The sequence below is a fragment of the Vreelandella arcis genome (genome assembly GCF_900103865.1).
Taxonomy (GTDB): Bacteria; Pseudomonadota; Gammaproteobacteria; order Pseudomonadales; family Halomonadaceae; genus Vreelandella; species Vreelandella arcis.
This window is the reverse complement of record NZ_FNII01000004.1, coordinates 113426-170039: the sequence shown is the minus strand read 5'-3', so window position 1 is coordinate 170039 and position 56614 is coordinate 113426. Positions and strand designations below refer to the sequence as shown.

55 protein-coding genes (1 of these 55 only partly in view) are annotated in these 56614 nt (G+C 58.7%); 16 read left to right on the top strand and 39 right to left on the bottom strand.

What is annotated here, in order from left to right; genetic code table 11:
* Positions 1–255, bottom strand: partial view of a glycosyltransferase family protein gene (locus tag BLR97_RS06025; protein WP_089703515.1) — the 5' portion only. 321 nt of this gene lie to the left of the window's left edge; 255 of the gene's 576 nt are visible here — the first part of the coding sequence; it begins with the start codon at positions 253–255; its stop codon lies off the left edge, out of view.
* A gap of 542 nt (positions 256–797) precedes the next feature.
* Between BLR97_RS06025 and glnA the strand changes: the two genes are divergently transcribed.
* From glnA to ntrC, 4 genes are all read left to right on the top strand, one after another.
* Positions 798–2204, top strand: a complete 1407-nt coding sequence (gene glnA, locus BLR97_RS06020) for a glutamate--ammonia ligase (RefSeq protein ID WP_089703513.1) — start codon at positions 798–800, stop codon at positions 2202–2204.
* A 68-nt stretch (positions 2205–2272) separates the two neighbouring features.
* Positions 2273–2797, top strand: a complete 525-nt coding sequence (locus BLR97_RS06015; protein ID WP_089703511.1) for a DUF4124 domain-containing protein — start codon at positions 2273–2275, stop codon at positions 2795–2797.
* A 207-nt stretch (positions 2798–3004) separates the two neighbouring features.
* The gene (gene glnL, locus BLR97_RS06010; protein ID WP_089703909.1) at positions 3005–4051 is read left to right on the top strand and encodes a nitrogen regulation protein NR(II); all 1047 of its coding nucleotides are present in this window, start codon (positions 3005–3007) and stop codon (positions 4049–4051) included.
* Positions 4044–5471, top strand: coding sequence for a nitrogen regulation protein NR(I) (ntrC, locus tag BLR97_RS06005; RefSeq protein WP_089703509.1), 1428 nt, complete (start codon positions 4044–4046; stop codon positions 5469–5471). Before glnL ends, ntrC begins: the two co-directional genes overlap by 8 nt.
* A 24-nt stretch (positions 5472–5495) precedes the next feature.
* On the opposite strand, the gene BLR97_RS19550 is transcribed toward ntrC, so the two are convergent.
* The 5 genes from BLR97_RS19550 to BLR97_RS05985 form a co-directional block, all read right to left on the bottom strand.
* Positions 5496–5672 (bottom strand): DUF6435 family protein, encoded by a 177-nt coding sequence (locus BLR97_RS19550; protein ID WP_139172905.1) that lies wholly within the window; start codon positions 5670–5672, stop codon positions 5496–5498.
* 70 nt (positions 5673–5742) lie between these two features.
* Positions 5743–6291: a YqiA/YcfP family alpha/beta fold hydrolase gene (locus BLR97_RS06000; protein WP_089703507.1), complete on the bottom strand. Its 549-nt coding sequence runs from the start codon at positions 6289–6291 to the stop codon at positions 5743–5745.
* 7 nt (positions 6292–6298) lie between these two features.
* Complete coding sequence (locus tag BLR97_RS05995) at positions 6299–6430, bottom strand: entericidin A/B family lipoprotein (protein ID WP_089703505.1); 132 nt, start codon at positions 6428–6430, stop codon at positions 6299–6301.
* A gap of 612 nt (positions 6431–7042) precedes the next feature.
* Positions 7043–7582, bottom strand: a complete 540-nt coding sequence (locus BLR97_RS05990) for a phosphatase PAP2 family protein (protein ID WP_089703503.1) — start codon at positions 7580–7582, stop codon at positions 7043–7045.
* Positions 7545–8708, bottom strand: a complete 1164-nt coding sequence (locus BLR97_RS05985) for a glycosyltransferase family 4 protein (RefSeq protein WP_089703905.1) — start codon at positions 8706–8708, stop codon at positions 7545–7547. The genes BLR97_RS05990 and BLR97_RS05985 overlap by 38 nt, the downstream gene beginning before the upstream one ends.
* A 196-nt stretch (positions 8709–8904) precedes the next feature.
* On the opposite strand from BLR97_RS05985, the gene BLR97_RS05980 reads away from it, so the two are divergent.
* Both BLR97_RS05980 and BLR97_RS05975 read left to right on the top strand, forming a co-directional pair.
* Positions 8905–9570, top strand: a complete 666-nt coding sequence (locus tag BLR97_RS05980; protein WP_089703501.1) for an SDR family oxidoreductase — start codon at positions 8905–8907, stop codon at positions 9568–9570.
* 205 nt (positions 9571–9775) lie between these two features.
* On the top strand, positions 9776–11419 hold the full coding sequence (locus tag BLR97_RS05975; protein WP_089703499.1) for a bifunctional metallophosphatase/5'-nucleotidase: 1644 nt from the start codon (positions 9776–9778) through the stop codon (positions 11417–11419).
* A 10-nt stretch (positions 11420–11429) separates the two neighbouring features.
* Here BLR97_RS05975 and BLR97_RS05970 read toward each other — a convergent pair whose 3' ends face one another.
* The 4 genes from BLR97_RS05970 to ugpB all read right to left on the bottom strand — a co-directional run bounded on the left by BLR97_RS05970 (position 11430) and on the right by ugpB (position 15671).
* Complete coding sequence (locus tag BLR97_RS05970; protein ID WP_089703497.1) at positions 11430–12512, bottom strand: sn-glycerol-3-phosphate import ATP-binding protein UgpC; 1083 nt, start codon at positions 12510–12512, stop codon at positions 11430–11432.
* Between the two features lies 1 nt (position 12513).
* A complete protein-coding gene (gene ugpE, locus BLR97_RS05965; RefSeq protein WP_089703495.1) occupies positions 12514–13356 on the bottom strand; it encodes a sn-glycerol-3-phosphate ABC transporter permease UgpE in 843 nt (280 codons plus the stop codon).
* Between the two features lie 17 nt (positions 13357–13373).
* Positions 13374–14258: a sn-glycerol-3-phosphate ABC transporter permease UgpA gene (gene ugpA, locus BLR97_RS05960; RefSeq protein ID WP_089703493.1), complete on the bottom strand. Its 885-nt coding sequence runs from the start codon at positions 14256–14258 to the stop codon at positions 13374–13376.
* Between the two features lie 87 nt (positions 14259–14345).
* A complete protein-coding gene (gene ugpB, locus BLR97_RS05955) occupies positions 14346–15671 on the bottom strand; it encodes a sn-glycerol-3-phosphate ABC transporter substrate-binding protein UgpB (RefSeq protein WP_089703491.1) in 1326 nt (441 codons plus the stop codon).
* A 233-nt stretch (positions 15672–15904) separates the two neighbouring features.
* Between ugpB and argE the strand changes: the two genes are divergently transcribed.
* Positions 15905–17080 (top strand): acetylornithine deacetylase, encoded by a 1176-nt coding sequence (gene argE, locus BLR97_RS05950; protein ID WP_089703489.1) that lies wholly within the window; start codon positions 15905–15907, stop codon positions 17078–17080.
* A 52-nt stretch (positions 17081–17132) separates the two neighbouring features.
* Here argE and BLR97_RS05945 read toward each other — a convergent pair whose 3' ends face one another.
* Entirely contained in the window at positions 17133–17444 is a 312-nt protein-coding gene (locus BLR97_RS05945; protein WP_089703487.1) for a hypothetical protein, read from the bottom strand.
* A 316-nt stretch (positions 17445–17760) separates the two neighbouring features.
* Here BLR97_RS05945 and BLR97_RS05940 point away from each other — a divergent pair, with 316 nt between their 5' ends.
* From BLR97_RS05940 to BLR97_RS05920, 5 genes are all read left to right on the top strand, one after another.
* Positions 17761–18258 (top strand): nitrogen regulation protein NR(II), encoded by a 498-nt coding sequence (locus BLR97_RS05940; RefSeq protein ID WP_139172903.1) that lies wholly within the window; start codon positions 17761–17763, stop codon positions 18256–18258.
* 28 nt (positions 18259–18286) lie between these two features.
* Positions 18287–22309: an EAL domain-containing protein gene (locus BLR97_RS05935; RefSeq protein ID WP_244511247.1), complete on the top strand. Its 4023-nt coding sequence runs from the start codon at positions 18287–18289 to the stop codon at positions 22307–22309.
* A gap of 10 nt (positions 22310–22319) precedes the next feature.
* Positions 22320–22634 (top strand): GIY-YIG nuclease family protein, encoded by a 315-nt coding sequence (locus tag BLR97_RS05930; RefSeq protein WP_089703896.1) that lies wholly within the window; start codon positions 22320–22322, stop codon positions 22632–22634.
* Positions 22635–22661: 27 nt separating this feature from the next.
* Positions 22662–23699: a histone deacetylase family protein gene (locus BLR97_RS05925; protein WP_089703483.1), complete on the top strand. Its 1038-nt coding sequence runs from the start codon at positions 22662–22664 to the stop codon at positions 23697–23699.
* A gap of 72 nt (positions 23700–23771) precedes the next feature.
* Positions 23772–24104 (top strand): hypothetical protein, encoded by a 333-nt coding sequence (locus BLR97_RS05920; protein WP_089703480.1) that lies wholly within the window; start codon positions 23772–23774, stop codon positions 24102–24104.
* A 15-nt stretch (positions 24105–24119) separates the two neighbouring features.
* Here the strand turns inward: BLR97_RS05920 and BLR97_RS05915 are convergent, their stop codons facing one another.
* From BLR97_RS05915 to BLR97_RS05890, 6 genes are all read right to left on the bottom strand, one after another.
* Entirely contained in the window at positions 24120–25250 is a 1131-nt protein-coding gene (locus BLR97_RS05915; protein WP_089703478.1) for an ABC transporter ATP-binding protein, read from the bottom strand.
* A gap of 40 nt (positions 25251–25290) precedes the next feature.
* Positions 25291–26055, bottom strand: coding sequence for an SDR family oxidoreductase (locus BLR97_RS05910; protein WP_089703476.1), 765 nt, complete (start codon positions 26053–26055; stop codon positions 25291–25293).
* Positions 26056–26127: 72 nt separating this feature from the next.
* Complete coding sequence (locus BLR97_RS05905; RefSeq protein ID WP_089703474.1) at positions 26128–26958, bottom strand: carbohydrate ABC transporter permease; 831 nt, start codon at positions 26956–26958, stop codon at positions 26128–26130.
* Positions 26955–27851 (bottom strand): carbohydrate ABC transporter permease, encoded by an 897-nt coding sequence (locus BLR97_RS05900; protein WP_089703472.1) that lies wholly within the window; start codon positions 27849–27851, stop codon positions 26955–26957. Before BLR97_RS05900 ends, BLR97_RS05905 begins: the two co-directional genes overlap by 4 nt.
* Positions 27852–27854: 3 nt before the next feature.
* On the bottom strand, positions 27855–29357 hold the full coding sequence (locus BLR97_RS05895) for an ABC transporter substrate-binding protein (protein WP_244511246.1): 1503 nt from the start codon (positions 29355–29357) through the stop codon (positions 27855–27857).
* A complete protein-coding gene (locus BLR97_RS05890) occupies positions 29326–30372 on the bottom strand; it encodes an NAD(P)-dependent alcohol dehydrogenase (RefSeq protein WP_089703467.1) in 1047 nt (348 codons plus the stop codon). Before BLR97_RS05890 ends, BLR97_RS05895 begins: the two co-directional genes overlap by 32 nt.
* Positions 30373–30718: 346 nt before the next feature.
* Here BLR97_RS05890 and BLR97_RS05885 point away from each other — a divergent pair, with 346 nt between their 5' ends.
* From BLR97_RS05885 to BLR97_RS05875, 3 genes are all read left to right on the top strand, one after another.
* Positions 30719–31624 (top strand): helix-turn-helix domain-containing protein, encoded by a 906-nt coding sequence (locus BLR97_RS05885; protein WP_089703465.1) that lies wholly within the window; start codon positions 30719–30721, stop codon positions 31622–31624.
* A gap of 119 nt (positions 31625–31743) precedes the next feature.
* On the top strand, positions 31744–33435 hold the full coding sequence (locus BLR97_RS05880; protein WP_089703463.1) for a VRR-NUC domain-containing protein: 1692 nt from the start codon (positions 31744–31746) through the stop codon (positions 33433–33435).
* Positions 33432–35708, top strand: coding sequence for an ATP-dependent DNA helicase (locus BLR97_RS05875; protein WP_089703461.1), 2277 nt, complete (start codon positions 33432–33434; stop codon positions 35706–35708). Before BLR97_RS05880 ends, BLR97_RS05875 begins: the two co-directional genes overlap by 4 nt.
* On the opposite strand, the gene BLR97_RS05870 is transcribed toward BLR97_RS05875, so the two are convergent.
* From BLR97_RS05870 to BLR97_RS05775, 20 genes are all read right to left on the bottom strand, one after another.
* Positions 35679–36299, bottom strand: a complete 621-nt coding sequence (locus BLR97_RS05870; protein ID WP_170832987.1) for a 4'-phosphopantetheinyl transferase superfamily protein — start codon at positions 36297–36299, stop codon at positions 35679–35681. The two genes, BLR97_RS05875 and BLR97_RS05870, sit on opposite strands and share 30 nt — an antisense overlap.
* A gap of 5 nt (positions 36300–36304) precedes the next feature.
* Positions 36305–36748, bottom strand: a complete 444-nt coding sequence (locus tag BLR97_RS05865) for an excinuclease ATPase subunit (RefSeq protein WP_170832986.1) — start codon at positions 36746–36748, stop codon at positions 36305–36307.
* 72 nt (positions 36749–36820) lie between these two features.
* Positions 36821–38080: a beta-ketoacyl-ACP synthase gene (locus tag BLR97_RS05860; RefSeq protein ID WP_089703456.1), complete on the bottom strand. Its 1260-nt coding sequence runs from the start codon at positions 38078–38080 to the stop codon at positions 36821–36823.
* Positions 38080–38805: a 3-oxoacyl-ACP reductase FabG gene (gene fabG / locus BLR97_RS05855; RefSeq protein WP_089703454.1), complete on the bottom strand. Its 726-nt coding sequence runs from the start codon at positions 38803–38805 to the stop codon at positions 38080–38082. Before fabG ends, BLR97_RS05860 begins: the two co-directional genes overlap by 1 nt.
* Positions 38802–39296, bottom strand: coding sequence for a hotdog family protein (locus tag BLR97_RS05850; protein ID WP_089703451.1), 495 nt, complete (start codon positions 39294–39296; stop codon positions 38802–38804). Before BLR97_RS05850 ends, fabG begins: the two co-directional genes overlap by 4 nt.
* Positions 39289–40482: a beta-ketoacyl-[acyl-carrier-protein] synthase family protein gene (locus BLR97_RS05845; protein ID WP_089703449.1), complete on the bottom strand. Its 1194-nt coding sequence runs from the start codon at positions 40480–40482 to the stop codon at positions 39289–39291. The genes BLR97_RS05850 and BLR97_RS05845 overlap by 8 nt, the downstream gene beginning before the upstream one ends.
* Entirely contained in the window at positions 40467–41033 is a 567-nt protein-coding gene (locus tag BLR97_RS05840) for a DUF3261 domain-containing protein (protein WP_089703446.1), read from the bottom strand. The genes BLR97_RS05845 and BLR97_RS05840 overlap by 16 nt, the downstream gene beginning before the upstream one ends.
* Positions 41030–42298 (bottom strand): NAD(P)/FAD-dependent oxidoreductase, encoded by a 1269-nt coding sequence (locus tag BLR97_RS05835; protein WP_089703444.1) that lies wholly within the window; start codon positions 42296–42298, stop codon positions 41030–41032. The genes BLR97_RS05840 and BLR97_RS05835 overlap by 4 nt, the downstream gene beginning before the upstream one ends.
* 27 nt (positions 42299–42325) lie before the next feature.
* Positions 42326–44611, bottom strand: a complete 2286-nt coding sequence (locus BLR97_RS05830; protein WP_089703442.1) for an MMPL family transporter — start codon at positions 44609–44611, stop codon at positions 42326–42328.
* Positions 44608–45168, bottom strand: coding sequence for a LolA-related protein (locus BLR97_RS05825; protein ID WP_211605054.1), 561 nt, complete (start codon positions 45166–45168; stop codon positions 44608–44610). Before BLR97_RS05825 ends, BLR97_RS05830 begins: the two co-directional genes overlap by 4 nt.
* Positions 45168–45608, bottom strand: a complete 441-nt coding sequence (locus BLR97_RS05820; RefSeq protein WP_089703440.1) for an acyl-CoA thioesterase — start codon at positions 45606–45608, stop codon at positions 45168–45170. The genes BLR97_RS05825 and BLR97_RS05820 overlap by 1 nt, the downstream gene beginning before the upstream one ends.
* Entirely contained in the window at positions 45598–47169 is a 1572-nt protein-coding gene (locus tag BLR97_RS05815) for an HAL/PAL/TAL family ammonia-lyase (RefSeq protein WP_211605060.1), read from the bottom strand. Before BLR97_RS05815 ends, BLR97_RS05820 begins: the two co-directional genes overlap by 11 nt.
* Positions 47153–48094 carry an LpxL/LpxP family acyltransferase gene (locus BLR97_RS05810; RefSeq protein WP_089703438.1) on the bottom strand — a complete coding sequence of 314 codons (942 nt, stop codon included), beginning with the start codon at positions 48092–48094 and terminating at the stop codon, positions 47153–47155. The genes BLR97_RS05815 and BLR97_RS05810 overlap by 17 nt, the downstream gene beginning before the upstream one ends.
* Positions 48091–48846: a glycosyltransferase family 2 protein gene (locus tag BLR97_RS05805; protein ID WP_089703436.1), complete on the bottom strand. Its 756-nt coding sequence runs from the start codon at positions 48844–48846 to the stop codon at positions 48091–48093. Before BLR97_RS05805 ends, BLR97_RS05810 begins: the two co-directional genes overlap by 4 nt.
* The gene (locus BLR97_RS05800) at positions 48839–50539 is read right to left on the bottom strand and encodes an ApeI family dehydratase (RefSeq protein WP_089703434.1); all 1701 of its coding nucleotides are present in this window, start codon (positions 50537–50539) and stop codon (positions 48839–48841) included. Before BLR97_RS05800 ends, BLR97_RS05805 begins: the two co-directional genes overlap by 8 nt.
* Complete coding sequence (locus BLR97_RS05795) at positions 50536–51072, bottom strand: COG4648 family protein (protein WP_244511245.1); 537 nt, start codon at positions 51070–51072, stop codon at positions 50536–50538. Before BLR97_RS05795 ends, BLR97_RS05800 begins: the two co-directional genes overlap by 4 nt.
* Positions 51073–51075: 3 nt before the next feature.
* On the bottom strand, positions 51076–51342 hold the full coding sequence (locus tag BLR97_RS05790) for an acyl carrier protein (protein ID WP_422821911.1): 267 nt from the start codon (positions 51340–51342) through the stop codon (positions 51076–51078).
* Complete coding sequence (locus tag BLR97_RS05785; RefSeq protein WP_089703430.1) at positions 51332–51601, bottom strand: phosphopantetheine-binding protein; 270 nt, start codon at positions 51599–51601, stop codon at positions 51332–51334. Before BLR97_RS05785 ends, BLR97_RS05790 begins: the two co-directional genes overlap by 11 nt.
* Entirely contained in the window at positions 51573–52361 is a 789-nt protein-coding gene (locus BLR97_RS05780) for a lysophospholipid acyltransferase family protein (protein WP_089703428.1), read from the bottom strand. Before BLR97_RS05780 ends, BLR97_RS05785 begins: the two co-directional genes overlap by 29 nt.
* Positions 52358–53026 (bottom strand): beta-ketoacyl synthase chain length factor, encoded by a 669-nt coding sequence (locus BLR97_RS05775; protein WP_089703426.1) that lies wholly within the window; start codon positions 53024–53026, stop codon positions 52358–52360. The genes BLR97_RS05780 and BLR97_RS05775 overlap by 4 nt, the downstream gene beginning before the upstream one ends.
* A 353-nt stretch (positions 53027–53379) precedes the next feature.
* Between BLR97_RS05775 and BLR97_RS05770 the strand changes: the two genes are divergently transcribed.
* Positions 53380–54162 (top strand): sulfite exporter TauE/SafE family protein, encoded by a 783-nt coding sequence (locus BLR97_RS05770; protein ID WP_089703424.1) that lies wholly within the window; start codon positions 53380–53382, stop codon positions 54160–54162.
* Between the two features lie 25 nt (positions 54163–54187).
* On the opposite strand, the gene BLR97_RS05765 is transcribed toward BLR97_RS05770, so the two are convergent.
* The gene (locus tag BLR97_RS05765; protein ID WP_244511244.1) at positions 54188–55405 is read right to left on the bottom strand and encodes an MFS transporter; all 1218 of its coding nucleotides are present in this window, start codon (positions 55403–55405) and stop codon (positions 54188–54190) included.
* Positions 55406–55663: 258 nt separating this feature from the next.
* Complete coding sequence (locus BLR97_RS05755; RefSeq protein ID WP_089703420.1) at positions 55664–56512, bottom strand: sensor domain-containing diguanylate cyclase; 849 nt, start codon at positions 56510–56512, stop codon at positions 55664–55666.
* Between the last annotated feature and the right edge of the window lie 102 nt (positions 56513–56614).

Here is a 56614-nt window from a genome sequence, read left to right as displayed (position 1 = left end):
CGCAAAAATCAACCATTCGGCTTGGCTGGCAGCGGCGGCATGGTTTAGTCGCGCGCCTAATGCCAGGGCAGGTTGAGGAATGCAGAGTGCATCGAAACGCTGCACTATAAGCGCTAAGCGGTTGTCTTTCTCCAGGCTGGTGACCCGTAGCGTACAAGCGGGATGATCCGTCGAGGCGTGGTAAATGGCGTGGAGGTGGCGAGGCAGTTGGGCACCCGTTACGTAGGCATCAACAATAAAACAGACCGACTTCATGGGTGACCCTCCGGCCAAATGTGTTCGGTTATTGTCTATTGTAACTTATTGTGTTGAAAAGTTTAATATAGTATCTATTGCTTGTTGCGCAAGCTAATTAAGCATGTTGTTTATAGGCAGTCCTGTCTATGCACCGTTTTTGTGCAAATTGGCTTGTCTTTGTTCCATGCTGGTGCATTTTCAGGCTGTGCGGCGCGTGTGGCGTCAGATTTATCGCTTTATGCCACATGAGGAAGCACAGCGGCGAATTTTAAAACTGATAAAAAACAAATATTTGCGATTTTTTAAGGCCATATTGGTGCAGAAATGGCACGCAACCTGCATTGTTATTAACAGCGGCTAGCCGGTCATAGGCAAAACGCCTTAAGGCGTGCTACAACATTAGCCGGTTTCGTTATCGCTAGGCGTTCTGTTAATTGCAACGAACAAACGTTGAGTGAATAAGCAAGGCAGGCGTGCCATGATGCACGCGTTATGTCGAACAACATTTATCGGTAGCTTACTGTCATTAGCTTTAAGCCACGCTCATACCGGAGGACACTATGTCAGCCAAGACTCTCGCGCTAATCGAAGAGCATGATGTTAAATGGGTAGACCTACGTTTTACCGACACCCGCGGTAAAGAGCAGCACGTCACCGTGCCTGCTCGCGATGTGGACGAGGAATTTTTCGAAAACGGCCAGATGTTCGATGGTTCATCCATCAACGGCTGGAAAGGCATCAACGAATCCGACATGATTCTGCGTCCGGAAGACGGCTCTGCCTACCTCGACCCGTTCACTGAAGACGCTACCCTGGTTCTGCGTTGTGACATCATCGAGCCGGCGACCATGCAGGGTTATGATCGTGATCCGCGCTCCATCGCTAAGCGTGCTGAGTCTTACCTGCAGTCAACCGGTCTTGGCGACACGGCCTTCTTCGGTCCAGAGCCTGAGTTCTTCATCTTTGACGAAGTGCACTGGAAAGCCGATATCCAAGGTGCCATGTACAAAATCACCTCTGAAGAAGGTGCATGGGCCACAGACAGCCAGGTCGAAGGCGGCAACTTAGGCCACCGTCCGCGCGTGAAAGGCGGCTACTTCCCGGTTCCGCCGGTCGACAGCTTCCACGATATCCGCGGTGCCATGTGTAACACCTTGGAAGCCATCGGCCAGTCGGTAGAAGTTCACCACCACGAAGTATCCAACGCCGGCCAGAACGAAATTGGCGTTAAATTTAATACGCTGGTGAAGAAAGCTGACGAAGTGCAGGAAATGAAGTACGTGATCCACAACGTGGCACACGCGTACGGTAAAACGGCGACTTTCATGCCGAAGCCGCTGGTAGGCGATAACGGCTCGGGCATGCACGTTCACCAGTCGTTCTGGAAAGACGGTAACAACCAGTTCGCGGGTGACGAGTACGCGGGCCTGTCAGAAATGGCGCTGTACTACATCGGCGGTATCATCAAGCACGCTCGTGCGCTGAACGCCTTTACCAACGCCTCGACCAACTCGTACAAGCGTCTGGTACCGGGTTTTGAAGCGCCGGTCATGCTGGCCTACAGCGCCCGCAACCGTTCCGCTTCCATTCGTATTCCGTATACCGCCAGCCCTAAAGGCAAGCGCGTCGAGCTTCGCTTCCCCGATCCGACCGCCAACCCGTACCTGTGCTTTGCGGCAATGCTGATGGCGGGTATCGACGGTATCAAGAACAAGATCCACCCTGGCGATGCCATGGACAAGAACCTGTACGACCTGCCGCCGGAAGAAGGCAAGTCGGTACCGACCGTTGCGAGCAGCCTGGATCAAGCCTTGGAAGCCCTCGATGCTGACCGCGCTTTCTTGACCGAAGGTGGCGTGTTCACCGACGATATGATTGATGCTTATATCGAACTCAAGATGGAAGACGTGGAGCGTATCCGCATGACCACGCACCCCGTCGAGTTTGATATGTACTACAGCTGCTAATCACACCGTTGCGGTGATGATAAGCTCAAACCCCGCTACGGCGGGGTTTTTTAGTTTAGGGGGAGAGCATGTTGTGTAAGGGGCTAACGCGGCGAATATGGCGGGGCTTAGGGCTCGGTTTGCTAGTCAGTGCGGTGGCGGTCGGAGCCAACGCTTCAACGGTCTATCGGGTGGTTGACGACAACGGCAATGTGACTTTCACCGATAACCCCCGTGACGGCGGCGAAGCGCTGAAGCTGGCGCCGCTACCTGGGTTACCCGACCAGCGGGCCAGTACGCCCACCCGCCCAGCGTCGGCCTCGCCGGGCCAGCCCTTTATGCCCTACGACCGCTTTCAGATTCACTCGCCCAGCGCGGGTGCTGAAGTGGGGGCCGCCACGCCAGTGGAGCTGCGTATCGTGCCTCGCTTGCGCGATGACCATCGGGTGCAGCTACGCGTTAATGGCGAGCTTAGCCAATCGGCGCTGCACAGTGATGTTTTCTGGCTGTCGAATTTGCCCGCTGGGCGGCATCAACTCCAGGCAGTGTTATTGGATAGCCAGGGGCGGCGACAGCATCGCACCACGCCTGTGACGATCGTGGTGAACGATTAGCACCTATGCGCCATTATGGTGCATAGAGCAATCGACGAGGGAGCGGCTGTGCGCTAAAACAGTCCATCTTGCATCGCCATACGGTGCAAATGCCGTGCTTATCAGCGTAGTGGCATATTTGGCGCGCTTTTTGCAGTTCCCTCTACATCTTCCCAGCGGCAGGCTGAATTCACGGTAATGGACGAGGCGACTTTGCAAGACACCACGATGCACCAGCGATTACTAGAACATCTCACCACGGCGGTGCTTCTGCTGGATGGCCAACTCAACGTGCGCTGGATGAACCCCGCCGCTGAGGCGTTGTTGGCCGTCAGCCTGAGCCGCGTGCAGGGCATCGGCCTGAATACCATGTTAGGCGGCGATGAAAGCATTGACGGCGTACTGGCCAAAGCCCGTGATGCGTTTCATCCCTTTACCCAACGCGAGGCTCGCATTACCCCGCTGAATAGCGTCCCGCTCACCGTGGATTACACGGTCACACCGCTTTCCGCTACGGAGCTATTGCTGGAAATTGAGCCCCGTGACCGGCTGATGCAAATCTCCCGCGAAGAAGCGCTGACCACCCGCCAAGAAACCATCAAAGTACTGGCCCGGGGGCTGGCCCACGAAGTGAAAAATCCGTTGGGCGGTATTCGTGGCGCAGCGCAGCTGCTCGAGCGCGATTTGGATAACCCGGCGCTGCGTGAATACACCCACATCATCGTCGAAGAGGTCGACCGGCTGCGCGATATGGTGGATTCGATGCTGGGGCCCAACTACATCGTCAAGCACGAGCCGGTCAACATTCATAAAGTACTCGAGCGCGTGCGCTCATTGTTGATCGCCGAGCACCCCAACGTGGATATCCAGCGCGATTACGACCCCAGCCTGCCGGAGTTATCCGGCGATGAATCGCAAATGATCCAAGCGGTGTTGAACGTGGCACGCAATGCGGTGCAGGCGATGAACGATGCCCAGACACCGCATGCGACGCTCGTGTTGCGCACCCGTGCGCGGCGTCAATTTACCTTGGGGGCCGAGCGGCACCGTCTGGTTAGCGAAGTGGACGTTATCGATAACGGCCCGGGTATTCCCAATACGCTGCAAGAAACCCTGTTTTACCCAATGGTGTCGGGCCGCGCTGAAGGTAGCGGGCTCGGCCTGTCCATTGCCCAATCGATTTTGCACCAACATCAAGGATTGATCGAATGCGACTCACGCCCAGGACACACCGAATTTCGTCTATTGATTCCGTTGGAGAAGCGTCATGACTGAGTCTGGCCGTAATGATGTTGCGCGGGTTGTCATTGTTGACGATGACCGTGCGATTCGCTGGGTGCTTGAACGTGCACTGGCGCAACCCGATCTCGACGTTGAATGCATCGAACGTGCCGACACGGTGCTTGACCGCTTGCTGGAAAGCCCGCCGGATGTGCTGGTCACCGATATTCGCATGCCGGGGATCGATGGCCTGGATTTAATGGCCCGGATACGCGAGGCGCACCCCGATTTGCCGGTGATCGTGATGACCGCGCACTCCGATTTAGACAGTGCGGTGGCCTCCTATCAAGGCGGCGCCTTTGAGTATTTACCCAAGCCGTTTGACGTGGATGAGGCGTTGGCCCTGGTACGCCGCGCGGTGGCCCATGCCCGCGAACGCCAGCGTCCGGTGACGGTGCCGGAAGGGCTCAATGCGGAAATTATCGGCGAAGCCCCCGCCATGCAGGAGGTGTTTCGGGCGATTGGGCGGCTTTCCCACTCGCACATTACCGTGCTGATTAACGGCGAATCAGGCACCGGTAAAGAGCGGGTTGCCGAAGCGCTACACCAGCACAGCCCGCGCCAGGGCAAGCCGTTCATCGCCTTGAACATGGCGGCGATTCCGCGTGATTTGATCGAATCCGAACTGTTCGGCCACGAAAAAGGCGCGTTTACCGGCGCGACGTCGCAGCGCCAAGGGCGTTTTGAGCAAGCCAATGGCGGCACGCTGTTTCTGGATGAGATTGGCGATATGCCCGCCGAAACACAAACGCGCTTACTGCGTGTGCTGGCTGACGGTGAGTTTTACCGCGTGGGTGGGCATATGCCAACGAAAGTTGATGTGCGCATTATCGCGGCTACCCACCAGAACCTTGAGTCGCTGGTGGACGACGGGCGCTTCCGGGAAGATTTGTTCCACCGCCTTAACGTCATCCGCATTCATTTGCCCAAGCTGGCTGAGCGGCGTGAAGATATTCCCCGCTTGACGCGGCATTTCCTTGCGGAAGCGGCCAAAGAGCTGTCCACCGATATCAAAGTATTAACCCCTGAGGCGGAAGCCCATTTAACGCAGTTGCCCTGGCCTGGCAACGTACGTCAGTTGGAAAACATCTGCCGTTGGCTAACCGTGATGGCCTCGGGGCGCGAAGTCTTGGTCGAAGACTTGCCGCTGGAATTGCGCTCGTCGAGCGCGTCAGAAGCCAGCACCCACGGTGATTGGCGCAGTGCGTTTCGCGATTGGGCAGACCACGCACTGGCGGAAGGCCATACGCATCTGTTGGAAGAAGCAGTGCCGGATTTCGAGCGGATTTTAATTGAAACCGCCCTTAAGCATACCGGTGGCCGTAAAGGCGAAGCCGCCGAGCTGCTCGGGTGGGGGCGCAATACGTTAACGCGTAAACTCAAAACGTTGCTGCCCGCACTGGCGGACGAGTAGTCGGGCTGCGCAACACAAGCCGTGTTATTTGCCTTCGCTCTTGAGGCGTTCTATCTCGGCCAGCAGGGCGTCGGCTTCTTCCGTGAGCGTGGCGTTAGTCCGCATGTCGCCATTACGTGATGCTTCCATAGCGGCTTGTAGCTTACGTTCGTAGTCTTGCTGTAGCTTCTTTTTGGGGTCGCGCTTAAAAAGACCAAACATGGACGCTCTCCTCTGTGTGTATATGGTTTGTACACCTTTGGAGCGCGTTTGTCTAACTTTTACGCTCGCCTCAACGGCGATCACAAGCAACGTTGCTGGCTCGCAGCAAGGCGCTGCAGCGCGTTAGAAAAGTCTCGAAATCGCTGAGCAAGGTATCCAGGCTTTCGTGAAGGCGATGGTCGTCGTCTACCATGCGTAACGACAAGCGTTGGCGTTGTGCTCGTTCGATGACCGGGCCAGGGGGAATCACCTCATCCTGCCAGCCGTGAATAATGTGCGTGCAACGGGCTTGAATGGTGGGAGAGGTTTCAGGGTAATGCGCTAGCCCCAGTGCGGGCGCCAACAAAAAGCAGCCCAGTACGGGCTGCTGTGAACTGACCGCTGCGCTTAACCAGCCACCCAGGCTGGAACCGGCGAGCACGCAGCGTTCAGGGTCATCGCCCCGAGCTGCCAGCGTCGTCAGCAGATGCTGAAGGCGTTGCTGCGGCTCGGGTTGGCCACGGTAATCCATCACCACGGGCTCGCAGTCGTCGAGCTTTTCGACGATGCCTTTTAACGCCTGCATTTTCAGCGCCCCAGGCCCGCTTTCTAAACCGTGTGATAAATAGACCGTCAGCATAATGGCGTTAGCTCGCTGATTGTTGGATGGCTTCTCCGCCTTGCTCGATGTCTTCACCCGCACCGCGAATGGTATTGCAGCCGCTCACGAGCAGTACGGTGATAATGCAAATAATACTAAGAGCCGTCATGCGTTTCATAGAAGCCTCCTTTCAGGCGAATCCCCCGTCATGGGGTAATAACTAGATTAGCAAACGTTAACCATTTAGCGACATCGCTAGTATGAACCTGTTTGCCTATATCACCATGCTATTTTGTCGCATGTGCCATTGAGACACAGAATTATGAGCCAAGAAAATAGCCAGCATATAGGCAATATATTTTATAAGTATTTGTTTTTAATTAGCAATAACGTATTTAATTAGAATTGGCCCGATGCGTGCTTAGTTAAGGGTGTGTGCGCAATGTAAGGGGGGAATCTAAGTTGTCCACAGGGTTGTCGTCACCATCACTTGTGGGCAAGTCATGTTTTTAGGTCAAAAAGTAGTCAAGCAGTGCCGTTAAGCGCAATCGCTCAACCCTTCAAGAAGGTAAGTTATAGCAATATAAATCAGTCAAGCACGTCAGGCGAGTGTCTCGATAAATGGATGGCAGGAAGCCACTATAATGAATGGAGTCTTCAAGGGAATCGGCACTTTCCGATTTAGCGCAAGGACGCGCTAAACATCAACGCCAAGGAAAGGCGACGATGCAAAATTACCACTTTGTTTCGGCAAAGTGGTTTTTTTGCGTCTTACCCTCACCACGCCGTTTTAACCCATCAGATATAAACTCAACAGCGCAAATCCAGCGCCCATGATGGCCCCGGCGATAACATCGCTCACATAGTGCAAGCCCAAGCCCACCCGCGATATCGCAATGAGCAGTGCCAGGGGCAATACCACGGGCAGAAGCCATGGGGTATGCGCGGCCACCAGTATGCTGAACATTACCGCGTGCATGGTGTGCCCGCTAGGAAAGCTATAGCGATCCCGGACGGGGGCGTTACATTGGATGCCGTTGCGATAGGTTATAAAGGGGCGCTCGCGGCACAGGCGGGTTTTGATAAAACGATAAACGCCGATCGCCAGGCAGGCGATTAGGCTGTACTGCATAATGTACCAAGAGCCGTTTGGCTGTAACCACGGCTGGGCAATGATCAGCAAGACCCAAGCCGGCCAGTCACCCAGCGTGCTGGCGGTCTGCAGCATTACCCGCCATGGGCGAAACAACGATAGCCGTGCGACGCGCTGACAAAACTGCCATTCCAGCAAATCAAGACGATCGAATACGACAAGGGGGCGAGGTCGCATGATAAGCCTCCTGGGCTTGTTGAAGATAACGAAGGAACTGCTGGCCAATACCCGACCAACTCTGCTCCAGCGCTCTCAGGCGAGCCAGTCGGCTGTACTTGGCATAGTCCGCTGGGTGTTGGCACAGCGTGACGGCGGCTTGGCAAAAGGCATCCGGTTGGTCGATCGGCACCGTTACGCCGTTGTAGCCGTTTTCGATCAATTCGGCGCTGGCCGCGTGGCGATAGGCCACCACCGCTAAACCGCTGGCCATGGCTTCATTAACCACATTACCCCAGGTTTCGGACAGCGAGGGGAAGATAAATAGATCGGCACTCGCGTAGTGGCGGGCCAATGATTCTTGGTCGATAAACCCGGTAAAGTGGGCCTCGGGCATTGCGCTGGCAAGTTGCGCTCGTTCTGGGCCATCGCCGACGATGACGTGCGCCATGTCGGGGCGAACGGTACGCATGGCGTGGTAGGTTTCTTGCAGTAGCGCGAGGTTTTTTTCCGCAGCTAATCGCCCCACATAAAGCGCTACCGGTTGGTGGTCGTTAACTCCCCAGGATTGCCGCAATGCCGAGTCGCGGTGCGCGGGAGAGAAACGATCGCCGTCAATACCCCGTGACATTACCTGGACGTCGTGGATGCCTTGCTGGCGGAGCTGGGTGGCTTGCAGGTGCGTGGGCACTAAGGTGAGCGAGCAGCCATTGTGAAAATAGCGCAAATAGCGGCGTGTCGCTGAGGCGAGCCAAGGTACGCCGTAATCGGTGCAGTAATGGTCGAAATTGGTGTGCCAGCCAGCAACAAGTGGAATGCCCAGCCGCCGGGCTGCCTGACGTGCTGACCAGCCGAGTGGGCCCTGGGTCGCGAGGTAGATCACATCGGGGCGGTTTTCTTTCCAGAATTTGCGCAAGGTGGCGGGGCGGCAAAAACCCACCTGAACTTCACGGTAGCCGGGTATCGAGCAACGTGGAACCTGCAACTCAGTACGCGCCAGGGGAGCCTTGGCCGCACAAGCGGGTTTCGGCCGAATGACATCGATCTCCACATCGTAATGCGCAAGCTCACTGCCGAGTCGGCTCAAGGTGTGGGCAACGCCGTTGATTTCCGGTGCCCATGTTTCGCTGACGATGCAAAGCCGCATGTCCATTCGTCCCGTTATCCATTTAAAGGCAGTCTAGGTCGCGGGCATGACACGGTTAAGACAGCCAGGTGAATAAGTGATGACACTAAATCCGCTGGCTGGTTGGTAAGTTAGCGTTTGCCAGAGGCAAGCATAAGGTCGCTCTAGCGATGTACGATGCGAATGTTATCCATGACCCAACAGAGGGGAGCTAATCATGAAATCGACGGTGTTAATTACCGGCGCCAACCGGGGTGTCGGGTTGGCGTTGGCCGAGCACTATTTTGACGCGGGCTATCGAGTGCTGGGTGTTTGTCGCCAGTCGTCGGAAGCGCTTGATTGCGTGGCCGACCAGGTGGTTGAGGGCATTGATATCACCCAGCCGGATGATATCGCGAGGCTTGTCCAGGTGCTTGATGGTCAAACACTAGACCTACTGATTAACAATGCCGGGCTGCTGCGCGATGAGTCGCTTGGCAGTCTTGATTTCGACAGTATCCGCGAGCAGATGGAAATTAACGCCTATGCGCCGATGCGTGTCGCTGAGGCGCTCATACCCAACCTTAAACAAGGCAGCAAAATCGCCAATATCACCAGCCGGATGGGCTCCATCGCGGATAACGACTCGGGAGGCCGCTATGGGTACCGTGCTTCTAAAGCAGCGCTTAATGCGCTGGGTAAATCGCTAGCTATCGACCTAAAACCACGCGGTATTGCCGTTGCACAGATTCACCCCGGCTATGTGCAAACGCGCATGGTTAATTTTGGTGGCTTGATCAGCCCACAAGAGGCGGCGCTAGGCATTGCCGCCCGTATTGAAGCGCTGACGCTCGACAACAGCGGCGGGTTTTGGCATAGCAATGGCGAATCACTCCCCTGGTGAGGACGGTGGCGATGGGCGTGAGCGTTTTCGCTCACGTCGTCGTTGCTTAGCTAGCGCGTTACCGTTCGCCAGTTCCACTAGGTAGGCAACTTCTTCGTCGCTAAGCGGCTTGCGTGATGGATTCGCCATTGTCGTCACCGTTCTGTCAGGCTTTCACGACACGCTAACGGTGAACCATGACATCAAGATGAAAGGAGCCATGAAGATGCAAGCCCTCCAATATAGCATGGCGCTCGGGGCAGCATTATTCGTCACTGCGTCCCCCTTGCTGGCTGATAACGACACGCTGACGCTTTTTCACACCAATGACTTACACGGGCGAACCAATCAGTATCCTCACCTGATCACCACGCTGAATGAGGCGCGGGAAACCTATGGCGAAGGGCTGCTGCTGGATGCTGGGGATGTTTTCTCAGGCACTCTCTACTTCACCGAATTTCAGGGCCAGGATGCCTTGGAATTTATGAATTTAATGGGCTACGACGCCTTTGTCCTGGGTAATCATGAGTTTGATTTGGGTGACCCTGACGAAGGGCATCAAGCGCTAGCGGCATTTTTTTCGGGTGCCAAGTTCCCTATTTTAGGCGCCAACCTGGATTTTTCAGCGAGCCCTGAATTTGCTGGCATGCTGGGTGGGTCGATTAGCGCCGACCCACAGGCGGGTAAGCTCTATGATGGCATTATTGTTGAACATAAAGGCGAGCCAGTTGGCATCTTTGGGCTTACCACTCAGGATAGCGCGACGATCTCGAGTCCCGGTCAAGTGACGATTAGCGATTACCACCAAGCGGCGCAGGCAATGGTGGACAGCTTTGAAGAGCAGGGCGTTAACAAGGTTATTGCACTCACGCATTTAGGCTACGCAAGCGACCTTAGCGTGGGCAACGACCTGCTGTTGGCAGAGTACGTGGAAGGCATCGACATCATTATTGGCGGGCATAGCCATACCCAAGTATCACCGCCAACGCTGCACAGTGCCGGTGAGGCATTCTCGCCCACGGTGATTGGCCAGGCAGGTGAGTATGGTCAGCACCTTGGCGTGATGCAGGTCACTTTCGATGATAACGGCGTGGTGGTCGATTTAAGCGGTGAACTGCTCGCCGCCGACGAGCGCGAAGCGGATCCCGACGCCGCAAAGCGGCTTGAACCCTACACAGCGGCGATTGAAGCCCTGCGGGACACCCAGGTCGGAGCCAAGGTGATCTCGGCCCTACCTAATCCGCGCCCTGGGGATGGCGACTCGCGCAGCGTGCGCGCCAATGAAACGGCGCTGGGCAATTTAATTAGCGATGCGCAACTGCACGCTGCACAGCAAGTGGCGCCCGACACAGTGATGGCGATCCAAAACAGCGGGGGCATTCGTGACGCGATCGAGAAAGGCGAGGTGTCGGTGGGGGATCTAATCGCCGTGCAGCCGTTTGGCAATCGTTTGACCCTGCTCGACGTTACCGGCGCCGAGCTGCTGGAAACCTTTGAAGTTGCGCTGGCCAATACTCCCGGCGAGGACGGCGGTTTTCTGCAGGTGTCAGCAGGCGTTGAGCTGGTGTACGACAGCCGCGAGCCGGTCGGAGAACGCGTGGTTAGCCTGAAAGTCGCCCAGGAAGGCGCCATGCAGGCCATTGACCCCGAACGCACTTATACCATCGCCACCAACAACTTTACCGCCGCCGGTGGCGATAGCCATTCTGTTTTAGGTGCCGCTTATGACGATGGCCGCCACACCATCGTTGCCGGTTCTATGGTTGAGAGTACTGATTGGAAAATGCTGCGCAATTATATGGTTGAGCTTAAAGAAGTGGTTTACCAGGTTGAAGGCCGAATTACCGATCTTGCCCAAGACGCGCCGTAGTAACACTCTGTTATGCTTCAATAGCACGCTCAGATATAACATTCTCAGTACGTTTACCCGTGACGCTATTGAAAGGATGCAGCGCGTCGCGGGTGACGTAGAAACGCAGGGTTTCGCCTTCGGCGACCGGCGGCTGGCCCGATACGCGAATCACCGTGGGCTGGTCGCTGTCGGCGAGGTTCACATACAGGTGGCTTTCGGCGCCGGCGGCTTCAAATAACGCAAGCGTTGAGTCAACGGTTAAGTGCGTCGCGGACGGCGGGGTTAAGTGCATATCATCCGGCCGGATACCCACGATATCGGTGCCCTCGGGCAGGTTGTCCAGTAGGCCGTTGGCGCCCTGTGTTTTCAGGTAATCCACCGGTAGCATGTTCATGGCGGGGGAGCCGATAAACCCGGCGACGAACATGGTGGCAGGGCGGGCGTAGATCTCCATGGGCGACCCCACTTGTTCAATCTGCCCGGCATTAAGTACCACCAGGCGGTCGCCTAAAGTCATGGCTTCCAGCTGGTCGTGGGTCACGTACAGGCTGGTGGTCTTGAGACGCCGCTGTAGCTGTTTGATTTCCACGCGCATCTGCACGCGCAGCTTGGCGTCCAGGTTCGAGAGCGGCTCGTCGAACAGAAACGCGGCGGGGTCGCGCACCAGGGCTCGGCCCATGGCCACCCGCTGGCGCTGGCCGCCGGAGAGCTTGCGCGGCTTGCGCTCTAGAAACTCTTCGATCTCGAGCATTTGGGCGGCAACCCGGACGCGTTTTTCTATTTCGTCTTTTTTAAAGCCACGGTTTTTCAGGCCATAGGCGAGGTTGTTGTATACCGTCATGTGCGGGTAGAGCGCGTAATTTTGGAACACCATGGCGATGTCGCGTTCGGCGGGTTCGAGCTTGTTCACCACTCGCTCGCCGATTTTGAGCGTGCCGTCGGTGATGGTTTCCAGGCCTGCGACCATGCGCAGCAGGGTAGATTTGCCGCAGCCCGATGGCCCCACCAGCACCACAAACTCGCCGTCTTCAATCTGTAAGTCGACGCCTTTGACGGCGTGAACATCGCCGCTGTAGGTCTTTTTGAGCCCTTCCAAGGTAATACTGGCCATGTTATTTCTCCGTCTCGGTCAGGCCTTTCACAAACAGGCGTTGCATAAACAAAATCACTAATACCGGCGGCAGGGCGGCCATGACCAGCGCGGCCATCACCAAGTGCCACTGCGGGTTCTCTTCCGAGGTCATGCGCTGGATGCCCATCACGATGGTGTAATAGTCGGGGTCGGTGGTGATGATGAGTGGCCAGAGGTATTGGTTCCAGCCGTAAATAAACATGATCACAAACAGCGCGGCGATATTGGTCACCGAGAGTGGCATCAGGATGTCTTTAAAGAACTTTAGCGGCCCAGCGCCGTCCACTCGGGCGGCTTCCAGCATTTCTTCGGGAATTGTCATGAAGAACTGGCGGAACAAGAACGTCGCAGTGGCCGAGGCAATCAACGGGATCGATAGCCCAGCAAAGCTGTTGAGCATATTGAGATCCGCGACCACCTGAAAGGTCGGAATAATGCGCACTTCCACCGGTAACATCAGGGTGACGAAGATCAGCCAGAAAAAGAACATCCGGAAACGGAAGCGGAAATAGACAATCGCAAACGCCGACAGCAGCGAAATAAACAGCTTACCCACCGTAATCGCCATGGCCATCACAAAGCTGTTCCACAGCATCAGCCCGGCGGGGGGCGCGCCTGCGTTGGACACGCCGGATTGCCACATCAGCTTATAGTTTTCGATGCCTTGATCGCCGGGAAGCAGCGGCAGCGTGCCCTGTAGCAACCCCGACAGGGAATGTGTAGAGGCAATAATCGCGACATACACTGGAAAAACCACCAGTGCGACGCCCGCGATCAAAACAAGGTGGGCAATCAGGTTTGCCCAGGGGCGGTTTTCAACCATTAATATTCTCCCACAACCTAGTAGTTGACTCGGCGCTCGATAAAGCGGAACTGAATCATGGTTAATGCCACCACAATCACCATCAGGATCACCGATTGCGCGGCAGAAGAGCCCAGGTTGAGACCCACAAAGCCATCGGCGTAAACCTTGTAAACCAGAATGTTAGTCGCCTGGGCCGGGCCGCCCTCGGTGGTGGCGTGAATAATCGCGAAGGTATCGAACATGGCGTACACCACGTTAACCACCATCAAGAAAAACGTGGTGGGCGTCAGCAGCGGGAAAATGATCGTCCAGAAGCGCTTGATGGGGCTGGCGCCGTCGATCGCCGCGGCTTCGATCAGCGACTGGGGAATCGACTGTAGCCCGGCGAGGAAGAACAAAAAGTTGTAGGAGATCTGCTTCCAGGCGGCGGCAAAAATCACCAGCAGCATGGCGTCTGCGCCCGAGGTGCGGTGGTTCCATTGGTAGCCGACCATGTCCAGCATGTAAGGCACGATGCCGATGGAGGGGTTAAAGATAAACCACCACAAAACGCCGGCAATGGCGGGTGCAATGGCATAAGGCCATACCAGCAGCGTGGTGTAAGTGCTGCGTGAGCGAAGCATGCGGTTCACCGTGCTGGCCAGCAGCAGCGCGGCGGCCATCGAAAGCAGCGTGGTGCCGAGGGCGAACACCACCGTGACCGAGAGCGAGTTGAGGTAGGCCCCGTCACGAAACAGGCGGGCAAAGTTCTCAAGGCCCACAAAGGTGGTTTTCAGACCAAAGGCATCTTCGCGCAACAGCGACTGATACAGCGCCTGGCCCGCCGGCCAGATAAAGAAAATCAGCGTCACAATCACCTGGGGCGCTAATAGTGCGTAGGGCAAAAAGCGCCCAGGGTAGGTCATGCGTTTGGTTTGCATGGGCAGCTCTGGGAAGTATTAATAAATAGCCATCAACAAACGAAAGCGCCGCCTACCCGAGGGGCAGGCGGCGACGTAAGTGATTATTTACTGATTGGCGGATTCGAAGTCACGTAGCAGATCATTGCCACGCTCTACTGCGTCGTCAGCCGCTTCCTGGCCGGATTTATCGCCGGTCATCACCGCTTCCATTTCTTCGGAGATGATGTCGCGAATCTGTACGAAGTTACCAAAACGCAGCCCTTTCGAGTTTTCAGTCGGCTCGTTGAGGGTCATCTGTTTCAGTGAAATGTCCGCGCCTGGGTTCTCTTCGTAATAGCCCTGCTCTTCGCTTAAATCCCAAGCAGCTTGTGTGATGGGCAGGTAGCCGGTTTGCTGATGCCACTGCGCCTGGACTTCAGGCTGGGAAAGGTACTCAAAGAACGCCGCAACCGCTGCGTATTCTTCTTCGCTGTGGCCTTGCAGTGCCCACAAGGTAGCGCCGCCAATGATCGAGTTCTGCGGTGCGCCTTCTACGTCGTCGTAGTAAGGCTGCATGCCAAAGCCGACGTCAAATTCTGAATTGGCGGCGACATCCGCGCGGGAGGCTGAAGAGCCGAAGAAAATCGCGCAGTCTTGGGAGTAGAACATCGGCTCGGAGTCGGGCCCAGAGCCGGGGCCGCCCCATTGGAAGACACCCGAGTCCTGCCAGGTTTTGAGGTTGTCCCAGTGGCGGGCTACCAGCTCGTTATTGAAGGTAAACTCGGTGCCCAGGCCGCCAAAGCCATTCTCCAGGGTGCCTAATGGGATGTTGTGCCATGCGGAGAAGTTTTCCAGCATCACCCAGCTTGGCCAGGAAGTGGTAAAGCCGCAGCTGGCCGCGCCTGATTCAACAATTTGGCGGGAAAAATCGGCCACTTCTGACCAGGTCTCTGGCGGTTGCTCGGGGTCTAGACCCGCTTCCTCAAACATGTCGCGGTTGTAGTACATAATCGGCGTTGAGGAGTTAAACGGGAACGACAGCATATTGCCGTTGGTGTCGGTGTAGTAACCGACGACGGCAGGCAGGAAGGCTTCACGGTCAAACGGACGGTCATGCGCCTCCATCAGTTCGTACACCGGATAGATCGCGCCTTCGGCGTTCATCATGGTGCCGGTGCCCACTTCAAACACCTGCAGGATGTGCGGCTGCTCATTGGCACGGAAAGCGGCAATCGCACCGGTCATGGTTTCGGTATAGGTGCCGCGATAGCTGGGGTTAACCTGGTAGTCGTCCTGGGACTCGTTAAAATCTTGGGTCATTTCTTCAAGTATTTCACCCAGCTGGCCGCCCATGGCGTGCCACCAGCTAATCTCTGTCGCGGCATGGGCAGACAAACTGAGGCTGGCAGTCGCCACCCCTACGGCAAGCGCGTGCAAGGTAAAACGAGACATAACAAGCTCCTTGTGGGCCACCACCTCATCAGATAAGCCCATGGAACGGGCGCTGGATAGGCAATGGATAGAACAAAGTATTGTTTAATTCCTTAGTCAGCTTGACTGTAAAAAGCCCCGATGACGCTTTGGTGAACGACAGATGAACCCTGCATGACAGCCCGGCCGATGTAGGCGGTCTAAGGTGAGGATGATAGGCTGGCTAATTAGCAAGATGACGATAGGAAGGCGCGATGAGCGATGCAGAGCAACTGTTAGCAAGGCTGGTAGGGTTTGATACCACCTCGAGTGAATCCAACTTGGCGCTGGTCGAGTACGTGGAAGGCTATTTGGCCGACTATGGCATTGAGGCCGAGCGGGTGATGAGCCCGTGTGGTAAGAAAGCCAATTTGATTGCCCGCATCGGCCCCGATGCGCCGGGCGGCGTGATGCTGTCGGGTCATACCGATGTGGTGCCGGTGGCAGGGCAGCCCTGGTCGAGCGATCCGTTCACCCTGCGCGATGGCGGCGATGGTCGGTTATACGGGCGGGGCAGCTGCGATATGAAAGGCTTTATCGCCTGTGCCCTGGCAAAAGTACCTGAATGGGTAAACGCACCGCTCAAGCAGCCGATCTATTTGGGCTTTTCCTACGATGAAGAAATTGGCTGCGTGGGCGCGCCCAGCCTGATCAAGCGCTTCTACGAGGACTACTCCACCACCGCTCACGTGATTGTCGGCGAACCGACGGACATGCAGCCGGTGGTTGCCCAAAAGGGCGCCACCAATCTGCGCACCACGGTGATTGGCCGCGAAGCCCACAGCAGCCAGGTCAATCAGGGCACTTCGGCGATTCATGTGGCCGCGCGGTTGGTGACGTTTATCGAAGACACTATGGCGGCATTGGTGGAAGAGGGCCGCATCGATGACGCCTTTAACGTGCCCCATACCAGCCTGCACGTCGGCAAAATCAAAGGCGGTACGGCAATCAATATCATGGCGCGGGAGTGTCAGTTTGAGTGGGAAATTCGCCACCTGCCGACGGATACGTTCGATGAGGTATATGCACGCTTTGAGGCCTTCTGCAAACAGCTAACCGATGAGCTGAAGGCTAAAGGCAAGCACGTGGAGATCGATACTCAGCCGTTAAATGTCACCGTGCCGGGCCTGGCGGATCGGGATAATGATCGGGTGCTGCGGTTGGCCAAAGATCATTTGCCCAAGGGGTGCGGCGACCAAGCGGTGGCCTATGCGACTGAGGCAGGGCAGTTTCAGGGGCAGGGTTTGCAAACCATTATTATAGGGCCGGGCAGTATTGCCCAGGCGCATCAACCGGATGAGTATATTGAACGCTGCCAGCTTGAAGCTTGCTCGGCGTTTTTAGCCGATATGAGCGTTGCGTTGGAGCAGCCCGATGAACGTCATGGCTAGAAAGGTAGGTGTCCCACCCCGCATGGCGCCGGGTGGGACGGGTGTTACCGTGTCAATGCTGATGATCTTCTACGTATAACTCAGCCTTGGCATGGCGCATTACATCTTCACAGGCTTGCTGTTGGGCCAATTGGGTCAGCAAGCGCTGGGTCACTTCAAAGCCTTTACCTAAACAAGTATCAACTTCTTGCGAGCTAATCGTCGGCGTGACGCGATAATCAATTTTTATCGTGCGACCACCGCCCTCTAGCCGATCCGCGAACCCCCTGAGACGCCACGCGATTCTCTCTTTCCAGCTAGCTGATTCTTCCGCGCCTTCGTTTACGCTAAACGTGCACTGCCATTCCGGTTTGTAGACCTTCATAGGGAGAACCTCCACTGCAATTTGGAAAGAATGATCGATCGTGATTCGTACTCCGTCTGTCTGATGTTATTGCCCAGCCACTATACCTAACTTACCGCGTAAACCGAAACAAAACCGTAATAGCGACGCAGCAGTCGGTATAGCGTAGGCTGTTTCCAGTGTATGAGTGCGGCTCAGCGTTTAGTTTGGCTCTATTCTCATCGTATTTAATTAAATCGAATGGCTTAGTAGCCTGAGTTTACGTGGTTCACACTAGTAGCATTGCCGCCCCTTCTCTCCCCGCGACTCAAGGCATCTTTATGAACTGTGTCTCCTTATGACTACAAACCCATCTGAACTAACAGCGTGTGGATCCTGGTGGGAACACGCGCCGACGGGACAGTTACTGGTCGATGCACAGGGAGTCGTGTACGCCTGCAATGCTCAGTTAGCCGAGTGGATAGGGCGGCCGTCCTCCGCGCTGATTGGTCAGCTTGCCAGCGGGCTCTTTGACCCGGCGTCACGCGTGGTTTACTTAGGTCTCTTTGCCTTTCGTATGGCGACCATGGGACGTGTTGATGAAGTACACTTAGTGCTTCGTTCGGTTCATCATGACGATATTCCGGTGCTGAGTTGCGCGGCTCGGCTGACCGTTGACGACGAACGCCTCACACAAATCTCTTTGCTGCCGATATACCGTAATAATCGCCTAGAAAGCGAACTGATGTATGCCCGGCAAGCGGCGGGGAAAGCCGACGACGAACGGTCGCAGGCATTAGAGGCGTTGGAGCAGACGAAGCAGCAACTGAGAAACATAAAGGACGTTCACGACTAGCGAACTGGCGTTTTCACGCTAGAGATTGATGACAAAAAAGCAGGGAGATGATGTCACCGTGCCAATCAACGCCCGCGACCTTGCGTTAGATACGCTGCTGTTAATGGCCGTCGCCACGCTAGTGCTGATGGGGGTGGTGGGCGCTGTGTTGGGGGTAGCCGATGCGCACTCGCTGTTTACGGTTGCTCTGGTGCCGGACGCCGCCGTTGCCACCTGCCTGGCAAGCGTTGGGGTACTTGCCGCCCTGCAGCGCTGGCGAAGCGTCCGGCTGATTTGTGCAGTGGGGCTCGCGGGGCTGTCGCTGTATACCTTAGTCCACAATGTGCTTTCCGGCTCATTATCGCCCTCCTGGCTCACCGGCGAGGCGCGTATGACCAGCTTGGGGGGGTTGGTGCTTTTAGCGGTGGCGCTGGCTTTAGGCTGGGGCCAGTCAACCTCTAAACGACGGGCGTTATGGTTGCCAGTAGGGCTTGGGCTGTGGCTGTTTGGCGGCGTAGTGCTGGCGAGGCTCTGGATCGGGGTTGAGCTGGATGAGCCGATATTTTCTTCATCGCCTGTGGCCGTGGTGGTGTTCACACTGCTGTTAGGGTCGGCCATGGTGGCGGTTTACGCTCGTCGCTCATCCGAGCCGCTCAATCTTAGCCGGCTGACGGCGCTATCAGGTTTGGCTGGCGTGGCTGCCAGCTTCGTGGTCTGGTGGTTGCTCAGCTTGCAGCAGTTTACCAATACTCAGCAGCAGGCCATGTACCTGCTGGACAATGTGCAGTTGAACGCCGAAAAGGCGGTGACTTCGCGTCAGCGCCTTTTACAACGTATGGCTGAACGCATCGAAGCCGCTCCCAGCGCCTTCGATCGAGATCTGCTTACGCTGGATGGGCAGCGCTATTTACGCGATACGCCAAGCCTGCAGGCGATGGCCCTGGTCGATGAAGGCTTGAGCCCCATCTGGACCCATGAACGCACCTCAAGTAGCCGGGCGTGGCTTCTGCAGCAGCTTGATAAGCCGTCGGTACAGGATTGGCTGGCGGTTCCCTTTGATCGACCGTGGGTGGTGATTTCCGACCCACAAACGCCCAGTTTGGCGTTTGTGGCGATGCCTGTCGGCCAGCGGGCTCAACAATTCGTGGCGAGCCTCGATCTAGCCGTGCTGCTGGATAATGATTTGCGCCTGGAGCTTGGGCCATTTCAAGTCAACATCAGCCGCGGCGATACGCCTCTGCTGATGCTTCAACCGCCGGGGTTCCAGGCGGACACCGATTTACATCCTGGAATGGTATTAGCGACGCGGCACGCGGGCCTGCCCGGTGGCGTTAGCCTGCAGCTCCAGGCGTTACCGGGCAGTCATTACAACTGGTATTTGGCCGGTTTTGTACCTGTGTTGGTGGCCATGGCGGGGCTGATGCTGAGCGGTTTGTTGGCTTTTAGCCTGGGGTTGGTCGGGGCCAGTGCCGCTCGGGCAAAAGAACTCGCAGAGGCGCGGCAAAACCTTGAGGATCAGCAGCATATCCAGCGGATGATCGCTCAAGAAGCGCCCCTTGACGATATACTGGAAAGCCTCTGCCGGTTGCTTGAGCGCCAGCTGCCTGGCGCGTTGTGTTCCATCATGCTGGCGAATAACGCCAAAACACACCTGAATTTGGCAGCGGGCGAACGGCTGCCCGCGGTCTTCCGCGAGGCCATTCAACAGATCGCGATTGGCCCTGCTGTCGGCGCGTGCGGCAGCGCCGCCCATCAACGTCGCCAAGTGGTCTGCCAGTGCATCGGAAGCGATGAGCGCTGGAAAGGGTATCACGAGGTTAGCCGGCAAGCGGGGCTGGCGGCTTGTTGGTCGAGCCCGGTAATGGGCAGCAGCGGGCAGCTGTTGGGGACCTTTGCGACCTACTACGGTCAACCGGGTGTGCCTACTGAGCGTGATGCCTTGCTGATCGACAAAGCCGCCGGGCTAATGGCGCTAGCCGTGGAGCGTTTTCAGGTGCGGCGTTCGCTTGAGGAAAGCGAGCAGCGCTACCGCTCGTTATTTATCCACCATCCTGATGCGGTTTTCTCGCTTGATGAGCAGGGGCAGTTTGTCACGGCGAACGCCACCTGTGCGGCGATTAGCGGCTACGCTATTGACGAGATTGTCGGCCAACATTTCGATGCCTTCATCTTCGAAGAAGACAGCGAGGCAATCAATCAGCGCTTTCAAACGGTGATGCAGGGCGGCATCATCCGCTACGAGCTGACGATTCGTGACCGCGCCGGCCGGCCCCACATCATGGATTTGATTAATCTACCGATCGTAATCGACGGTGAGATTCAGGGGCTTTATGGCATTGCTCAGGAAGTCACCGAAAAACGCGAGCAAGAGTCCCGGCTGCGCACCCTGGAGCGTTGCGTGGAAGCGAGCGTCAACGGCATATTGATTGCCGATGCGACCCAGCCAGAGCTGCCCATCGTTTACGCCAATCGGGCCTTTACCATGATGACCGGCTATGCCCAGGCCGAGGTGCTGGGTCAAAACTGTCGTTTTTTGCAGGGCGCGGGAACCGATCCGACCGATGTTGCGCTAATTCGCCAGCATTTAAGCGAGCAGCGCGATATTCACGTCACGCTGCGCAATTATCGCAAAGACGGCAGTCTGTTCTGGAATGATTTATACATCGCACCGGTGCGCAATCCTGATGGACAGTTAACCCACTACGTTGGCGTACAGCACGACGTCACCGAGCACAAAGCCTTTGAGGCAAGGCTTGCCTACTTCGCAACCCACGATGACCTAACGCAACTACCCAACCGGTCGCTGTTTGAGGATAAATTAAGCGAAGCCTTTGCGTTTGCTCAGCGCCAACACCAGCGGGTCGCGGTGTTGTTTGTTGATTTGGATGATTTCAAACCCATCAACGACAATTTAGGGCACGCCGTTGGCGACCGGGTACTGGAAGACGTTGCTCAACGACTACTCAGTGCAGTGGGCGAGCAACATCTGGTGGCCCGTCTAGGCGGCGACGAATTCGTCATTTTGCATTCCTGGGTGGACAATGACACCCAAGTGGTGGACGTCGCCGAGCAGCTGTTGGCCGCCTTGTCGCGTCCCTATTGTATTGAAGGACATGAGTTATACCTGACGGCGAGCGTGGGCATCGCCATCAGCCAAGACGACACATTAGAGCCACAAATGCTTATTCAACAAGCAGATATGGCAATGTACAAAGCCAAGCAGCAAGGCCGCAATGCTTACCAATGGTTCACCGAGGCGTTCACCGATACCGCCAGCGAACGGTTGATCCTGCGCAACGACCTTCAGGAAGCCATCGAGTGTCAGGCGTTTGAACTGTATTATCAGCCGTTGCTTAACCGTCGCGGGCAGTTGACGGGCGTTGAAGCCTTGCTGCGCTGGCGACACCCAACCAAGGGCTTTATCTCACCGGCGCGTTTTATTCCGCTGGCCGAAGCCACCGGGCAGATAATGCCGATCAGCGAATGGGTGTTGGATCGTGCCTGCCGCGATATGCAGGCCCTCTCAGAGCAAGGGCGCGGCAATATTGTCGTCGCGGTGAATTTATCGCCCCTGCAGTTTCAGCGGTCGAGCTTTCTTGCCACGTTGCGCCAAACGCTAATGGCGACCGGGCTGCCCCCTCAGCAACTGGCGCTGGAGCTCACCGAAGGGATTTTGATGGAGAATGCCGAGGCGGCCATTGACACCTTGCATGCGCTGCGCAGCATGCAAATCGGCGTGTCTATCGACGATTTCGGCACAGGCTTCTCAAGCCTTAGCTACTTAAAGCACTTGCCGATTAGCACGGTGAAAATCGATCGCAGCTTTATTAATGAGCTGGATCATAGCGACAACGATGCCGCGATTGTGCAAGGCATCATTTCCATGGCGCATCATTTAGATTTGAACGTGGTGGCCGAAGGTGTTGAAACTGCTGAGCAGCATCAGCGTTTGCTGGATTATCAGTGCGATACGTTTCAGGGGTTTGGATTGGCCAAACCGATGCCGCTGGAGGCCTTGGTAGCGTTCATCGATTCACTCCACGAAAAAGCAGGCGCTTACGGTGACACCTAACGTCAATAACATGCCCGTTCAGCAGGGCGAGTGGTATCTTTATTTACTCGAATGCCAGCGCGGGACATACGCGGGTATCACCAATGATTTGGCGAAGCGCTACCGCGCCCACGTTACGGGCAAAGGCGCGCGCTTTACGCGGGCCAACCCACCGTTAGCTTTGCTGGGGGCGCAGCCGTTTCCCGACCGGGCGAGTGCCAGCCGCGCTGAATATGCGTTGAAGCGCCAAACGCCGAGTCGAAAACGTGAATGGGCCACTCAGTGGCCCTGCTCAAGGGAGTTAACGCGGGTGGTTAGCGAGTGTAATGCCACGGATCAGGGCTAACGACGTTTGGCGATTTCAGGAGACATCATGCTCATTTTTCATTCAGACAACACTCGATTGCGCCAAGCACGTACAGAACTGCACGACGGCACGCTGGTGGCTCCCTTCGAGTGCCCCGAGCGCATTGACCTGGTGTTAAAGCACATCCAGAAAACCGCGGTGGGCGAAGTGCGAGAGCCTAAGTCCTACGGACTGGATCCGGTGCTGGCGGTACACGATGCCGGGTACGTGAACTTTTTAGCGGACTGTTGGCATGAATGGGTAGCAGCTGGCCACGAAGGCGAGGCGATTCCCAATATCTGGCCCGCTCGCACGATGCGCGGTGATCGTATCCCTCACACGGTGAGTGGCAAGCTGGGCTATTACGCCCTGGCGGCGGAAACTTCTATCACCGAGGGCACCTTTGAAGCTGCCATGGCCAGTAAAGATGTCGCCTTGGGTGCGACATCGCACACGCTTGCCACCGGTGAGCCAAGCTATGGTCTTTGCCGACCGCCTGGGCACCACGCCGCGGTGGATCAGTTCGGCGGCTACTGCTTTTTCAACAATGCCGCCGTGGCGGCTCAGTGGGCGTTGAACCAAGGCAAACGCCGCGTGGCTATTTTAGACGTCGATTTTCACCATGGTAACGGTACCCAGCAGATCTTTTATGAACGCGACGATGTGCTGTTTATCTCGCTGCACGGCGACCCCGAGGTGACTTTTCCGTACTATCTTGGCTATGCGGATGAAACGGGGCTGGGAAGCGGGGAAGGCTTTAACGTCAATTACCCGTTGCCACCGGGCACCAGCGTTGCCACCTGGATGGCCACACTGGACAACGCCTTAGGGCAAATTAAACAGACCCAGTGTGACATGCTTATCGTGTCGCTCGGGGTGGATATCTTCGAAGGCGATCCGATTAGCGCTTTTACCTTTAAAAACAGCGATTTTGAAATATTAGGCCAACGCCTTTCAAGCGCCGACTTGCCAACGGTATTGCTCATGGAAGGCGGCTATGCCGTGGATGACATTGGTATCAATGTGGTCAATGTGCTACAAGGCTTTAAACAGGGTATAAGTTAAGACGTAGCCAGTTGATAGCCGAAGACAATTCGGGCAGGCTAACGCCCTTTTAACAGGGCAGGGAGTTGATGCGTGGCCGTTTATGGCGGTATTCAAGCACATGAGTTGGAGCGTTGGTTATACGCCTTAACCAACGCTGCCTATGACCGACGCTGTCCGCTTTCCAAAGTGCACGGCGGTGATGCTCGTGCGCGAACGGCACGCCAAGACCTGCTGCATCTGGCCAATGCGTTTCGCAGTGGCGAGCAAAGCCGCGACGATACCGCGCTGGCGCTGGGCCGCTGGTGTGAAAGCTACCTAACGGAAGCCGAATGGTACGTTTTAGCGGGCGCGCGGCAGAAAGCCGATGTGTCGGATAACGAGGCGGAAAGCCTTGCCGTGCTCAAACAGCACCAGGTGGGGTAAAGCCAGCCGTAGCCTTCAGGCTGACGGTGCACGGTTTTCCTTACGGTCAATGGCGACCAGCGGATGGCGGTGTCGGTGGGGCAGTGCCTCGCCGCTGCCATTGAAAAGGTGCGCGCAGGCCGGATCGAAGGAAAAGCGTACTTGATCGTGCACCCGGTGAGCGACATCGCCGTCGGCTACCAATGTCCATTGGCTGTCAGCGTTCTCTAGATACAGGGTGGTCGCTCCGCCAAGTCGCTCAATGACCAAAATGTTACCCGTCAACGGCCCCTGATCATCGAGCGTGAGGTGCTCTGGACGGACGCCCAGCGTCAGCGTGTCGCCGCTGCTGACACCGTTGGCCTCGACCGGAACCCGACAATCGCCGCCGGGCAGCACCACATCGACCCCCTCAGCGTCAGCCCCGCGAACCTCGACACCCAGGAAGTTCATCTTCGGCGAGCCTATGAAGCCGGCCACGAAGCGGTTGCGTGGGTGATGGTAGAGCGCCATCGGCGAACCGATCTGCTCGACCACGCCGCCCTGCAACACAACAATCTTATCGGCCATGGTCATGGCCTCGATCTGGTCGTGGGTGACGTAGATCATCGTCGCGTCGAGCTCCTCGTGCAGTCGGGCCAGCTCGATGCGCATCTGTACGCGCAGCGCCGCGTCAAGATTCGATAGCGGCTCGTCGAATAGGAAGATGCTTGGGTTGCGCACGATTGCCCGGCCGATCGCCACGCGCTGGCGCTGGCCGCCGGACAGCGCGCGGGGCTTGCGGTCGAGAAGCTCTTCGAGTTGCAGGATGCGCGCGGCAGCAAGGACTTTCTCGCGACGCTCGGCCTTGGGCACCTTGGCCAGGCGCAGGCTAAAGCCCATGTTGTCCTCGACGGTCATATGCGGGTAAAGCGCGTAGCTCTGGAAGACCATCGCCAGACCGCGGTCGGCTGGGCCAACGTCGTTGATGCGTTCACCGTCGATCAAGATGTCGCCGCTGGTGGCGCTCTCGAGCCCGGCGATCATGCGCATCAAGGTCGACTTGCCGCAGCCCGAGGGCCCGACGAAAACCACGAATTCGCGGTCTTTGACCTCTAGATCGACCCCCTTGATGACTTGGGTGCCACCGAAGTCTTTGACGATGTTGTTGAGTTGTAGCGTTGCCATGTCGGGTTCCTTGCGGTTCGGGCGGTTACTCGAATTGTGGTTACCAGAGGGTGTAGCCGCCATCCACCACGACGATGGAGCCGGTCATGAAACTCGATGCATTACTGGCCATATAGACGATGGTGGGGCCGAGCTCTTCGGGAGTGGCGGCGCGCTGCATGGGCGCGTCGTCGATCCAGCGTGGTTTGAACTTGGGGTCGTCGACCGGCGCCATGCTGGTTTTGACGTAGCCGGGAGCCAGCGCGTTGACGCGAATGCCGAAGGGGGCCCATTCTGCGGCTAGCGACTTGGTCAATTGATGCACCGCGGCCTTGGAGGCGTTGTAGGCGGGCTGCATCTGTGGGCGGTTGACGATCATCGCCGAGATCGAGCCAATATTGATGATCACGCCGCCGCGCGACTGCATCCGCCGTCCGGCGGCCTGGGCGCAGTACCAGAGCCCGTGGACGTTGATATTGAAGATGTCCTGCCAGCGCTCTGGGGTGACATCCAGCGCCGGCGCGTGCTGGCAGGCGCCGGCGTTGTTGAGGAAGATATCGACCGGGCCGAGGGTGGCCTCGACCTCGTCGAGCAGGGTGTCAGCCGCTTCGGGTTGGGTAATGTCGACTTCCACCGCCATGGCGCGGTGCCCGGCGTCCTGCAGGGCCTTGACCACTTCCAGGCTGCGCGCGTGCCCACGGGCGGCGATGGCGACCTGAGCGCCGGCCTGGGCCAGCGCATGGGCGAATGCTTCTCCGAGCCCGCCGTTACCGCCGGTGACGACGGCGACCTTGCCGCTGAGATCGAACTGTGACATCACGTTCATGGTTGTCTCCCTGTTTATTGTAGAGCCGTTATTGTCGGGGCCGTTACCGTAGATCCGTTGTCTTAGGGCCAGTTATTTCACCGCGCCCAGGGTCAGCCCTTGAACCAGCCAGCGCTTGACCAGCAGCCCGGCAATCGCCATCGGGCAGACCACGATGGTGCCGATCGCCAGCAGCTTGCCCCAGTCGATGCCGGTCTGGGTCAGCAACTGCGCCGCGGCAATGGGAATGGTCTGCGTGCTGGGCCCGGAAAACGTCTGGGCGAAGGCGTAATCGTTCCAGGCGAAGATGAAGCACAGGATAGCGGTGGTCACCAGCCCGGGGGTCATCAGTGGCAGCACGACGTAGCGGAACGCCTGGAGCTTGGTGGCACCGTCGATCATCGCTGCCTCCTCCAGGTCGAGAGGCAGGTCGTCGAAGAACGCGGTCATCAACCAGATGGCGAAGGGCAGGTTGAAACTCAGGTAGGCGACGATCAGGCCGGCGTGGGTGTCGAGTAGGTAGAGGTAACGGAACAGCAGGTACAGCGGCACGATGACCGCGGCGATCGGCGCCATACGGGTGCTGATGATCCAGAAGGCCAGGTGCTGCTTGCCCTTGATCCTGATCCGCGACAGCCCGAAGCCGGCCATGCAGCCGAGCACCACGGCGATCAGCGTCGAGACCCCGGCGATGAACAGGCTGTTGAGCAGGTAAGGCCAGAGGCTGTTGCCGCTGCTGAACAGTGAGGTGTAATGCTCCAGAGTTGGGGTAAAGAAGACGCGTGGCGTACCGGCGGTGATGATGTCGTTTGGCTTGAAAGAGGACAGCACCATCCAGGTGATCGGTATCAGCGTCCATAACAGCAAGAGCGTTAGCAGAGCGATTTTGAACGTGAGGGGCAGCCAGCGTTTGGAGGTTTTCATGAACTCGTCTCCTGGCGTTTGAGCAGTTTCGTGAACGCCGTAGCGACCATTATCGAGAACACCAGCATGGTGATGCCCACCGCGGCGGCATAGCCCAAATCAAAGAACCGGAAGGCGATGTCGTAGAGCCTAATGGGGATGATCTTGGTGGAATCCGCGGGCCCGCCGTTGGTGGTGATGAAGATGATCGCGAAGAAGCGAATCGCGTCCATGGCGCGGATCAGCAGCGCCACCAGTAGGATGTTGGAGATCGACGGTAGGATGATATAGAGCAGTTTCTGGCCGTACTTGGCGCCGTCCATCTCGGCCGCTTCCAGGGTGTCCTCGGGCACCGAGGCGAGCCCCGCGAGGACGATCAGCGCGACCAGCGGCGTCCATTCCCAGACGTCCATGAGGATGACCGCGACCATCGCGGAACCCACGCTGCCCAGGATGTTGCCGTCGAACAGGCCGGTTTCATTGAGTAGCCAGGCATACAGGCCATGGCTGGGGTCAAGCATGAAACGCCCCAGCAGCCCGACGATCACCGGGGCGATGAACATCGGGATCAACAGCAGCGAGATGATGATGTTGCTGCCCCGCGTTAGGCTATAAACCAGCAGCGCCATCACGGTGCCGATGACCATCTCCAGGCCCACCGTGGCCAGGAAGTAGACCAGGCTGATCAGCCAGCTGGAGCGGATGTCCGGATCCGTGAACACCCGCTGCCAGTTGTCGAGGCCCGAGAACTCGAAGGCCAGCCCGCCCATCAGGCTGACATCATTGAAGCTCATCCAGATGATCGAGAAGAACGGGACCAGCGTGATCAGGGCGAGCAGAAAAAGCGCTGGCGACATCATCGCCAGCTCGAATCCCTGTCGCCGCGCCGAGGGTTTTCCGGTCGTCAGCGCCATGGGTTACGCCCCAACGATGCGATCGATGCGCTGTTTGGCGCTCTGCATGGTTTCCTCCGGAGACATCTGCCCCGCCAACATCTTGGAAAGCTCGGTGAAGATGACCGTGTCGACCTCGTTCCACTGGGCGATCTTGGGCCTTAAACCGATGTGCTCGTCCTGCCAGGCGGTCAGCATGGTGTCCGCCGTGAGCATGTTGGGCATGTCGGTGGGCGGGGTGCTGGCGGCCTTGACCTCGGGCATGGCGTAAACCGATTGGCGCGTCGGCGTGCCGCCGCCGACCTCGCTCTTCAGCCCCATCAGTTGGGTCTGTGGTGAGGTCGCCCAGACCAGGAATAGCCAGGCTGCTTTCTGCTTTTCGGCAGAGGCGTTGGCGTTGATGCCGATCCCGGTGCCGCCCCACAGGTTGGCGCTGCGCGCCGGGCCCTTGGGCAGCGGGGCGTAACCGATTTTGCCTTGTAGCTGAGAGCTTTCCAGCGAGCCGGCGAACTCGTGCCACTCTGGCATCATCGCGAACTCGCCGTTCTGGAAGGCGTTGGCGACGCCGGTCCAATCCCAACTGGTGCTGCCGGGGTGGGCGACCTTGAGCAACTTCTGGTAGAAGCGCGCGGCTTCCATCGCGGGCTCGCTGGTCAGTTGGCAGGCGCCAGGGGAGTCGGTGCCGAGTAGGCCGACCTGCTGGCCGTTGGCAAAGTAATCGCCGCCGTAGGCGAACAGCACGTTGGAGAAGTCGCACATCAGCGAATCGTACTGCTGAGCCTGATGACCGGTGCCGTACTGAACCTCGCTGGCGTTGCCGTTACTGAACCACTCGGCGATCTGGTAGTACTGCTCCCAGGTGGTGCTGTCCGAGGGGGTTGGGTCGAAGCCGAGATCCTGCTGCATCTGGTCGTGGTATTTTTCGAACAGGTCACGCCGGTAGATCCAGATCATCGTCGGGCAGTCGTAGGGCAGGGTATACAGGCTTTCCCTGTCTTTGAAACGGCCCGCGGCGGCCAGTTGCGTGGGGATGAAGTCCTCGATGCCCTTGGGCACAACCGGCTGTTGGTCGTCGTTGATGAAGGTGTTGAGATCGACCAGGCCGCGGTGATATGGCGCGAGTACCTGGTAAGGATCGGCATAGATCACATCGAAGGCGCTGCGCCCAGCGCCGAAGTCCAGCGCAACTTTCTGTACCAGGGCACCCAACTGCATTTCGGTGATGTTGACGGTGATACCGGTGAGTTCCTGGAAAGACGCCAGGTTGGCGGCGATGGCGGTGGTCGGCGGCGTGTTCTCGGAGATGAATTGGATGGTGGTGCCACTGGCCTGCTTCCAGGCCTCATCGCTGGCCATGCCTTGGGCCAGGGCCGTGCGCAGTGGGCCTGCGCCCATCAACGATAAGCCGGCGAGTCCACCCATTCCTTTTAATATGTCGCGACGCTTGAACTGGGTCATTGTTGTTGTCCTCTCTATGGGTTCAGGTCTGGCGGGGTTAGGTATCAAGCGTGATCTGTAGCTTGACATCGTTGGGTCGTGCGCTTGCGGCACGCTCGAACGCATCGATACTTTGTTCGAAATCAAAGGTCTCCGTAATCAGTGGATTGAGGTCTACCTTGCCCGAAGCGATCAGGTCGATCGCCCGGTCGTAGACGTTGGCGTAGCGGAACACCGTCTCGATGCGCAGTTCCTTGGCTTGCGCCGAAACGATGTCGAAGGTGACCGGCTCGACGGGCATGCCGACCAGCACAATCGCACCGGCAGGCCGGGCGCAGGCCAGAACGTCGTCGTAGACTTTAGGGCTGCCGCTGGCCTCGAACACCACATCGGCGCCCCAGTCGTGGCCACAACGCCTGTCGACGGCTTCTCGCAGGGATTCCCGCGAAACGTTGACCGGCGTGATGCCATTGTAGCGGGCCGCGATCGCTAGCTTTTCCTCAACCAAATCGGAGACCAGCACCTCGCTGGCGCCGCCCGCAAGCGCGGCCAGGGCGACCATCAGGCCGATCGGTCCGGCGCCGGTCACGACGCAGACGTCACCCGGTTGCATGCGCGCCTTAACGACCGCCTGCATGCCGATCGCGAACGGCTCAATCATGGCCCCTTCGGCAAAGGAAACCGAATCGGGAAGTGCGAAGGTGAACGCTGCTGGGTGGACGACCTCGGGCGTCAGGCAGCCGTGGATGGGTGGCGTGGCCCAAAACCGGACGCTGGGGTCGACGTTGTAGACGCCCAGCTTGGCGGCGCGCGAGGTGGGGTCGGGGATGCCGGGTTCCATGCACACCCGCTCGCCCACATGAAGATGGCTTACGTTACGGCCGACGTCAGTCACTACACCGGATGCTTCATGGCCGAGTACCATTGGCTCGCGGACAACGAAGGGGCCGATCTGGCCGTGGGTATAGTAATGCACGTCGCTACCGCAGATGCCGACGGTATGGATGCGCACGCGAACGTCATCCGGGCCGAGCTGACCGGGGAGCTCGATCTCTCGTAACGACAGTTCGCGCTTCTTCTCCAGTACCAGAGCTTTTGCTTTCATGACGCTATTCTCTAATTGTATTTAAAAGGGGCGAGAACCGGCCTTTTTGGGTCTAGTTAACCTCGCTTCAGGCTTAAAACAAATCTACGCGCCATGTCGAAAAAACCGCTAGGCTATAATTTTCTTGGCAATGATACTTTTTTGCAGACTTTCTCAGCGTGGTAGGTAATGGTCTGTTTTAAATGGCACTTTCCATCATGCTCAGGTGGTGCTTTGGGAAAGACGCAAGACTTTTTGTGACCAAAGTATAAAAGGCCAACGGCTCACTTTAATTCAGGATAGTAGAGATCAGGCATGAGCGTCTTATCCAGGCATCGCTGATAGCTGAAAGAGGCACTGATAAACTATGATTACTTCGCATCTCAACGATACGCCTCTTGGTGCGCCTGTTTTCGAGTGCATCAGTCAGGATCCGAAATTCAGTTTCTACTGGCACTGCCATGATTTCCCCGCCCCTATTGCCCGCTGGAATTACCATCCCGAGTACGAGTTACATCTCATCCGTTATTCGGCAGGGCATTATTTTGTAGGGGATTATATTGGCCGCTTCGAACCCGGTAATTTAGTGCTGGTGGGGCCGAATATTCCGCACGCCTGGTTTAGCGAGCTCGATGACGCGCAACCGGTGATCAAGGGGCGTGACGTCGTCCTCCAGTTCAAGGGCGAGTGGCTGGAGCACATGATGGCGCTCTGCCCGGAGCTCAACTGCCTGTCGACGCTCATCGAGGACTCGGCTTTGGGAGTCGAGTTCAAGGGGGAAGAAGCGGCACGCTGTGCCGAGCTGCTGGTCAGGATGGGCGAGCAGGACAATGCCGGTAGGCTACTGACTATGTTGACCATTCTGCGCAGCCTCTCGCAGAGCGAGTACCATACCCTGGCCGGTCGTGGGTACGGCCTGGATGCCAAGGGCGCCTCCACCGAACAGGTCGATGCCGTACTGCGCTATATTCACGACCACTTCCATGAAGAGCTGCGCATGTCGAAATTGGCCGAGAATAACGGCATGACGCCTTCCTCCTTTTCGCGTTTTTTTAAGCACGCTACCGGCGACACTTTCGTTGCCTTCCTCAGGCGGATCCGCATCGGGCACGCTTGCCGACTCTTGCTTGAAGGTAGGCAGTCCATCGCCGATATATGCTTCGAGGTGGGTTACAACAACCTTTCCAATTTCAACCGTCACTTTCGTGAGCTAAAGGGCATGACGCCACGCCAGTACCAGCAGAACACGGCTGACCTTGTGCCGAAGGAATGACAGTAACGAGTTATTAAGCTTGGGTAGTCAGCGTTTGCAGACTGGCAACTGACATAGTGCTGTTTAATCTCCATGACGGCGAGACTGTCAAAATAGCATCGCACTGATACAATGGATAAATGAACAGTGCTTTCGCTACGCCTACCGCTTCGCTCGATGACCCCTTCTATTACCTGACGAACTTTCGCTTCGTTCTGGCCTGGGTGGGGGAGCGCCACGCTGATCTGCTCGCAGCAGACGAGCTCGCTTTTGTTGAACAGTTTGAGAGCTTACCGCAGGCCTCCCAAGCGCTACTGGTGCGCATGGTGATGCGCAAAGGCGAGCTATTTCGGCTTAGCAAGTTAAGCTACGCCGAAGTGGGTGACAGCTTTGAAGCGATGGCGCCCGTGATCGCGTTGGGCTGGGTCGAGTGTGATCCCGCGCTTAACATCGATGAGCTATTTCGCCAGCTACGCCTTGCCGAGTTGCGCCAGGTGTTTGCAAAAGAAATACGCGCCGCCGGGCTTGCCGCATCCAGTGCCAAAAGCGTGCTTTACGACACCTTGGCTAGCCAGCTCAGCGAACCCAGGCGGTTATGCCAGTGGTGGCCGGAGGCAAAAGATCCTGTCCTTCGCCTGAACGTCATGGAGACCTGCGACCGCTTGCGGCTGATGTTCTTTGGCAACCTGCGCCAGGACTGGGCCGAGTTCGTGTTAACCGAGCTTGGCCTCCAGCGTTTTGAAAGTGTGCCCTTCACGCCAGAGTCCCGCGCTTTCCAGTCGCGCCATGAAGTGGATACGTATTTAGCGCTCCATCGCCTTCGCCAACGTCTGGACGTCGGAGAGCTGCCCGCCGACCTTCATCTTGAGGTGCCGCCGCCCTCGGATAACCGCTGGCTGGCCACGCGGCGCGCAAGGCTGTTGCTCCAGTTGGGCCGAGAGGTGGAGCGTAGCGGTGACGTGGCGCTGGCGCTGACGCTTTATAGCGAGTCAGGCAGCAGCGAAGCGCGCATTCGGCAGTGCCGTGTGTTGGAGCGGCAGGGCGACCACCAAGCGGCGTTTGAGCTGGCGGCTCAGGCGCTTAATAACCGCCCTAACGAAACCGAACACCAGGCGCTGGCACGGATTCTGCCCCGCTTGCGGCGGCGGCTTAAATTGCCTGCGGTCGCCAGCGTCCCGGAACCCACCCATGAGCGTTGGGACTTATCATGGCCTGGGCCGCAGTGGGTCGAACGCGCCGTGGTGGAATATCTCAGCGAGCCTGGGTCGCCGGTCTACTATGTCGAAAACGCGCTACTGACCGGACTGTTCGGTCTGCTCTGCTGGCCGGCGATTTTCGCCCCACTGCCAGGGGCTTTCTTCCATCCTTTCCACAATGGCCCAGCGGATTTATACCGCGACGATTTCGTTGTGCGTCGGCGAGACGCCTTCGATGCTTGCCTGGCGCACCTGGAAGACGGCAGTTACCGCGAGATAATTCAGTCGACCTGGCGGGAGAAAAATGGCCTTGCCTCCCCCTTTTTACACTGGGCAATTGTTGATGAGCCGCTCATTGAGCTGGCGCTGGCGTGCATTCCCGCCGCGCACCTGCGCTTGTGTTTTGAGCGGCTGTTGGGGGATCTCAAGGCCAACCGGGCCGGGCTGCCGGATCTGATTCAGTTTTTGCCCGATGCGCCCGTTGGCGAGCCACGCTATCGGATGATTGAGGTCAAAGGCCCCGGTGATCGGCTGCAGGATAACCAGCGCCGCTGGCTTACGTTTTTTCACCGCCATGCCATGCCCGTGTCGGTGTGTTACGTGAGCTGGTCGACTGGCGACGAGCCTGAACCATGAGCGCGACCTATCGCGTGGCGGTGCGCGCGCTGTGCGACTTCACTGCTCGGGAGGGGGATCTCGATCACCGCTTTACCCCGGCGCCCAGTGCGCGCGAAGGGATGGAAGGGCATACGCTGGTGACCAGCCGCCGGGGAGAAGACTATCTTGCTGAACTGCCCCTGTCGGGCAAGTTTGAAGGGCTGATAGTCACCGGCCGCGCCGATGGTTTCGACCCCACGGCCAATCGCCTGGAGGAGATCAAAACCCACCGCGGCAGCCTGGAGCGCATGGCGGAAAACCAGCGCGCCCTCCACTGGGCGCAGGTAAAAGTCTACGGCGCGCTGCTGTGTGCCGAGCGTGGCCTGGAACAGATTACCTTGACGTTGGTTTATCTGGATATTGCCAGCGGCAAAGAGACCCTGATCAGCCAGGAAGCCACTGCCGACGAACTCCAGGCGTTCTTTGCCGACCAGTGCCAACGCTTCCTCGCTTGGGCAGAACAGGAGGCCGTTCACCGTCAGGATCGCGATAGTGGCCTGCAGACCCTGCGCTTTCCCCATGCCACGTTTCGCCCCGGCCAGCGCGAACTCGCCGAAGACGTTTACAAAGCCGCTAGCACCGGGCGCTGCCTGCTCGCCCAGGCGCCCACCGGTATTGGTAAAACCATGGGCACGCTGTTTCCGATGCTTTCGGCCATGCCCCGCCAGCAGCTTGATCGCATCGCCTTTCTCACCATGAAAACCCCCGGTCGCCGCCTGGCGCTGGATGCCCTGGCGACACTGCGCACTAGTGATGAAACACGTCCTTTGCGGGTTCTGGAGCTGGTGGCGCGGGAGAAGGCCTGCGAATACCCCGACCGCGCCTGCCACGGCGAGTCCTGTCCATTGGCAGCCGGTTTTTACGACCGCTTGCCTGCCGCCCGCCAGGCGGCAGTGAACCAAAGTTGGCTGGATCGCGACGCGCTGCGCGAAGTGGCGTTGGCCCACGATGTTTGCCCGTATTACCTGGGTCAGGAGCTGGCGCGCTGGGTAGACGTGATCGTTGGCGACGTTAACCACTGGTTCGACAGCCACGCCCTGCTCCATGGCCTGGCCCAGGCCAACGACTGGCGAACGGGGGTATTGGTCGATGAAGCGCATAATTTGATTGAGCGCGCTCGCGGCATGTACAGCGCCGAACTCGACCAGCAACGCCTAAACCGCTTGCGCCGCTCTGCTCCCAAAGCGCTTTCCCGGCCCTTGGGCCGTTTAGCCCGTCAGTGGCAGGTATTGTTTAAAGACGCGGAAATAGAAGAAGAGGGCGAGCCGGGGAAACCGGCCTACCGCTTGCTAACGGCGCTGCCCGACAAGCTAGTCGCTGCCACTCAGCAGGTGGGCGCTTCAATGACCGATCACCTGGGCGAACACCCCGAAGACGCGACCCCTGAGCTCCAGGAAGTGCTCTTTGAGGCGCTGGCATTTTGCCGCCTGGCGGAGCGCTTTGGCGAGCATTCGCTATGCGATCTTACTCGCCATGGCCGGGGGCGGGCGGTGTTGGGGCTGCGCAATCTGATCCCCGCCGATTTTCTGGCCCCGCGATTTACCACCGCGCACACGGTGGTGCTATTTTCGGCCACGTTGACCCCTGCTCACTACTACCGAGATCTGTTGGGCTTACCGGAGAGCACGGTGCGGCGGGAGGTGGCATCACCGTTTGCCGCCCGCCAGTTGGAGGTGCGTATTCGCCGTGATATTTCCACGCGTTTTCGGGATCGGGAAGCCTCTATTGAGCCGATCGTGGCAACCATGGCGCAGCAGTATCAGCGCAAGCCTGGCCACTATTTGGCGTTTTTCAGTAGCTTTGCCTACCTGGAGGCAGTGCTGGCTCGGTTTCGCCAGGCGCACTCGGAAGTGCCCGTTTTCAGCCAAACCCGCGGGATGCCGGAAGCGCAGCGCGAGTCGTTTCTGGCGCGCTTTGCACCCGGCGGAGAAGGCATCGGCTTTGCGGTGTTGGGCGGTGCCTTTGCAGAAGGCATCGACCTGCCCGGCGACCGCCTGATTGGTGCCTTTATTGCCACCCTGGGCCTGCCGCCGTTTAATGACTTTAACGAAGCGCTTAAAAACCGCTTAACCGAACGCTTTGGCCAGGGCGATGCCTACACCTATCGGATTCCCGGCATGATCAAGGTCGTGCAGGCGGCCGGGCGGGTGATTCGCAGTCCAGACGATGAGGGTGTTGTGGTACTGATGGATGACCGTTTTGCCCAGGCCAGCGTGCGCGCGCTATTGCCCAGTTGGTGGGGAGTTCAATAGGCCGTCGCTTGTGCGGACGGAGAGCTTGGGTAACGAGCGAATGCGTAGTGAACGGTATTGGCAGCAGATGCTTATTGTCCAGTCTCCATGCTGCCATCGCCAAGCGTGAGTACCCCCGCCGGGAAGTAGCCGCGAAAGGTGTGTGTCTAGGACATGGCTGGGTGTTTTACCGCAGAGGCTATCGAGCTTGAATAACGCTTCGTGAAGTGTCCAGGCTCGATAGAACATATTTAATGGGGCAGCTGACGCCAGTATTTCACGGCGTATATCAGCTTCAGGCAAGCACGCTACCAGTCCGCTTAACCGGTCTCGGTGCCGTGAGCGCGCCTGCTCGATGTCGATGCCCACTGGCACTGTGGCGATCCCCGCGATAACGCGCAGGCCGCGATGGGAGAGACACGCCCGCCAGGGCGGGAGAAGCGCAGGGTGCCGTGGCTCGCCGCACCCTCTAGGTGACCACTCACCCACTGGGCAGGGGAAGCCGCGCGCCGCGGCGAGCTGAGAGAGCAGCTCCCTTCCCAACTGCGACAAACAAGCCCCGCTGCTACCAGCGGGCGCTTGTGCCATCACCATGTCGAGGTGAGCTTTCATGGTGATTAATGCAGGGTAACGACATCGCCGCGCAAGGCGACGCCCGCCATGATGGCGCCAGCATGGCACTCGTACTCAGTGTTCGAGGCCATCGGCTGACGGTCGTAAAAGCTTTCAATATTGATGACAGCGTTGCCACCTTCGGCTTTGACGCGATCTTGCAGGCTGAGTAACGCTGATAGCATGACCCAACGGCAGGCCTCTTCGTCTGACTTATTGAGTGCGTTGGTTTTCTTGTTGGTCACGAAATTGCCGTACTCGGTGACGGTCTCCGCGTCAGACGTGTCGCCAAACACAAAGCGGATGTTGGGATCGAGCCGCTCTCTCGCCTCGGGCGTGCTCATGGCCTCTTCAATGGAAAGCATGTGGGTGGTATCGCGTGCAAGGCTCGAGGTGCTCAGTAGCACACCCCCAAGTAGCACTCCGAGTGAAAGCAATCCCCTGGTCATTTAGCGTTCCTTTTCTTGCTTGATTTTATAGCGCCCCGAATGGGGCGCCGTGAAGGCGCTGAAATAGCGCCATTAAGGCCAGCGCCGGAATATCAACGAGGTGTTGATACCGCCGAAGGCGAAATTATTGCTCATCACGTAGTCGCAATCGATGCGCCGCCCTTCGCCGCGCAGGTAGTCCAGGTCGGCGCAATTATCATCGGGCTGCTCAAGGTTGGCGGTGGCGTGAAACCATCCCTCGCGCATCATCTCAATGGCGACCCAGGCCTCGAGTGCACCGCAGGCGCCCAGCGTGTGGCCGGTGAAGCTCTTGAAAGCACTAATGGGGCGCTGGGAGCCGAACACCGCATGGGTGGCATGACTTTCGGCGATATCGCCGCGATCGGTAGCGGTACCGTGGGCACTGACGTAGCCAATCTGCTCTGGCTGTAGTCCCGCGTCGTCGAGCGCCTGGCGAATGGCCAGTTCCATCATGCCGGCGTCGGGCTGAGTGACATGGCGGCCATCGCTGTTGGTGCCAAAGCCCACCAGTTCGGCGTAAATGTTAGCGCCCCGCGCCTGAGCGTGCTCAAGCTCTTCAAGAATCAGCGTGCCGGCCCCTTCGCCAATCACCAGGCCGTCGCGCTCGGCATCGAAAGGGCGCGGCGACGTGTGGGGCGCCTCATTACGTGTACTGGTGGCAAATAGCGTGTCGAAGACCGCCGCTTCAGAGGCTGAAAGCTCCTCACAGCCACCGGCGATCATCGCTGTTTGGCGGCCGAAGCGAATGGCTTCATAGGCGTAGCCGAGGCCCTGGCTGCCCGAGGTACAGGCGCTCGAAGTGGTGTGAATGCGTCCGCGCACGCCGAGGAATACGCCGATATTCACCGGCGCGGTATGCGCCATCATGCGGATATAGGAATTGGCATTGAGCCCATCGGTCGATTTGTTGATCAGCATATTGCCGAAGTCGGCCACGGCGTCGGGCTCACCTGCTGACGCGCCATAGGCGATTCCCATTTGGCCGCTACCCAACAGCGGCGAATCAAGTAGCCCGGCATCCTCGAGGGCTAGCTCGCTGGCACGGGTCGCCATCTGAGCGCCTCGTCCCATGCTGCGCAGTGCGCGACGTTGGTAGTGCCCGGGTAGCGTGAAGTCTTCGACCGGCGCACCGAGCCGGGTGTTGAGGCCTTCGTAACTTTCCCAGTCATCCATATGGCGAATGCCGGTTTGCAGCCGCTCCAGGCGTGCCTTGATGCTGGGCCAATCATTGCCGATCGGTGAGAAGCCTGCCATGCCGGTTACCACCACCCGGTGACCGAGCCCAACCTGGCGTAGCGTGTCATTGGCCATCAGCACATCCCTCCGTTCACAGCGAACACCTGACGGGTGATGTAGCTCGCATCCTGCGAGCACAGAAAGCCCACCGTGGCAGCGACTTCCTCACTGGTACCGGTCCGGTTCATGGGAATCAGCTTGAGCGCTTCCTCGGTCGTCAGTTCATCGGTCATGTCAGTATCTATCAGCCCTGGGGCGACGCAGTTGACCGTGATGCGGCGTTTGGCCAGCTCGACGGCCAGCGCCTTCGTCGCACCGATCAGCCCCGCCTTGGACGCGCTGTAGTTGACCTGGCCGCGATTGCCTACCATGCCCGAGACAGACGACATCACGACGATGCGGCCTGGCGCCCGTCGGCGAACCATGGGCATGACCAGGGGCTTGATCACGTTGTAGAAGCCATCGAGATTGGTGTGGATTACGCTATCCCAGTCGTCATCGGAGAGCGCCGGGAAGGCGCCATCGGCGGTAATGCCTGCGTTGCAGACCGCCCCGTAATAGGCACCATGCGCCTCGATATCGGCTTCTAAGGCTTGGCGTGCCGCTTCGCGGTCGGCGACATCAAAGCACAGTACCCGGGCACTGCGCCCGAGCGCACGGATGTCATCGGCGACTGCCTCGGCGTCGGCTTGGCGACGACGGCAGTGCAGCACGATATCGAAGCCATCCCGCGCCAGGCGCAGGGCAATGGCGCGGCCGATACCGCGGCTCGAACCGGTAACCAGGATGGTGTCCGTCATGAGGTGGTTCCTTTTTGAGTCTCTTCCAGCGCCTGTGGCGTTTCGGGCTGAAAGACGTTGAGTGTGGCACTGGCGATAGGTTGGTTATCGCTATCGCACAAACAGCCATTAAAGGCGCCCAGGCCATTTTCGGCGCGAAAATTGAGTTCGACTTCAATGCGTATTGGCTGGCCGAAGCGAAACAGCGGCAACCGGCATTGGTAGTGTCGCGTGCCGAGTAAAAAGCCGATTTGCGGCGTGTCGCCACCTGTGACCGCCTGGACGCCTGCCCAGGCGGCTACGGCCTGCGCAAGCCACTCAAGCCCGACCCAGCCGGGTATGCCATCAGCGGTGGCAAACAGGTCGTCGCGGCGGGGCGTCACGCTGGCATGCAGGTGCTCATTGCCAACCGCGAGTAGCGTATCAAGTAGGCACATGCCGTGGCGGTGCGGCACGTAGGGGGCGATGTCGCAGGGTAGATCAAGCCGGTGAGAGGCGGGGGATTCAGTCATCAAACCGCTCCAACAGCAAGGCGGTATTGTTACCACCGAAAGCGAAGGCGTTGCTGACCGCCCGGCGGCAGTCGTGTTGTATCGCCCTGGCGTAACTCAGCGGTGGTAATTGCGGGTCGATCTCACCATCGTGAACCTGGGGCGGCAGCCGACCGACGTTGAGCGTTAACCAACAGAACGCCGCCTCCAGGGCGCCGCAGGCGCCCAGGGTGTGACCCGTCAACGCCTTCGTCGAACTGCACGGCAACTGATCTCCGAAAAGGTGTGCAACCGCAATGGCTTCCATGCTGTCGTTCTGGCGTGTCGCGGTGCCGTGCAGGTTGAGGTAATCAATAGCCTTGGCGGGTAGTTGGGCCATGTCCAGGGCCGCTTGAATGGCGGTGATGGCCCCCTGGCCGTCGGGGCGGGGGGCTGAAATATGGTGGGCGTCACTGCTCTCGCCATAGCCGCTGAGCTGGATGCCGCCGGTTTCGGCGGTGACCAGAAACAACGCGGCGGCCTCGCCCAGGTTGATGCCGTCGCGATTGGCCGAAAAAGGCTGGCACGGATGATCGCTAAGTGCTTCAAGGGAGGCGAAACCATTGACGGTCAGGCCGCAGAGGCTATCGGCGCCACCGGCAATCACCGCATCGCAGACGCCACCGGCCAGTAACCGCTTGGCACTGGCGAGAGACCGGGCGCTCGACGTACAGGCAGTAGACAGCGTGTAGGCGGGGCCCTCGAGCTCGAGGCGCTCGGCGACGAAGCTGGCTGAAGAGCCAATTTCATGGCGCTGATAATGGAAATCGCTTGGCCAGTCGCCTTCCTGTTGACGTTTGGCCAGGGCGATCTCGGTTTCGCCGATGCCCGAGGTGCTGGTGCCGAGCACCACGCCGATACGCGCTTGGGGGTTGCGCTTGCGAAAGGCATCGAGCGTCGGCGCGAGCTGCTCCATGGCGGCGGCCAGCAGCTGGTTGTTACGTGAGCGGTGCGCCGCCGGTAAATCATCAGCATCCGGCAGGGCCGTGGTTACCCGTCCTAACGGCAGGGGGCGGCCGGGCGTGAAGGTGTCATCGTAGGCAAGCCCGCGTCGACCAGTGAACAGGGCCTCGGCGATGGTCGCCAAATCGCTGCCGATTGGGCAGACCACCGCCGGGGTCATGAGGCGACAGGGCTGTCCCTGCAGTGGGCTCAATTGGCTGGGCATGAGGTGGCCTTTTGCTGGAGGTCATCAATGGGCGCAATATACAAGCGGTAATCAGCCTCGAGGTCTTCGATCATCCGGCATTCGTCATCGCCGCTGATGCGGGCGATGACGCGCTTGTCATAGCGAATGGTATGACCGTCATCAGTGTCTGCAAGTGACCATCCGCTCGGGCCGAAAGCCTGAGCGAGCGACGCTCGGGGCCACAGGCTCCAACTGATGCGGCTTGCCAGCCACTCAGCCGAAAAGGGCGGATCAAAAGCGGCGTCGTCAAGAAACCGGCTGCCTGACGGGTCATGAACCAATGTCAATAAACGTTGGCCCTGGGGGCTCAGCAGCGCGAGGCGTAGCGCGTTTTCGTCATGTCGCAAAACCCCCACCATCTCGTGCCGCTGATCCTGATGGAGAAACGTCAGACGCTGCATTCGTGTCTCTCTCTCCGGCAGCTCAGAAAGCTCGGGAAGCGGTGCCTCGACCGGCTTGCCGGCACAGCCGACGAGTAGTGCCATGCTCATAACTAACAATGCCTGGCGCAAAAAAGTCGCTGGTTTCATGGGAATAGGCCCTCATCGGCGGCATTGTTAGCGCTATTGGCACAGGCTTTGGCGAGGCTGGTCAAGCGACGACGGCTAGCGTTAACAAAGGGGTTTTCTTCATCCCAGGCGTAGCCGGCAAGTACCGAACTGATCATGGCACGGATACGCGGATTCTGTTGATCGCCGAGAATGATGCGTGGCAGTCGTCCATCATACCAAGCGTCGACGAAGTCACGGAAGGTGGCAATGCCACGGCGCAGCGGTTGCTCGAACTGGCGGTCCCAGTCGATCTTCTCACCCGCGAGCTGACGCTCGACCAAAGGGGCGGCTCGCAGCGCTGAGTCCAGGGCGATGGTGACGCCTGACGAAAAGACCGGGTCGAGGAATTCACCGGCATTGCCCAGCAAGGCAAAACCGGGGCCGTGCAACCGCTCAACATCGGCGGAATACCCTTCCAGACGACCAACATCGCGTATCGCGCTGGCATTGGTCAGCAGTCTGGAAAGCCGGGGTTCGGCATGGATGAAATGCCAAAGACGTTGCGTGTCGTCGATACCGGCGGCGTCCAGCGTTGCCCGATCGCCGACGACACCCACCGACGCCCGTCCATCCCGGAAGGGGATCAGCCAGTACCAGACACCCGGGTGTTCAGGGTGCAAGCCGATCAATATCTTCTCGCGATCATAGTGCGGGCAGTCGATGCGGTCCTCGATGTGGGTGAACAGCGCACAGCGTGATTCGAGGGTCGAGGGCTGGGCAAGACCAGTGAGACGTGCCAACACGCGACCATAGCCGCTGGCGTCGAGCACGAAGCGTGCCTGCAGCGAGCGCCGTTGGCCATGGGCATCCACCAGCGTGAGGTTGGGTTCCCGCTCATCGCTGGTGAAGGCCTCGACTCGGGTTTCAAATTCGACCTTGGCGCCCAACTGACGCGCGCCCTCGATCAGACGCTGATCAAAATCGGCGCGCTCGACCTGCCACGTCGTGCCCGGGCCGGCGCTGAACTTGTCACGAAAATCGATGGCGGCATGGCGGTCTCGCCAGGTGAAGGCCGCGCCGTTCTTGGTCTGAAAACCACCCGCCGTTGCCGCCTCGAGCAAGCCGCAGGCTTCGAGGTCGAGCATGCATTTAGGCAGCAGGCTCTCACCGATGGAAAAGCGCGGAAAACGGCTGCGCTCGATAACCCGGACATCCAGCCCTCGCTGGGCGAGCCAAGCGGCGGCGGCAGCGCCGGAAGGTCCTGCGCCGATGATGGCAACATCGGTGGTGTCATGCGTTTCCATATGATTTGTCTCCTGATGCCATCATGGCTAATTGGGTGAAGAACATACGCGCCGGGAGCCCGCCCTGGCGAAAGGCACCAGGGCCCAGGTCGCCGCCAGCCCCACGAGGCAGGTGAGGCCCAAGTGATGCAAAGCAGGCGTGGCGCTGAAAGACAACAGGCCGAAGGCCATCAGGCTCGACGCGCAGGACAGACTGATGGCCAGCCAGGCGGCTGAGCTGTCTGGGTGTTCCGTGCAGAAGATACCCGCGTCAAGCCCGATACCCAGTACCAGCAGCAGACCCAGTAGATGAAAAAGCGAGAGGCCGACGTTGAGCGCGCTAAACAGCGCCAGGGTGGCTACCAAGGCTCCCAGCGGGGGCAGCAACACGCGCCACACGCGGCCACGATAGCGCCAGCTAAATACCAGTGTTAACCCGGCCACTGCAACGGCTAGCCACAGAGCGATCTGATCGCGTAAGCGCGATAAATGGTTCGATAGCGTGGCCACCCGGTCGTGGTAAACAATATGCGCCGAATCGGCAAGCTGGCGTAGCGCTTGCTGGGCAACGTCATCGGCATCGCCCAATGTCACCAGGGCCGCCACGTCAGGGTTTTTGACGGTGTTGCCCAGCCACAGACTGCTATCGGCACGCCCTGCCGGCATCTCGAGCCATGCGTCCAGGGTCAGTAGTGGCACCTCACGTAGCGGCGCCTGCGCGCGCTCCACCAAGTCTGAGGGCAACCCGGCCCTGGCGATCAGTTCGGGCAGCGCGCGGCTATAGGCCTGACGCACTCGCTCCAGATTGGCTCGCTGGGTCGCCGGGGAGGGAACTGCCTGGGCAAGGTGGCGGTATTGCGCCAAGTGGCCGTCGGCTTTGAGCGCGGCCAGAGAAGGCTCCAGGGCTTCCAGGCGCTCGAGTAACTCACCTTCATGCTCAGCGGTGACGACCAGGTAACGGCTGCCGGTAGAACGTTCCAGTAGCCCCTGCACGCGTTGTTGCTCGGCAATCAGCGCGTCGGGTGAGGGGTTAAGCTGGCGCAGGTCGTCATTGGCCGTCAGGCGAGTGGCTATCAGCACGACCGCCAGGATGCCGAGCAGCGCCAACAGGCTCCAGCGAATGGGCGCCCGCGATGGCAGGCGCAGTCGATCCAACTGGGTGGCGATGTGGGCGGTTGAGGCGTGAGGGCTGGGTGAAAACCAGGGTAGCCACAATCGTACCGTCAACCAGGCGCCGATTAGCCCCAGTGCTGCGAAGGTGGCCATCTGGCGCAGCCCCGGGAGTGGCGTGGCAAACTGAGCGAGATAGGCCGCAAGGCTTGACGCCAGGCCCAACAACAGGCCGGGCCAAAGGCGCGTCAGCGCTAGCCTGGGTGACAGCTGGCGGGCGCACTGCAAATGCAGGGCGTAATCGACCGAGATGCCGATCAGGCTGGCACCGAATGCCAGCGTCAGTAAGTTGAGCGTGCCGAACACCCACCAGGTCAACGGCAGTGCAAACAGCACACCACTGGCCACGGGAAGCAGCAAGCTGAGCAGCATCGAGCCACGCCGAAACGTGGCCCATAGCAGCAGGCCGATGCCCAGTAGCGAACCCAGGCCGATGGTGGAAATTTCCCGTTTGGCCTGGTCGGCTCCAGAAGCGGCGTGAAACACTAGCCCGCTGCGCAACAGCTCGGCATCGGGATGGGTGTCACGGAAGTCCGATAGCGCCGCCATAAGCTGTTGTTGCATGCCCATATCGTAGGGACTGGCCGACAGTTGACCACTGACGACGAACCAGCGTCCGCTCTCGTCGTTAACGGCAGGCAGGCCCTCGACTATGTGTAGGGGGCCCGCAAACCGCTGCTCCAGCCAGGCATCGAGCAGGCCGAAGGGGTCACGGCGCGGGTCGGCCTGGCTACCGGGGATAAACAAGCGGTTTAGGCCGCGCTCTACCCAGGCGTCATCATCGGCGTTGGCGAGGGTTTCTGGCAGTAGTCGATAGCGGTATTGCCCCAGATCACTGCCGGGGGCTTGCGAGAGATCGTCGTCGAAAGCGTCAACGCTTGAAGAGTCCCGCAAATGATCCTTGAGTTCGGCCACTAGCTCAGCTGGAGAGTCGCCTCGTACCAGCAATACAAAGCGATCTTCAAAGGCGCCGGTCAGGCGCTGTTCGGCGCGTTCGATCAAGGCTTCCTGCTGGGTATCGGGCAGCAGCGCGGTGATACGTGTATCCAGCGGCGTGCCTCTGCTCAGCAAACCCGCCAGCAAAAGAGCACAGCCCAGCAACAGCCCCGCCCAGGCGAAGGCAGCAAGACGCTCCATTCGGGTCGGGGGCTGTGCATGGCTCACGTTGCAGGATCACTATCGTCGAGGTTGTCGCAATCGGCGGCGGTGAGGGTCAAACTGAGCCGGTCATCGTTGGCGAAGTCGATCTCGACCTCATCCACCTGCTGGCTACCCTGAACGCGCAGTTGGGTGAGGCGTTCGGCGATGTTCGCCTCTTTTGGCATCAGTGTCGCCTGCCAGCGTTGCTGCTCACCGCTGAGTTCGATAGTGAAGTGCCTTTCCAGCAGTTGCCAGTCACCCGAAAGAAGGCCGCCAAGTACCGGTGCGATCACCTGGAAGCCTGTTGGCAACTCGTCGTTGTCTTCGCTCAGGAGGACGCGGTCATTGATGGGGGCGATGGTCTGCCAGACCAGGCCGTCTTGTTGATGTTCAAAGTAGCCACGGCTATCTAGCTGGGTGTCGAGGTCGGCCATCCAGCGCGCCTGCTCGAAGCGGCCGCATTGCGGGGCATTCACTGCCAACCGTTCAGCAAGATCATCCTCTTCCGGCGCGGCCACCGCGGGTGTGCTGACCATCAAGCCGAAGCTTATTAACACCATTATCCGGTTAATCGGGCGCATTACGGTTGAGCCTCCTGCCAGGCGAGAAGCCGTTCCACCAGCACAGGCGGCGACTCAAGGCGCATTTCATGGTCGTTGAGCCCGACGGCGACCTGAACGCTCCAGGCCCGTGTCAGGCGTTTGCGCGTCTGCGCATCGCGAATTGTATAGTCGATCTTGAGACGATTTTCCCACTCGGTCAGGCGTGCTTCGATGGCGATGCGCTGAGCGAAGAGCGCCGGTGCGGCATACCGCAAGCGTAGATCGATCACCGGCCAGGCAAACCCCGAGTCCTGCATCTGTGGGTAGTTATAGTCGATAGCATCCAGCAGTTCGCAGCGGGCGATTTCCAGATAGCGCACGTAGTGGCCATGCCAGGCCACCTGCATCATGTCGATGTCATGGAAAGGGATCTTCAGCTCGGTTTCGCAGCTCGGCAGCGGGCGGTCGTCAGGCGTCATAAAGGCTCCAATGGCGTTGGCGAATCCTGCCACAGAGTGTGCGCAGTTCGTGTTCCAGGGCGCGGTCTTCGTCGAGGGCGGGAAAAACCAGCCGACAGGCCCCGAGAAACGCCGCCAGGCGCTTGGGCAGCGGCGCAGCCCCGTCGAGTTGGCCGCGCAGCTCGACGGCCTGGCAGACCGCATGCAGGGTGGCGGCGGCGACCTGTTCGACGAGTGTCAGCACGCGCAGTGCATCCCGCGCGGCAATGGTGCCCATGCTGACCTTGTCTTGATTATGGCACTCGGTGGAGCGTGAGAAGACGCTGGCTGGCATGGTCATCTTCAGCGCCTCGGCGGTCCACGCGGACGCGCCGATCTGCACCGCCTTGTAGCCATGGTTGAGGCTGGCCCGTTCAGCGCTGGCGCCGCTCAGGTTACTGGGCAGGCCGTGATTGAAGCGGGTGTCGACCAGCTGCGCCAGCTGGCGATCAAGCAGGTCGGCCAGGTTGGCGCAGGCTTGCTTGAGGCTATCCATCACAAAGGCGACATGCCCGCCGTAGAAGTGGCCGCCGTGCATGACCTTGCCGTGTTCGGCGTCGATCAGCGGGTTGTCATTGGCACTGTTGAGTTCGTTCTCGAGAAACTGGCGCCACCAGGGGAGCGCGTCTTCCACCACGCCGATCACGTGGGGGGCGCAGCGTGTCGAATAGCGATCCTGGAGACGCGGAGAGTTGCGCGGCGTATCCGGCGCGTGCAGGTCATCGCGCAGTCGCTCGGCCACTTTATTCTGCCCCGGATGCGGCTTGGCGGCGAACAGTTCGGCATCGAAATGATAGGGGTTGCCATCCAGAGCATGCACGGAGAGTGCCGTAATGCGCGTGGTCAGCTGCGCCAAATACGTGGTGCGGGCAAAGGCGAACACGCCCAGCGCCGTCATGACGGCAGTGCCGTTCATCAGCGCCAGGCCTTCTTTGGGCTTCAAACGATACGGCGCGAGGCCATGCTCGGCGAAGACCTCGGCGGTTGCGCGCCGCTGGCCGCCATGAAACACGTCGCGCTCGCCGCACAGCACGGCGGCCAGGTAAGACAGAGGCGTCAGGTCGCCGCTGGCACCGACGGAGCCTTCTTCGGGAATGACCGGAATGACATCGTGTTCCAGTAGCCAGACCAGGCGCTCGAGGAGCTCGACGCTGACGCCCGAGACGCCGCGGCACAGCGATACCAGGCGAACCATGATCACGGCCCGCGCGGCTTCCACCGACAGCGCCTCGCCCAAGCCACAGCCATGGAAGGTATATAGCTGGCGGGGGAGTTGCTCCAGGTCGGAAGCGGGCACTTCACGCGTGCAGGAGTCGCCGTAGCCGGTGGTGACACCGTAGACGACCCCATCTTCCTCGAGCAGCCGCTCAAGGAAGGCGTTGCCTTTGGCAATGCGCTCACGGAAGGCTGTGGCCGTCGACAGGGCGACACGACGGCGGCCTTCAGCCACGTCCAGAACCTCCTCGAGGGTGACCGTCGACCCATCCAGGACAAGCGGTTCGCTGGTGATGGGGCCAGGCGTTGGGTCATGGCGTGTCGTCATGCGAATATCCAGTGTCATTGATCCAGAACGGATAGAAATTGAACCATTGCAACGGGTGGCGCCGAACGCGCTCGGCCAGATGGTCGGCGTGGGCCTGCATCGCCGTGGCAATCCATGTGTCGCGCTGTCGGCGAGGTAGTTCCTGAGTGTCGCCGATACATTCAAAGTCGATCCGGAAGTTATCGCCATCGCGCACGCAGGCCAGCGCATAGAGGGGGCAGCGAAGCAGCGCGGCCAGTTGGAAGGGCCCCTCGGGGAAGCGGGCACGATCGCCGAGAAAATCCAGCGTCTGCGTTCGCTCCCCGGCCAGTGGTAACCGGTCGGCGGCGATGACGACATAGCCTCCAGCGTGAATTCGCTCCGCCAATGTCTGCGCGGTGGCGGGCGTGATATCTCCGACTTCAAGCACCTGGGGGCGGGGTTTGCCGGTGACGCGCTCGAGCAGTGAATTGAACTTGCGCGCATTGCGGGTGTGCATCATCACCGTCAAGTCGAGTGCCGCATGGCGCTCGGCAAGGGCATTGACCACGTCGAGATTGCCGTGGTGCGCGACGAGAATTAACCCGCCACGACCACTTTCGATGGTGGCGCTAAACTGCTCGAAACCGGTGCCCGTCAAGCGGTGGTCGGCGATGTTGCCACACCAGGCCTCAACTTTGTCCATCAGTGCTTCGCCGAAGCTCAGGAAGTGGCGGTAACTATGCCACCACCGAGCGAAAAGACGCTGCTCAAGCTGGGGGTAGAGACGCTTCAAGAACGACTGAGAGGCGCGCCTTGCCGTGGTATGCACCAGGAAGTACCACAGGATGACCGGCCATAGCACTAGCCGAAAGGGCCAGCGACCCAGGTGGCGCTGAATCGCCACCATTAACATCATGCCGGCCACGGTGCCGCGCTCGCCGATGCGTGCCCAATGGTGACTCATGAACCCACCTTCGCTTGTTTGCGCCAATGCCGCGCCAGTAAACGCGGCAGGCGTAGCAGCATGCCAAAGAATAGACGCGTGTGCATGACCGTGATCTGGCGGTTGTCGCGCCATACGGCGTAATGGCTGACGCCACCCACTGGGTAGTGGACGCGTACCGGGCGATTGGCTATGGCGCCGCCCGCCCAATGCCAGCGTACCAGCACTTCGGTATCGAAGGTCATGCGATTGCCGCCGCTGTGCTTTGCCAGCAGGCGGTTGAGCGGCGCGACTGGGTAGAGCCTGACGCCACACATCGAGTCCCGGATCTCCAGCGACAGGGTGTTGATCCATACCCAGATATGGGTGGCGTAACGGCCATAGAAACGTATCCGCGGGACGCTTTCATCATAGCGGGGGTAGCCAACCACCAGGGTGTCCGGCGCGGTATCCAGCTCAGCGAGAAAGGCAGGCAAATCGCCGACGTCATGCTGGCCGTCGGCATCGACCTGAAGGGCATGGGTATACCCCAGGCGCTGGGCTTCCGCGAGACCGGCACGCACGGCGGCTCCCTTGCCTTGATTGATGTCGAGGCGTACCAGGTGATGGCCTTTCGCTGCCAGACGGTTAAGTTCGCTTGCGCACTCGGCGTCGCTGCCATCATCTACCAGCAACAGCGGTAGCCCCAGCGTAGAAAGCTCGTCGCATAGCGGGCCGATCGTGGCGGGATGGTTGTAAACCGGGATCAGAATACAGGGGCGTGCGTCAGCCATGCTTCCCTCCATGCGTTTGCAGGCGAACTTGCCCGGTGCAATGACGCCCCTCCTGGGAATCAATGGTAAAGGCGATTCCCTCGGCTCGGCGCGTCAGCTGCAATGTGAAGCGTGCGCCGGGGCGCAAAACTTGCTTGAACTTCAAGCGTTCGATGCCCTTAAACTCACCCAGTTCGCCAAAGCTCGTGCTTGCAAGTTCGATGGCCCACTGAACCATGACCACACCCGGCACTACCGGATAGTCGTCGAAGTGCCCTTCCAGAAAGATCAAGCGCTCCGGTACTTCGAGGCTTATGCAACAGGATGTGACATCGGCGCGATATTCACCCAGCCAGCGCGGCGCCTTGTGATCATCCAGATCGGCAAACAGGCGCTGAACCAATTCATGGTCAAGTTTGCCTTGGGCATTGCTTGGCAGGGCATCGACAAAACGCCAGTAGCGGGGAGTGGCAACGCCTTCCAGGTGGCTCGATAGCCGGCTACGCAGACGCTTTATCAACGCATGCCGGGTTTCGCGCTGGTGTGGGATGAACGCTTCATCGGCCACGACGACCACCCCTAATCGGCCATCCGCACGTTCAAGATCGACGCAGCGTGCTTCACGGACTTCCTCTGTCTCGGCGAGCAGGCACTCGATCTGATCCAGAGAGACGCGTTTCCCGGCGATCTTGGCCAGCCGGTCGGCGCGGCCCAGGAGTTCGAATCCGCCATGCCTGGGCGCCACCCGGTCGGGCTGATACCACCATTGCTGGGGAGCCTCCAGAAAGGGCGAACGCAGCGCCAAGCGCCCCTTGCTGAAGGATAGCTCAACGCCGGGCAGGGCCTGCCAGACGGTGTCCTGCGTTTGGCGCCGCTGAGCGATACCCCCGCTTTCGGTGCTGCCATAGATCTCGATCACTGGCGCCTTTAGCAGCGCCTCGGTGTGCTGCGCATGCGCCAGCGCCAGGCGCGCGCCGGACGAGAACACGCGCCTGGGGCGTGGTGAATCATGCCACCCAAGGTGGTTCGGCAGGCGCGATAGCTGGGCGGGAGAGCTCACGATCACGGGCGCCAGGTGGGCCTCGCCGGCTTCCTTGAGTCGTTCGATAAGACCTTCCGGGTAACGACACGGGTCGCCATAAAAAGGGGCCCCTGCACACAGCGGATGCAATACGCCGGTAAGCAGCCCGTAGATGTGCTGATGGCTGACCTGGGAGATGACCCCACTGCCGGCCAGTGGCCATAGTCGGGTGTGTGCCGCCAGCTCGGTGTCCAGCTGGTTGAACCGCTTGGCCAGGCGCACGGGGTTGCCTGTGGAGCCTGACGTGTATAGCACGACGGCCGTGGCCGTGGGGTCAAGTGCCTCAGGAATGGCGAAAGCAGCCGTATCATGCTGGCGAGTGGCCGTGACGTCAGGTGCCTCGGGCAGTGTGCCGTCCACCGTCTCCGCAAGCCGCGCCAGCGTCTCTGGGCGATTGTCCGCCGGGAGCACGGCTACTCGGCCACTTTCCCATAAGGCCGCCAGGGCGGCGCAGAATTCAGCCGGTCGGGATTGGTAGAGCAGCCAGTAGCCGCGGGGTTTATCCGCTAGCCACAGACGCCAGGCATCGATTCGATGAGTAAGCGACGTTGAGTCAACCCAGTGACGCGGCAGCGAGCGTCGGTCCTCGTGCGCGTTACGCCAGGGCAAGCGGATAAGCGGGACGAATGTCATGACAGGCTGCTCCGAAACCGGCGGCGTATCAGCCATTCACCGGCAAACATCAAGGCGATCAGTGCATAGCTGATGACGCCGTTATACAACGACCAAATGGCTAAATCAGCGTAGAGGGCTGTCCAGCAGGCGATGGATCCGTTGGCGATAAAGAAGCCGCACCAGGCCCAGGTGACGCGCCGGGTATACTGCACCCCCTCGGGGGGCAGGTCAGGCTCGCGTAGGCGGGCCAGACGCTCGACGATGGGCATCCCCTTCCATAGGCTGGTCAGGAAGATGATCAACATGATGGCATTCACCGCGACGGGGTAGGCGCGCATGCCAAGCTCAGCATGCCCTAGACCGCCTAACGTGAGTAAGCTGGCCGCCATCACCATCGCCAGATAGCGCGCCTGGGGCATTCTCCAGGCAAGCAATGCCGAGCCGGCGATCAGAAGTGGCCAGCTGCCGATGTACTCATGTGAAACGAAAACCAGTATCGGCCAGGCCACCGCCAGCACCATGCCGAGCGACTTAATCCCTTGCTTCGGCATTGCTCAGCGTTGCATCAGGTGTTCGACAGCGTTAACCACATCATCGATGGTGCGCACCGATTTAAAGTCATCAGGCTTGATGCGTTGCCCCGTGAACTGCTTGAGTTCGACAACCAGGTCGACGGCATCGATGCTGTCGATATCGAGATCCTCGTAGAGGCGCGCCTGAGGCTGGATGTCGTATGTCTCAAGGTCAAACAGTTTCACCAGGGTCTTCTGGACATGCGTCAGTATCTCGGTGCGCTGGTGGTCGGCAATCTCAATTGACACGGCGGGCCTCCACGAGTGACTGCAGCGCTTCCAGGCTGGCGAAATGCTGGCGCGTTTCTTCCGCGTCGGCATCGAGCTTGATGCCGTACTGCTTTTGCAGGGCCAGGCCGAGCTCAAGCGCGTCGATGGAGTCGAGCCCGAGGCCTTCGCCAAATAAAGGCGCGCTTGGGTCGATATCACTAGGATCGACATCCTCAAGCTCTAACGTGTCAATGATGAGGCGCTTGAGCTCAAGCGTCAGGTTGTAGTTTTCGCTCATGGTGAAAGTGATCCAATTCCCTGTTGAAATGTTCGCTTAGCCGTTGTGTTAGTTGTCTAGCCAGTTGCCCGGTCGGCTGTTGGCTATCTGATTTAACGGGCAAGTCGTCGAGTACGCGTAGTTCCATCCTGACTTTGGAGGCTGGGATATGATACCAGGGCTCCCCTTTGGTTAGGGTAGTGGGCGTACAGCGTATTAGCACTGGCGTGATCGCCGTCCCTGTCCGCAATGCAATGTTCGCCCCCCCGCGGCGAAACTTGATCGGGCGCTTAGGACTGGTGCGGGTGCCTTCTGGAAAAAGGATGAGCGAATCGCCTTTGCGAAGGCTTTCCCGGGCCGCCTCCAGGACGGCTTCGGGCTCATCGTTGGTGATATAACCTGCCGCGCGAATAGGGCCACGTGTAAAAAGGTTGTGGGCGAGCCGTCCCTTGACGATGCAGTTGGCGTGGGGCATATGCGCGAGAAGGAAAACCACATCGATAAGCGAGGGGTGGTTGGCGATCACCAACAGCCCGGGGCGCATCAGCCGCTCCTGGTTCTCCAGACGGTAGTCGAGTACCCCAAGCCCGTTCATCATATTGATGAACGCCAGGAAACAGCGCTGGATAAGGCGTCGCGCCAGATAGTGGCGTCGCTCGGGGTTGTGTACGCACAGACTCAGCAACGGGGCAATGAACAAGCCAATGAAGAGGCCACCGATGCCGAAGGCGGTGAAGGAAAGCGCCGTGCCTAGTCCGCGGTACCACCTGTGGATATTCATTCTTGCCCCAACTGCCAACGATGCCTGCCATCCAGGTAGGCGGTGTCGCCGTCAAGCCAGTTCATCACCGTGACAGGCGTCGGGCGCGCGCGATGCGCTGGCTTTGTCGCCGTTAGTGGTCGTCCCTGGTGCAACGTCAATCGCATGCCCACCACACAGGCCGTGCCGGGATGTTCAGTGTATCCCTCGTAAGTGGGAGGCAGCGGGCCTTCTGAGAAAACGCCGACAACAGCCGGATGTCCTTCTATGAGGTACCCGTACGCTTCGTAAAGTATAGCGTCGAACTCATCACCACAGGCGCCTAACGCCTGTAAAGGCCGGTGATGAGAACGAGAGATGGAATGCACGCCCAGAATGGCGTTATGCACTGACATGGAAAACCGTGCGGGGGAGATAGGATCGCCACGTTGCAGGTTCTCAAGCATCGTTAGCGTATCGGCAGCGTCGCCATGTCGCGAGGCGTGCACTAGGGGCGAGTTGGCCTCTGGATCCAACTCCCTAAGGATATCGCAGGTAGCGCGGCCCGTATCGTCGAGACGGCGACGCAGCATAGCTGGCAGCCCTTTGCCCAACTGAGCTGGGATTCGCCAGCTTGGCTTGCTGGTGGCAACTGTCTCTTCAGGAAGCCAACCCCGCCAGTCTTCGAGATATAGGGAAAAAGACACTGCGCTAAGGCCCCCTAAAAAAGGCGGTTACCTTAACTTAATTGCGGACCCTATGAAAGCTGGCATGCCCAATATGGTTTACTGGGCTCGAAGTTCATGAGGCTCGCTTTGTCAGGTTCCAGCCTTAGTCATTTGCAATATTAAAGTGTACTGCAGTTGGCAAAAGCCGAGAAGGCGCAACTTGTGACCCTATAGCCCCTTCCTCTCAAAGGAGGCGCTCTATCAAGCTGAGTTATATGCCGGAAGTTGCTAATATTCTAAACGTTGCTAAGACATTTTTACGTGTTTCGACCCATCGCTAAGCGGCTGCACTCATTAAATTCGACTATTAACTTAGGAGCTCCGCGCGAGCCATGACGGATCTACTCTGGTACCAGTATGCGCTTATCGGGCTGATTTTTGCCTGGAGCGGTTTTGTGCGCACCAGTCTGGGGTTTGGCGGCGCTGTGCTGGCGCTGCCTTTCCTGCTCTTGGTGGTCAACGAACCCCTGGTGTTCTTGCCGATTATTGCCATTCACCTGCTGATTTTCTCCAGTTGGATCGCCTGGCGGGGTCATCGCCAAGTGCAGCAAGCGGGGACGGGTAGCACATCGCCGGAGAGCAATATCGATTGGGGCTATCTATCCAAAGCCCTGAAAATCATGATCATCCCCAAGCTGATCGGCGTGGTGGGACTGTTAACGCTGCCGGCTAACGTGATGACCAGCATCATTTTTGGCATTGTGATCATCTATGCCATTGGCTATGTGCTGAACAAGCCGTTCAAGAGCAAGAACAAGTACGTGGACTACGTACTGCTGGCGCTCGGGGGTTATGTCAGCGGCACGTCGCTGATTGGCGCGCCGCTAATTGTGGCGGTGTTTGCCACTCACGTGGCCAAGGAGCAACTGCGCGATACCCTGTTTGTGCTGTGGTTTATCCTGGTCGTCATCAAAATGGTCTCATTCTTGATCGCGGGCGTGGATCTGCAGTTAATCCACCAGCTTTGGCTGCTGCCCTGTGCCTTTATTGGCCATTTGCTAGGCGAGAAAGCCCACCGCTATATGCTAAAAGCGGACACCGGGCTATTCTTCCGCGTGCTGGGCGCGGTGTTGATCGTGGTCAGCGTGGTTGGGTTGATCCATCCGCCCGCATGACCGCAGGCGGTGCAAACGCCGTTTCTTAAAGCTTGCTGTCGGCCTTTAACGTCGTCTTGCCTAGAACGATCAGGACGATGGCCAGCAGGCCGCAAATGACCGCCATGGCGGTAAACACGTGTCGCAGAGAATCCAGCCATATCAACGCCGGGGCGACCATCACTGGGGAAATAAACTGGCCAAAGAAGAAGGTCGAGGTAAAACCACCAAATACTCGGCCGCGCACTCGCTGAGGAGTGATTCGCATCAGCCAGGTGGTGGTGTTGGGCATAAAGGCGCCTAGACCTAAGCCGGAAATCGCCGCGCCGACAATGGCCATGGTGTAACTCTGGGTGAACCCAACGATCAAGAAGCCAGTGGCCGCCAGAAAGAACCCCAAGACATAGATCGTCATTACCGAAAGAAACGGTTTGTAGTAGCCGTAGCAAAACGCCACGATGCTGGCCGTTAGGGCCGCCATTGAAAGCGCGATGCCGATCGCCATGCCACTGATCTGGCCCTGCTGAGAGAGCAAAAAGGGGAGTTGGGCGGGAAACATATAAAACATCGCCATGCTGATCATAGCGATAAGGTAGGCAAGGCCAGTGCGCCCGACATCCACCTTCACTGGCGCATCGTTTGTATCAGCGCTTACGCTACCGCTGGATATGGGCTCTTGAAGAATCGCCCAGGCATAGGGCAGTAAAAGCACGCCGGTTAGGTAGAGGAGAAACGGGCCGCGCCAACTCCAATCGGAAAGTACTCCACCAAGGTTAATAAAAATAACCCCGCCCAAGGCCATGCAGCTGCTTTGCAGCCCCAAAAACCGTGCGCGTTCGGTGCTATCGAAATAATCGCCTACCAGCGTGGTGCTGATACTCAGAATACCGGCTACTGCAATCCCCATCAGTGCGCGGGAGCTTAATAGCAGATCCACGCGATCAATGAAAAAGCCTGCGACCCCCGCAAAACCGTAGATGCCCAGCATCATCAGCAGCAATTTCTTGCGCCCAAACCGGTCAGCCAGATAACCCATCAGTGGGCTGAACAGCGTAATCATTAGCGCAGGCAGGGTCAGAATTAGTTGGATCACTACCTGGGGCTGGTCAGGAAAATGGCGGCTAATGCCAGGCAGCGCAGGCGCGATAATCGCCCCCGACATCACGGTCATGGTGCTGGCAAGCAGTAGTACGGTCTTAATATGCGTTAACTGGCTAATGGTCTTTTTCCGTATCAAGAGAAAGGGGAGGGAGTAAAAGCACAAACGCTTATCGTAGCATTTTTGTTAGCATGCTATGTTTGTGTTTTTTATCTACTTCTCAAGCAGCCAGGTTCGGCCACGAACTGTTAAGCGCTATGGGGAGGGTCGGCGGGGTAGTAGACATTTTCATATTTCTTGGTGGGCAAAGCGCTGAAAAAGCCGCCAAGGTTTATGTAGCCAACGAGCTAGAATCGATACAAGCGATATTCAAAGAGGGCGGTCTCCAGCACCACCCGGTTAATGAACGCCTGATGGCGCCTCCTATGTTCGCTTGATCTGATACATATGGCTATCTGCACGGCTTAGCAGTGTATCGGCGTCTTCTCCATCGGCAGGATAGCAGGCCACGCCGATGCTGCAGGATGGCATTTTGACCTCGCCGAATTCAGCGCCTAGTGGCTCGTTCAAGACGGTGAGTATCTGATCTACCTTTTCCGCAACAGCAGTCGTCGACTTGATGTCCGTTAACAGCACCGTGAATTCATCACCGCCCATGCGGGCCACCGTATCTGTCTCTCGTACACAGCCTTCTAACCGTCTGGCTACCGTGCAGAGCACTCGGTCACCCGCCGCATGTCCATGAACATCGTTGATGCCTTTGAAGTCGTTAATATCCAGAAATAGCAATGCCAAGTTGCTCTGATAGCGATGGGCCGTGCTCAGGCCCAAGTTTAGGCGGTCATAGAAGAGCGCTCGGTTGGTCAACTTTGTCAGCGGGTCATGATGGGCGAGGTAGCGTAATTCTTCCTCGGCCTGCATAAGATCCGTGACGTCTCGTGCGACACCGACCCGCACTCTCTCTTGCTCGTACCAGCGGGCAGACCACAGGATATGCACGATACCGCCATCTTTGCGGATATAGCGGTTGCGGAAATCGATATGCGGCTTACCGCTCATCACACGAACAATGGAGTCCCGCGTGGCCGCTAAATCGTCGGGGTGCATGTAGTGCGTGATCAGGGTGCCGATCAATTCGTTGGGAAGGTAACCGAGCAGCGACTCACAGGCATCACTCACGAAGACGATCTGGTTGTCTTTATCGACCACGAAGACGGTGTCCAGCATCAGGTGGATCAGTTTGGGGTAGAGCGCTTGCAGGTCAACGGCCATAGGCTTGGGAAATCCGGTTTGCGTTTCTCGACTATAGAGCAATTGAGAAGAGGGGCGATAAATAATTCTGCATACTTTGGGGGAAAGGTCACTCCCGCAATG

Bases quoted from the DNA above. Each gene is read 5' to 3' on its own strand.
- BLR97_RS06000 (WP_089703507.1), bottom strand. From the start codon at position 6,291: ATGCTGACGGTCTATTTATCACACGGTTTAGAAAGCGGGCCTGGGGCG.
- BLR97_RS06015 (WP_089703511.1), top strand. From the start codon at position 2,273: ATGTTGTGTAAGGGGCTAACGCGGCGAATATGGCGGGGCTTAGGGCTC.
- BLR97_RS05940 (WP_139172903.1), top strand. From the start codon at position 17,761: ATGACTACAAACCCATCTGAACTAACAGCGTGTGGATCCTGGTGGGAA.
- ugpA (WP_089703493.1), bottom strand. From the start codon at position 14,258: ATGCAAACCAAACGCATGACCTACCCTGGGCGCTTTTTGCCCTACGCA.
- BLR97_RS05915 (WP_089703478.1), bottom strand. From the start codon at position 25,250: ATGGCAACGCTACAACTCAACAACATCGTCAAAGACTTCGGTGGCACC.
- BLR97_RS05945 (WP_089703487.1), bottom strand. From the start codon at position 17,444: ATGAAGGTCTACAAACCGGAATGGCAGTGCACGTTTAGCGTAAACGAA.
- BLR97_RS05970 (WP_089703497.1), bottom strand. From the start codon at position 12,512: ATGGCCAGTATTACCTTGGAAGGGCTCAAAAAGACCTACAGCGGCGAT.
- BLR97_RS05935 (WP_244511247.1), top strand. From the start codon at position 18,287: ATGACAAAAAAGCAGGGAGATGATGTCACCGTGCCAATCAACGCCCGC.
- BLR97_RS05925 (WP_089703483.1), top strand. From the start codon at position 22,662: ATGCTCATTTTTCATTCAGACAACACTCGATTGCGCCAAGCACGTACA.
- BLR97_RS05770 (WP_089703424.1), top strand. From the start codon at position 53,380: ATGACGGATCTACTCTGGTACCAGTATGCGCTTATCGGGCTGATTTTT.
- fabG (WP_089703454.1), bottom strand. From the start codon at position 38,805: ATGACGGACACCATCCTGGTTACCGGTTCGAGCCGCGGTATCGGCCGC.
- BLR97_RS05875 (WP_089703461.1), top strand. From the start codon at position 33,432: ATGAGCGCGACCTATCGCGTGGCGGTGCGCGCGCTGTGCGACTTCACT.
- BLR97_RS05930 (WP_089703896.1), top strand. From the start codon at position 22,320: ATGCCCGTTCAGCAGGGCGAGTGGTATCTTTATTTACTCGAATGCCAG.
- BLR97_RS05850 (WP_089703451.1), bottom strand. From the start codon at position 39,296: ATGACTGAATCCCCCGCCTCTCACCGGCTTGATCTACCCTGCGACATC.
- BLR97_RS05895 (WP_244511246.1), bottom strand. From the start codon at position 29,357: ATGTCAAGCTACAGATCACGCTTGATACCTAACCCCGCCAGACCTGAA.
- BLR97_RS05865 (WP_170832986.1), bottom strand. From the start codon at position 36,748: ATGACCAGGGGATTGCTTTCACTCGGAGTGCTACTTGGGGGTGTGCTA.
- BLR97_RS05975 (WP_089703499.1), top strand. From the start codon at position 9,776: ATGCAAGCCCTCCAATATAGCATGGCGCTCGGGGCAGCATTATTCGTC.
- BLR97_RS05815 (WP_211605060.1), bottom strand. From the start codon at position 47,169: ATGACGACACGCCATGACCCAACGCCTGGCCCCATCACCAGCGAACCG.
- BLR97_RS05755 (WP_089703420.1), bottom strand. From the start codon at position 56,512: ATGGCCGTTGACCTGCAAGCGCTCTACCCCAAACTGATCCACCTGATG.
- BLR97_RS05870 (WP_170832987.1), bottom strand. From the start codon at position 36,299: ATGAAAGCTCACCTCGACATGGTGATGGCACAAGCGCCCGCTGGTAGC.
- ugpB (WP_089703491.1), bottom strand. From the start codon at position 15,671: ATGTCTCGTTTTACCTTGCACGCGCTTGCCGTAGGGGTGGCGACTGCC.
- BLR97_RS05860 (WP_089703456.1), bottom strand. From the start codon at position 38,080: ATGGCCAATGACACGCTACGCCAGGTTGGGCTCGGTCACCGGGTGGTG.
- BLR97_RS05905 (WP_089703474.1), bottom strand. From the start codon at position 26,958: ATGAAAACCTCCAAACGCTGGCTGCCCCTCACGTTCAAAATCGCTCTG.
- BLR97_RS05900 (WP_089703472.1), bottom strand. From the start codon at position 27,851: ATGGCGCTGACGACCGGAAAACCCTCGGCGCGGCGACAGGGATTCGAG.
- BLR97_RS05995 (WP_089703505.1), bottom strand. From the start codon at position 6,430: ATGAAACGCATGACGGCTCTTAGTATTATTTGCATTATCACCGTACTG.
- ntrC (WP_089703509.1), top strand. From the start codon at position 4,044: ATGACTGAGTCTGGCCGTAATGATGTTGCGCGGGTTGTCATTGTTGAC.
- BLR97_RS05885 (WP_089703465.1), top strand. From the start codon at position 30,719: ATGATTACTTCGCATCTCAACGATACGCCTCTTGGTGCGCCTGTTTTC.
- glnL (WP_089703909.1), top strand. From the start codon at position 3,005: ATGCACCAGCGATTACTAGAACATCTCACCACGGCGGTGCTTCTGCTG.
- BLR97_RS05980 (WP_089703501.1), top strand. From the start codon at position 8,905: ATGAAATCGACGGTGTTAATTACCGGCGCCAACCGGGGTGTCGGGTTG.
- BLR97_RS05810 (WP_089703438.1), bottom strand. From the start codon at position 48,094: ATGAGTCACCATTGGGCACGCATCGGCGAGCGCGGCACCGTGGCCGGC.
- BLR97_RS05795 (WP_244511245.1), bottom strand. From the start codon at position 51,072: ATGCCGAAGCAAGGGATTAAGTCGCTCGGCATGGTGCTGGCGGTGGCC.
- BLR97_RS05785 (WP_089703430.1), bottom strand. From the start codon at position 51,601: ATGAGCGAAAACTACAACCTGACGCTTGAGCTCAAGCGCCTCATCATT.
- glnA (WP_089703513.1), top strand. From the start codon at position 798: ATGTCAGCCAAGACTCTCGCGCTAATCGAAGAGCATGATGTTAAATGG.
- BLR97_RS05990 (WP_089703503.1), bottom strand. From the start codon at position 7,582: ATGCGACCTCGCCCCCTTGTCGTATTCGATCGTCTTGATTTGCTGGAA.
- BLR97_RS05880 (WP_089703463.1), top strand. From the start codon at position 31,744: ATGAACAGTGCTTTCGCTACGCCTACCGCTTCGCTCGATGACCCCTTC.
- BLR97_RS05820 (WP_089703440.1), bottom strand. From the start codon at position 45,608: ATGACGCCTGACGACCGCCCGCTGCCGAGCTGCGAAACCGAGCTGAAG.
- argE (WP_089703489.1), top strand. From the start codon at position 15,905: ATGAGCGATGCAGAGCAACTGTTAGCAAGGCTGGTAGGGTTTGATACC.
- BLR97_RS05910 (WP_089703476.1), bottom strand. From the start codon at position 26,055: ATGAACGTGATGTCACAGTTCGATCTCAGCGGCAAGGTCGCCGTCGTC.
- BLR97_RS05780 (WP_089703428.1), bottom strand. From the start codon at position 52,361: ATGAATATCCACAGGTGGTACCGCGGACTAGGCACGGCGCTTTCCTTC.
- BLR97_RS05985 (WP_089703905.1), bottom strand. From the start codon at position 8,708: ATGCGGCTTTGCATCGTCAGCGAAACATGGGCACCGGAAATCAACGGC.
- BLR97_RS05840 (WP_089703446.1), bottom strand. From the start codon at position 41,033: ATGAAACCAGCGACTTTTTTGCGCCAGGCATTGTTAGTTATGAGCATG.
- BLR97_RS05835 (WP_089703444.1), bottom strand. From the start codon at position 42,298: ATGGAAACGCATGACACCACCGATGTTGCCATCATCGGCGCAGGACCT.
- BLR97_RS05890 (WP_089703467.1), bottom strand. From the start codon at position 30,372: ATGAAAGCAAAAGCTCTGGTACTGGAGAAGAAGCGCGAACTGTCGTTA.
- BLR97_RS05805 (WP_089703436.1), bottom strand. From the start codon at position 48,846: ATGGCTGACGCACGCCCCTGTATTCTGATCCCGGTTTACAACCATCCC.
- BLR97_RS05800 (WP_089703434.1), bottom strand. From the start codon at position 50,539: ATGACATTCGTCCCGCTTATCCGCTTGCCCTGGCGTAACGCGCACGAG.
- BLR97_RS05845 (WP_089703449.1), bottom strand. From the start codon at position 40,482: ATGCCCAGCCAATTGAGCCCACTGCAGGGACAGCCCTGTCGCCTCATG.
- BLR97_RS19550 (WP_139172905.1), bottom strand. From the start codon at position 5,672: ATGTTTGGTCTTTTTAAGCGCGACCCCAAAAAGAAGCTACAGCAAGAC.
- ugpE (WP_089703495.1), bottom strand. From the start codon at position 13,356: ATGGTTGAAAACCGCCCCTGGGCAAACCTGATTGCCCACCTTGTTTTG.
- BLR97_RS05825 (WP_211605054.1), bottom strand. From the start codon at position 45,168: ATGCGCCCGATTAACCGGATAATGGTGTTAATAAGCTTCGGCTTGATG.